54 protein-coding genes and 3 riboswitches (2 of these 57 running past the window's edge) are annotated in these 56482 nt (G+C 72.0%); of the genes, 26 read left to right on the top strand and 28 right to left on the bottom strand.

Features of this window, described 5'->3' with window-relative positions:
* Together ACE3QY_RS16530 and ACE3QY_RS16525 are read right to left on the bottom strand one after the other, a co-directional pair.
* On the bottom strand, positions 1-224 hold the beginning of the coding sequence (locus tag ACE3QY_RS16530) for an NAD(P)-binding protein (RefSeq protein ID WP_374457138.1). Its footprint begins 1153 nt before the window's first position; only the first 224 of its 1377 coding nucleotides appear in the window; its start codon is at positions 222-224; its stop codon lies off the left edge, out of view.
* A 40-nt stretch (positions 225-264) separates the two neighbouring features.
* A complete protein-coding gene (locus tag ACE3QY_RS16525) occupies positions 265-1185 on the bottom strand; it encodes a LysR substrate-binding domain-containing protein (RefSeq protein WP_374457137.1) in 921 nt (306 codons plus the stop codon).
* A gap of 113 nt (positions 1186-1298) precedes the next feature.
* Here ACE3QY_RS16525 and ACE3QY_RS16520 point away from each other — a divergent pair, with 113 nt between their 5' ends.
* The 7 genes from ACE3QY_RS16520 (at position 1299) to ACE3QY_RS16490 (ending at position 7234) form a co-directional block, all read left to right on the top strand.
* A complete protein-coding gene (locus tag ACE3QY_RS16520) occupies positions 1299-2300 on the top strand; it encodes a Bug family tripartite tricarboxylate transporter substrate binding protein (protein WP_374457136.1) in 1002 nt (333 codons plus the stop codon).
* A gap of 44 nt (positions 2301-2344) precedes the next feature.
* Positions 2345-2890, top strand: coding sequence for a tripartite tricarboxylate transporter TctB family protein (locus ACE3QY_RS16515; RefSeq protein ID WP_374457135.1), 546 nt, complete (start codon positions 2345-2347; stop codon positions 2888-2890).
* Between the two features lie 19 nt (positions 2891-2909).
* The gene (locus ACE3QY_RS16510) at positions 2910-4448 is read left to right on the top strand and encodes a tripartite tricarboxylate transporter permease (RefSeq protein WP_374457134.1); all 1539 of its coding nucleotides are present in this window, start codon (positions 2910-2912) and stop codon (positions 4446-4448) included.
* Entirely contained in the window at positions 4445-4840 is a 396-nt protein-coding gene (locus ACE3QY_RS16505) for a universal stress protein (RefSeq protein ID WP_374457133.1), read from the top strand. The genes ACE3QY_RS16510 and ACE3QY_RS16505 overlap by 4 nt, the downstream gene beginning before the upstream one ends.
* A complete protein-coding gene (locus ACE3QY_RS16500; protein WP_374457132.1) occupies positions 4837-6102 on the top strand; it encodes a glucarate dehydratase family protein in 1266 nt (421 codons plus the stop codon). Before ACE3QY_RS16505 ends, ACE3QY_RS16500 begins: the two co-directional genes overlap by 4 nt.
* Positions 6103-6266: 164 nt before the next feature.
* The gene (locus ACE3QY_RS16495) at positions 6267-6908 is read left to right on the top strand and encodes an SRPBCC family protein (protein WP_374457131.1); all 642 of its coding nucleotides are present in this window, start codon (positions 6267-6269) and stop codon (positions 6906-6908) included.
* A complete protein-coding gene (locus ACE3QY_RS16490; protein WP_374457165.1) occupies positions 6908-7234 on the top strand; it encodes an ArsR/SmtB family transcription factor in 327 nt (108 codons plus the stop codon). Before ACE3QY_RS16495 ends, ACE3QY_RS16490 begins: the two co-directional genes overlap by 1 nt.
* Positions 7235-7353: 119 nt before the next feature.
* Here ACE3QY_RS16490 and ACE3QY_RS16485 read toward each other — a convergent pair whose 3' ends face one another.
* The 3 genes from ACE3QY_RS16485 to ACE3QY_RS16475 form a co-directional block, all read right to left on the bottom strand.
* A complete protein-coding gene (locus ACE3QY_RS16485; protein WP_374457130.1) occupies positions 7354-8028 on the bottom strand; it encodes a FadR/GntR family transcriptional regulator in 675 nt (224 codons plus the stop codon).
* On the bottom strand, positions 8025-9188 hold the full coding sequence (locus ACE3QY_RS16480; protein WP_374457129.1) for a mandelate racemase/muconate lactonizing enzyme family protein: 1164 nt from the start codon (positions 9186-9188) through the stop codon (positions 8025-8027). Before ACE3QY_RS16480 ends, ACE3QY_RS16485 begins: the two co-directional genes overlap by 4 nt.
* Positions 9189-9272: 84 nt before the next feature.
* Positions 9273-10199 (bottom strand): 2-hydroxyacid dehydrogenase, encoded by a 927-nt coding sequence (locus ACE3QY_RS16475; RefSeq protein ID WP_374457128.1) that lies wholly within the window; start codon positions 10197-10199, stop codon positions 9273-9275.
* A gap of 101 nt (positions 10200-10300) precedes the next feature.
* On the opposite strand from ACE3QY_RS16475, the gene ACE3QY_RS16470 reads away from it, so the two are divergent.
* The 3 genes from ACE3QY_RS16470 to ACE3QY_RS16460 are packed head-to-tail and all read left to right on the top strand — an operon-like array spanning position 10301 to position 13099.
* The gene (locus ACE3QY_RS16470) at positions 10301-11212 is read left to right on the top strand and encodes an AEC family transporter (RefSeq protein ID WP_374457127.1); all 912 of its coding nucleotides are present in this window, start codon (positions 10301-10303) and stop codon (positions 11210-11212) included.
* 24 nt (positions 11213-11236) lie between these two features.
* Positions 11237-12649, top strand: a complete 1413-nt coding sequence (locus ACE3QY_RS16465; protein ID WP_374457126.1) for an FAD-binding oxidoreductase — start codon at positions 11237-11239, stop codon at positions 12647-12649.
* Between the two features lie 51 nt (positions 12650-12700).
* Positions 12701-13099: a hypothetical protein gene (locus tag ACE3QY_RS16460; RefSeq protein WP_374457164.1), complete on the top strand. Its 399-nt coding sequence runs from the start codon at positions 12701-12703 to the stop codon at positions 13097-13099.
* 34 nt (positions 13100-13133) lie between these two features.
* Here ACE3QY_RS16460 and ACE3QY_RS16455 read toward each other — a convergent pair whose 3' ends face one another.
* Entirely contained in the window at positions 13134-14054 is a 921-nt protein-coding gene (locus tag ACE3QY_RS16455) for a peptidoglycan-binding protein (RefSeq protein ID WP_374457125.1), read from the bottom strand.
* A gap of 188 nt (positions 14055-14242) precedes the next feature.
* Between ACE3QY_RS16455 and ACE3QY_RS16450 the strand changes: the two genes are divergently transcribed.
* Positions 14243-14710 carry an oxidoreductase gene (locus ACE3QY_RS16450; protein WP_374457124.1) on the top strand — a complete coding sequence of 156 codons (468 nt, stop codon included), beginning with the start codon at positions 14243-14245 and terminating at the stop codon, positions 14708-14710.
* A gap of 72 nt (positions 14711-14782) precedes the next feature.
* On the opposite strand, the gene clpB is transcribed toward ACE3QY_RS16450, so the two are convergent.
* The 3 genes from clpB to cobN form a co-directional block, all read right to left on the bottom strand.
* Complete coding sequence (gene clpB, locus ACE3QY_RS16445) at positions 14783-17371, bottom strand: ATP-dependent chaperone ClpB (protein WP_374457123.1); 2589 nt, start codon at positions 17369-17371, stop codon at positions 14783-14785.
* Between the two features lie 221 nt (positions 17372-17592).
* Positions 17593-18327 (bottom strand): precorrin-6A synthase (deacetylating), encoded by a 735-nt coding sequence (cobF, locus tag ACE3QY_RS16440; protein ID WP_374457122.1) that lies wholly within the window; start codon positions 18325-18327, stop codon positions 17593-17595.
* Complete coding sequence (gene cobN / locus ACE3QY_RS16435) at positions 18324-22043, bottom strand: cobaltochelatase subunit CobN (protein ID WP_374457121.1); 3720 nt, start codon at positions 22041-22043, stop codon at positions 18324-18326. Before cobN ends, cobF begins: the two co-directional genes overlap by 4 nt.
* Positions 22044-22085: 42 nt before the next feature.
* Positions 22086-22194, bottom strand: a riboswitch (cobalamin riboswitch).
* A 100-nt stretch (positions 22195-22294) separates the two neighbouring features.
* Here cobN and ACE3QY_RS16430 point away from each other — a divergent pair.
* A complete protein-coding gene (locus ACE3QY_RS16430; protein WP_374457120.1) occupies positions 22295-23122 on the top strand; it encodes a nitrite reductase in 828 nt (275 codons plus the stop codon).
* Positions 23123-23155: 33 nt separating this feature from the next.
* Here ACE3QY_RS16430 and ACE3QY_RS16425 read toward each other — a convergent pair whose 3' ends face one another.
* Positions 23156-23446, bottom strand: coding sequence for a hypothetical protein (locus tag ACE3QY_RS16425; protein WP_374457119.1), 291 nt, complete (start codon positions 23444-23446; stop codon positions 23156-23158).
* A 94-nt stretch (positions 23447-23540) separates the two neighbouring features.
* Between ACE3QY_RS16425 and ACE3QY_RS16420 the strand changes: the two genes are divergently transcribed.
* The 4 genes from ACE3QY_RS16420 to ACE3QY_RS16405 all read left to right on the top strand — a co-directional run bounded on the left by ACE3QY_RS16420 (position 23541) and on the right by ACE3QY_RS16405 (position 27378).
* On the top strand, positions 23541-24266 hold the full coding sequence (locus tag ACE3QY_RS16420) for a nucleotidyltransferase domain-containing protein (protein ID WP_374457118.1): 726 nt from the start codon (positions 23541-23543) through the stop codon (positions 24264-24266).
* A riboswitch (cobalamin riboswitch) is annotated at positions 24260-24391 on the top strand. It overlaps the preceding gene by 7 nt.
* A gap of 28 nt (positions 24392-24419) precedes the next feature.
* Entirely contained in the window at positions 24420-25073 is a 654-nt protein-coding gene (locus ACE3QY_RS16415) for a precorrin-8X methylmutase (RefSeq protein WP_374457117.1), read from the top strand.
* Positions 25070-26632: a precorrin-2 C(20)-methyltransferase gene (locus tag ACE3QY_RS16410; protein ID WP_374457116.1), complete on the top strand. Its 1563-nt coding sequence runs from the start codon at positions 25070-25072 to the stop codon at positions 26630-26632. The genes ACE3QY_RS16415 and ACE3QY_RS16410 overlap by 4 nt, the downstream gene beginning before the upstream one ends.
* A complete protein-coding gene (locus ACE3QY_RS16405; RefSeq protein WP_374457115.1) occupies positions 26629-27378 on the top strand; it encodes a cobalt-precorrin-4/precorrin-4 C(11)-methyltransferase in 750 nt (249 codons plus the stop codon). The genes ACE3QY_RS16410 and ACE3QY_RS16405 overlap by 4 nt, the downstream gene beginning before the upstream one ends.
* A gap of 82 nt (positions 27379-27460) precedes the next feature.
* Here ACE3QY_RS16405 and ACE3QY_RS16400 read toward each other — a convergent pair whose 3' ends face one another.
* The 7 genes from ACE3QY_RS16400 to cbiE all read right to left on the bottom strand — a co-directional run bounded on the left by ACE3QY_RS16400 (position 27461) and on the right by cbiE (position 35839).
* The gene (locus ACE3QY_RS16400; RefSeq protein WP_374457114.1) at positions 27461-28522 is read right to left on the bottom strand and encodes a hypothetical protein; all 1062 of its coding nucleotides are present in this window, start codon (positions 28520-28522) and stop codon (positions 27461-27463) included.
* A complete protein-coding gene (locus ACE3QY_RS16395; RefSeq protein WP_374457113.1) occupies positions 28519-30213 on the bottom strand; it encodes a hypothetical protein in 1695 nt (564 codons plus the stop codon). Before ACE3QY_RS16395 ends, ACE3QY_RS16400 begins: the two co-directional genes overlap by 4 nt.
* 131 nt (positions 30214-30344) lie before the next feature.
* Entirely contained in the window at positions 30345-30620 is a 276-nt protein-coding gene (locus ACE3QY_RS16390; protein WP_374457112.1) for a Fe-S cluster assembly protein HesB, read from the bottom strand.
* A gap of 78 nt (positions 30621-30698) precedes the next feature.
* On the bottom strand, positions 30699-31151 hold the full coding sequence (locus ACE3QY_RS16385; RefSeq protein ID WP_374457111.1) for a hypothetical protein: 453 nt from the start codon (positions 31149-31151) through the stop codon (positions 30699-30701).
* Between the two features lie 100 nt (positions 31152-31251).
* Positions 31252-32871 (bottom strand): helicase, encoded by a 1620-nt coding sequence (locus tag ACE3QY_RS16380; protein ID WP_374457110.1) that lies wholly within the window; start codon positions 32869-32871, stop codon positions 31252-31254.
* A 531-nt stretch (positions 32872-33402) separates the two neighbouring features.
* Complete coding sequence (locus tag ACE3QY_RS16375) at positions 33403-34500, bottom strand: GTP pyrophosphokinase family protein (RefSeq protein ID WP_374457109.1); 1098 nt, start codon at positions 34498-34500, stop codon at positions 33403-33405.
* Positions 34501-34621: 121 nt separating this feature from the next.
* Positions 34622-35839 (bottom strand): precorrin-6y C5,15-methyltransferase (decarboxylating) subunit CbiE, encoded by a 1218-nt coding sequence (gene cbiE / locus ACE3QY_RS16370; RefSeq protein ID WP_374457108.1) that lies wholly within the window; start codon positions 35837-35839, stop codon positions 34622-34624.
* 18 nt (positions 35840-35857) lie between these two features.
* Positions 35858-35994: riboswitch (cobalamin riboswitch) on the top strand.
* An 80-nt stretch (positions 35995-36074) separates the two neighbouring features.
* Between cbiE and ACE3QY_RS16365 the strand changes: the two genes are divergently transcribed.
* From ACE3QY_RS16365 to ACE3QY_RS16335, 7 genes are all read left to right on the top strand, one after another.
* Positions 36075-38084, top strand: a complete 2010-nt coding sequence (locus ACE3QY_RS16365; protein WP_374457107.1) for a magnesium chelatase subunit D family protein — start codon at positions 36075-36077, stop codon at positions 38082-38084.
* A complete protein-coding gene (gene bluB, locus ACE3QY_RS16360; RefSeq protein ID WP_374457106.1) occupies positions 38081-38707 on the top strand; it encodes a 5,6-dimethylbenzimidazole synthase in 627 nt (208 codons plus the stop codon). The genes ACE3QY_RS16365 and bluB overlap by 4 nt, the downstream gene beginning before the upstream one ends.
* Position 38708: 1 nt before the next feature.
* Positions 38709-39323: a cob(I)yrinic acid a,c-diamide adenosyltransferase gene (gene cobO / locus ACE3QY_RS16355; RefSeq protein WP_374457105.1), complete on the top strand. Its 615-nt coding sequence runs from the start codon at positions 38709-38711 to the stop codon at positions 39321-39323.
* Positions 39324-39337: 14 nt separating this feature from the next.
* Entirely contained in the window at positions 39338-41806 is a 2469-nt protein-coding gene (locus ACE3QY_RS16350) for a cobyrinate a,c-diamide synthase (RefSeq protein ID WP_374457163.1), read from the top strand.
* Positions 41807-41881: 75 nt separating this feature from the next.
* Positions 41882-42097, top strand: coding sequence for a CbtB-domain containing protein (locus ACE3QY_RS16345; protein WP_374457104.1), 216 nt, complete (start codon positions 41882-41884; stop codon positions 42095-42097).
* A complete protein-coding gene (locus ACE3QY_RS16340; RefSeq protein ID WP_374457103.1) occupies positions 42097-42891 on the top strand; it encodes a CbtA family protein in 795 nt (264 codons plus the stop codon). Before ACE3QY_RS16345 ends, ACE3QY_RS16340 begins: the two co-directional genes overlap by 1 nt.
* A complete protein-coding gene (locus ACE3QY_RS16335) occupies positions 42888-43823 on the top strand; it encodes a cobalamin biosynthesis protein (protein WP_374457102.1) in 936 nt (311 codons plus the stop codon). The genes ACE3QY_RS16340 and ACE3QY_RS16335 overlap by 4 nt, the downstream gene beginning before the upstream one ends.
* 59 nt (positions 43824-43882) lie before the next feature.
* Here ACE3QY_RS16335 and ACE3QY_RS16330 read toward each other — a convergent pair whose 3' ends face one another.
* Both ACE3QY_RS16330 and ACE3QY_RS16325 read right to left on the bottom strand, forming a co-directional pair.
* Positions 43883-44623: a cobalt-precorrin-6A reductase gene (locus ACE3QY_RS16330; protein WP_374457101.1), complete on the bottom strand. Its 741-nt coding sequence runs from the start codon at positions 44621-44623 to the stop codon at positions 43883-43885.
* Positions 44620-46116 carry a cobyric acid synthase gene (locus ACE3QY_RS16325; RefSeq protein ID WP_374457100.1) on the bottom strand — a complete coding sequence of 499 codons (1497 nt, stop codon included), beginning with the start codon at positions 46114-46116 and terminating at the stop codon, positions 44620-44622. The genes ACE3QY_RS16330 and ACE3QY_RS16325 overlap by 4 nt, the downstream gene beginning before the upstream one ends.
* Positions 46117-46392: 276 nt before the next feature.
* Here ACE3QY_RS16325 and ACE3QY_RS16320 point away from each other — a divergent pair, with 276 nt between their 5' ends.
* Positions 46393-47175: a pentapeptide repeat-containing protein gene (locus ACE3QY_RS16320; RefSeq protein WP_374457099.1), complete on the top strand. Its 783-nt coding sequence runs from the start codon at positions 46393-46395 to the stop codon at positions 47173-47175.
* Here the strand turns inward: ACE3QY_RS16320 and ACE3QY_RS16315 are convergent.
* Complete coding sequence (locus ACE3QY_RS16315) at positions 47172-47828, bottom strand: hypothetical protein (protein WP_374457098.1); 657 nt, start codon at positions 47826-47828, stop codon at positions 47172-47174. The two genes, ACE3QY_RS16320 and ACE3QY_RS16315, sit on opposite strands and share 4 nt — an antisense overlap.
* A gap of 73 nt (positions 47829-47901) precedes the next feature.
* On the opposite strand from ACE3QY_RS16315, the gene ACE3QY_RS16310 reads away from it, so the two are divergent.
* Entirely contained in the window at positions 47902-48675 is a 774-nt protein-coding gene (locus ACE3QY_RS16310) for a lysophospholipid acyltransferase family protein (protein WP_374457097.1), read from the top strand.
* On the opposite strand, the gene ACE3QY_RS16305 is transcribed toward ACE3QY_RS16310, so the two are convergent.
* The 8 genes from ACE3QY_RS16305 to ACE3QY_RS16270 form a co-directional block, all read right to left on the bottom strand.
* On the bottom strand, positions 48666-48914 hold the full coding sequence (locus tag ACE3QY_RS16305; RefSeq protein ID WP_374457096.1) for a hypothetical protein: 249 nt from the start codon (positions 48912-48914) through the stop codon (positions 48666-48668). The genes ACE3QY_RS16310 and ACE3QY_RS16305 overlap by 10 nt on opposite strands.
* Positions 48915-48960: 46 nt before the next feature.
* A complete protein-coding gene (locus ACE3QY_RS16300; RefSeq protein WP_374457095.1) occupies positions 48961-50271 on the bottom strand; it encodes a reverse transcriptase family protein in 1311 nt (436 codons plus the stop codon).
* Between the two features lie 226 nt (positions 50272-50497).
* The gene (locus tag ACE3QY_RS16295; protein ID WP_374457094.1) at positions 50498-50965 is read right to left on the bottom strand and encodes an SRPBCC domain-containing protein; all 468 of its coding nucleotides are present in this window, start codon (positions 50963-50965) and stop codon (positions 50498-50500) included.
* 1 nt (position 50966) lies between these two features.
* Positions 50967-51383: a heat shock protein transcriptional repressor HspR gene (locus ACE3QY_RS16290; RefSeq protein WP_374457093.1), complete on the bottom strand. Its 417-nt coding sequence runs from the start codon at positions 51381-51383 to the stop codon at positions 50967-50969.
* A complete protein-coding gene (gene dnaJ / locus ACE3QY_RS16285) occupies positions 51380-52555 on the bottom strand; it encodes a molecular chaperone DnaJ (protein WP_374457092.1) in 1176 nt (391 codons plus the stop codon). The genes ACE3QY_RS16290 and dnaJ overlap by 4 nt, the downstream gene beginning before the upstream one ends.
* 44 nt (positions 52556-52599) lie before the next feature.
* Positions 52600-53286 carry a nucleotide exchange factor GrpE gene (grpE, locus tag ACE3QY_RS16280; RefSeq protein WP_374457091.1) on the bottom strand — a complete coding sequence of 229 codons (687 nt, stop codon included), beginning with the start codon at positions 53284-53286 and terminating at the stop codon, positions 52600-52602.
* Positions 53283-55166, bottom strand: coding sequence for a molecular chaperone DnaK (gene dnaK, locus ACE3QY_RS16275; protein ID WP_374457090.1), 1884 nt, complete (start codon positions 55164-55166; stop codon positions 53283-53285). The genes grpE and dnaK overlap by 4 nt, the downstream gene beginning before the upstream one ends.
* 209 nt (positions 55167-55375) lie before the next feature.
* Complete coding sequence (locus ACE3QY_RS16270; protein ID WP_374457089.1) at positions 55376-56164, bottom strand: GNAT family N-acetyltransferase; 789 nt, start codon at positions 56162-56164, stop codon at positions 55376-55378.
* A gap of 139 nt (positions 56165-56303) precedes the next feature.
* On the opposite strand from ACE3QY_RS16270, the gene ACE3QY_RS16265 reads away from it, so the two are divergent.
* On the top strand, positions 56304-56482 hold the 5' portion of the coding sequence (locus tag ACE3QY_RS16265; RefSeq protein ID WP_374457088.1) for an SGNH/GDSL hydrolase family protein. The gene runs 532 nt beyond the window's last position; the window shows 179 of its 711 coding nt (coding positions 1-179); it begins with the start codon at positions 56304-56306; its stop codon lies beyond the right edge, outside the window.

Genomic DNA, 56482 nt, shown 5'->3' with positions numbered 1-56482 from the left:
TGCAGGTGCCCGCCGCCGAGCAGCGTCGACGGAACGCCGTAGAACGCGGACGACTGGTGGAGCCGGACGAACGGGTAGGCCTCGCGCCAGTGCCCGCCCGGCCCGTCCCGGCGGTCGACGATCACGACCCGCGCGTCGGAGTGGTCGACCAGCGCATCGGCGAACGCCAGGCCGGTCGCGCCCGCGCCGACGACGAGGTGGTCGGCGTCGAGGATGGCGGTCACAGGTCAACGATGGCACCGCCGCGCTCCCGCGGCTACCGCGTCAGCGCCCGGACCGGTCCACCCGGGTCACCACGTCCAGCACCCGGCGTACGACCGGGGTGACGGCCTGGCGCGACCAGATCGCGTGCAGCTCGACCGGCCGCTCCGGGTCGGCGTCGACGCGGGTGTCGCCGCCGTGATGAGCGAGCTCCTTGAAGACGACGCCGTCGACGTGGAGCGACGCAGCGGAGGCGGGCGCCAGAGTGAGGCCGCGCTCGGCGGAGACGAGCAGCATCGCAGTGAGGACCTGGTGCACGCGCTGGTCGATCTTGGGGTGCGCGTTGGCGAAGAAGCGCACGGACAGCTCGTGGAAGTAGCGCGACTGGTCGGGGTTGTAGCCGATCACCGTCTCGCCGTCGAAGTCCTCGGCCGAGAGCGGGTGGCCGGCGGCGGCGAGGGGGTGGCGCTCGGGCACCACGGCCATCAGCGGCTCGCGCAGCACCACCCGGGAGCGCAGCAGCGAGGTGTCGAACGGCGGCCGGGCGAGGCCGATGTCGAGCTCGCCGCGGCGGATCCCCTCGACCTGGTCGTTGGTGACCCGCTCGGAGAGCACCACCTCGACGTCGGGCAGCTCCGCGGTGAGCCGGCGCAGCAGCGGACCGAGGATCGAGATCGCCGAGACGGCCGTGAACCCCAGGCGTACGACGCCGGCCGCGCCCGCGTCGACGCGGCGGGCGAGGTCGCCGGCGCCCTCCACCAGGTTGAGCAGCCGGTAGGCCTCGTCGAGGAACGCCCGGCCCGCGCCGGTCAGCTCCACGCGACGGTTGTCGCGCTCGAGCAGGCGCGCGCCAACGGACTTCTCCAGCTTCTGGATCTGGCGCGACAGCGGCGGCTGGGTCATCTGGAGCCGCTCGGCGGCGCGCCCGAAGTGCAGCTCCTCGGCCACCGCGACGAAGGAGCGGACCTGGTCGAGGGTGATCACCGGCCGAGGGTACGATGCACGAGATGGATCAGTCCATGCACGATCGGGCTTGGACCGGCATCGTCGTGCAAACCTAGTGTCGGTGGTCACACCCCGAGACCAGGAGCCACCAGATGCGCAAGCAGACCCTCAGCCTCGCGGCCCTCGCCACCGGCGCGGCCCTCGCCCTCTCCGCCTGCGGCGGCGTGCAGACCACTGCGGGCGGCGGCAGCGACAGCGGCGACTACCCCACCGGCGCGGTCGACATGCCGGTCGGCGCGTCCGCCGGCGGCTCCTCCGACCTGATCAGCCGCCAGATCTCGCGCGGGCTCTCCGAGGAGCTCGGCGGCTCCTTCCCGGTGATCAACCGCGAGGGCGCCAACGGCGCGCTCGCCGCCGCCGAGGTCGCCAAGGCCCCGGCCGACGGCTCGACGATCTCGGTGCAGAACGCCTCGCTCTTCGCGATCACCCCGCTCGCCGTGCCCGAGGACCAGGTCACCAGCATCGACGACTTCGACGTGGTCCAGGGCGTCTCCCGCGACGACTACGTCCTCGTCGCCAGCAAGGGCTCCGGCTACACGTCCATCGACGACTTCAAGGACGCCGACGGCAAGATCACCTACGGCACCACCGGTGTCGGCACCGGCGCCCAGCTCGCCTGCGCGCTCACCTTCAACATCGACAAGACGCCGTCGGAGGCCATCCCGTTCGACGGCGGCGCCCCCGCCCTCACCGCCCTCCTCGGCGACCAGGTCGACACCGCCTGCCTGCAGGTCGGCGAGGCCATCGAGAACATCCGCTCCGGCAAGATCGTCCCGATCGTGGTCTTCGGCCCCGAGCGCGTGGAGTTCCTCCCGGACGTGCCCACGGCGCAGGAGTCGGGCCTCGACGTCGAGGTCGCGCAGTACCGCTTCATGACCGTCCCGAAGGGCACCCCGCAGGACGTCCAGGACACGATCGCCGACGCCATGCAGGCGACGTTCGAGACCTCGGAGTACCAGGACTTCAACGAGCAGAACAACCTCACCCCGATGGAGATCACGGGCGACGAGGTCGTCGCCCAGCTCGAGGAGGACAAGCAGCGCTACGCCGACCTCGTCGAGCAGTACGGCATCGACCTCGGCGACGCCAGCTGACCCCGGGGCTCCCCCACCCCTCACCGCACTGAGACGAGACCACCATGAGCGAGACCGCACCCCGCCAGGACTCCGCCCAGGACCACGACATCCTGGCCGAGCTCCAGGCCGAGGTCGCCCAGGACCTGGCCGACGAGCGGCCCCCCGCCGGCGGACCGGCGTACCAGCTGGTCTCCTCGCTCGTCGTGCTGGTGCTCGGTGCCGCGGCGGCCGTCCTCGCGTACGGCTACGGGCTCGGGTCGCTCCGGCGGCCCGGGCCCGGGCTGTGGCCCTTCGTCGTCTCGGTCCTCATCGTCGCGCTCGGGCTCGTGCTGCTCCTCCGCGGCCGCGGCCTGGACGACGCGGAGAAGTTCACCCGGTCAAGCCTGCTGGTCGTGATCGGCGGCGCGACCTTCCTCGCCCTCGGCGTGCTGCTGCCCGTCGTCGGCTTCGAGATCCCCGCCGTCCTGCTCGGCATCGTCTGGCTCCGCTTCCTCGGAGGCGAGTCCTGGCGCAGCACGATCGTCATCTCGGTCCTCACGACCGTGGCGTTCTACCTGCTGTTCCTCTACGCCCTCTCGATCCCGCTGCCCCACCTGATCGCCTTCTGAGCGGCAGAGGAGAACCCCCATGGACCTCAGCGCCTTCCTCGACGGCTTCAGTGTCGTCACCCAGCCCGGCAACCTGCTCTACTGCCTGATCGGCGTCGTCGTCGGCATGCTCATCGGCGTGCTCCCGGGCCTCGGCCCGGCCGCGACGATGGCCATCCTGCTGCCGATCGTCTACAACGCCCACGACCCGGTCGCGGCGATCATCATGCTCGCCGGCATCTACTACGGAGCCCAGTACGGCGGCACGATCACGTCGGTCCTGCTGCGGATCCCCGGTGAGGCGAGCTCCGTCGTCACGGTGTTCGACGGGTTCGCCCTGGCCAAGCAGGGCAAGGCCGGCACCGCCCTCGGCATCGCGGCCATCGGCTCCTTCGTCGGAGCCACCATCTCGATCATCGGCCTGACCCTGCTCGGCCCGGTCGTCGCTGGCTTCGCCCTCGACTTCGGGTCCCCGGAGTACTTCGCGCTCGCCCTGCTCGGCGTGCTGCTGGTCGCGACGATCGGCAACGGCAACACCCTCAAGGCCCTCGCAGCCGCCGCGGTCGGCCTGCTCCTCGCCACCGTCGGCAGCGACACCTTCACCAGCGCCGACCGCTTCACCTTCGGCAGCCTCAACCTCGAGGGCGGCATCGACTTCGTCGTCGTCGCGATGGGCCTCTTCGGCGTCGGCGAGATCCTCTACAACCTCGAGGAGCGGCACGGGAAGCCGCACGTGCCCGCCGCGATCGCCAACATCTGGCCCTCCCGCAAGGACCTCACGGAGGCCGGCCCCGCGATCGGCCGCGGCTCGGTCATCGGCTTCGTGCTCGGCGTGCTGCCGGGCGGCGGCGCGGTCATGGCCAGCCTGGCGGCGTACGCCGCGGAGAAGAAGGTCGCCAAGAAGCCCGAGCGCTTCGGCCGTGGCGCCATCGAGGGCGTCGCCGCGCCGGAGTCGGCCAACAACGCCGCCGCCACGTCGTCGTTCATCCCGCTGCTGACCATCGGCATCCCGGCCAACGCGTCCATGGCGATGCTCTACGCCGCGCTCCTGGTCGTCGGCGTGACGCCCGGCCCGCAGCTCATCGACGAGCGCCCCGACCTCTTCTGGGGCGTCATCAACTCGATGTACATCGGCAACCTGATCCTGCTGCTGCTGAGCATCCCGCTGGTCGGCGTCTTCGTCCGCATCCTGCGCGTGCGGCCCGCGATCCTCGCGCCGATCACCGCGCTCATCACGATCCTGGGCGTCTACACGATCAACAACTCGGTCTTCGACATCTTCGTGATGATCGTCTTCGGCATCATCGGCTACCTGATGAAGAAGACCGGCTTCGAGCCCGGCCCGCTGGTCCTCGCCTTCGTGCTCGGGTCGCTGATCGAGTCGAGCTTCCGCCGCTCGATGCTGATCTTCGACGGCGACGCGACCGGCTTCGTGACCCGCCCGATCTCCGGCACCATCCTCGCCTTCGTCGTCCTGGTCATCGTGTTCCCGCTGCTCAGGAAGGCCTTCCGTCGAGGCACCCACCCCACCGAGGCGAACGCCTCCGAGACCGTCCAGCGAGAGGACTCCCTGCGATGACCGTCCTGATCGGCTACGTCCCCACCCCCGTCGGCGAGGCCGCGCTCGAGGCCGGGCTGGAGGAGGCGAAGGCCCACGGCGACGAGGTCGTGATCCTCAACAGCCCGCGGCGCCGCAGCACCGTGGACGGCGAGCTCATCAGCGAGACCGCTGCCGACGAGCTGGTCGCGCGCGCGGCCTCGGCCGGCGTCACCGCCCGCGTCGACCAGTCCGACCACGGCGACGACATCGTCGAGACCTTCACCAAGGTCGCGGCCTCTGTCGGCGCCCGCCTGGTGGTGATCGGCCTGCGACGTCGCTCGCCGGTCGGCAAGCTCGTCACGGGCAGCGACGCCCAGCGGCTGCTGCTCGACCTCGACGTGCCGATCCTCGCCGTGAAGCCCGCGAAGTGAGTGGTTCGCGGATCTCGCGGGTCGTCGTCACGCCCGTCGCGTTCGAGGACCCGCCGCTGCTCAACGTGGTCGGCGTGCACCAGCCCTACGCCCTGCGTGCGATCGTCGAGCTGCACGCCGACTCCGGCCTGCTCGGACTGGGTGAGACGTACGCCGACGAGGCGCACCTCGCGCGACTGGACGCGGTCGCAGCCGTCCTGCCCGGCCACGACCCGTACGACCTGAACGGCCTGCGCCGCGTGGTCACCGACGTGCTCGGTCGCGAGACCGGCGGGGGCGGTGCGTCCTTCGGCGGGATGCTCGACGTGGACTCCGCCGTCGACACCGTCTACTCCCCCTTCGAGGTCGCCTGCCTCGACCTGCAGGGGCACGAGGCCGGCGTGCCGGTGAGCTCGCTGCTCGGTGGCGCCGTCCGCGACCAGGTGCCGTTCAGCGGCTACCTCTTCTACAAGTGGGCCGGCCACCCCGGCTTCGCCGACGACCCGTGGGGTGAGGCGCTCACGCCCGACCAGCTCGTCACGCAGGCGCACCGCATGGTCGACGGGTGGGGCTTCGGCTCGCTCAAGCTCAAGGGCGGGGTCTTCCACCCCGACGAGGAGTGCGAGGCGATCGAGGCGCTGCGCGACGCCTTCCCCGACCTGCCGCTGCGGCTCGACCCCAATGGCGCGTGGACTCCGGGGACGTCGCTGAAGGTGGCAGCGCGACTGGCCGGCGTGGTCGAGTACCTCGAGGACCCGACCCCCGGCATCCCCGGCATGGCCGAGGTGTCCGCCGGCACCGACGTGCCGCTCGCGACGAACATGTGCGTCATCGCGATGGAGCACCTGCCGCCCGCGATCGCCCAGGACGCCGTCCAGGTCGTGCTGTCCGACCACCACCTCTGGGGCGGGCTGAGGAAGTCGGCGCTGCTCGGCCAGATCACCGAGGTCTGGGGCCTGGGGCTGTCGATGCACAGCAACTCCCACCTCGGCGTCTCGCTCGCCGCGATGGTCCACCTCGCCGCCGCCACGACCAACCTGACGTACGCCTGCGACACCCACTACCCGTGGAAGACCCAGGACGTCATCGCCGACGGCGCGCTGTCGTTCGTCGACGGCTCCGTCGCCGTGCCGACGACGCCCGGGCTCGGCGTCACGCTCGACCGCGACCGGCTCGGCGAGCTGCACGAGCTCTACCTCTCCTGCGGCGTACGCCGTCGCGAGGACACCGTCTACATGCGCTCGATCCAGCCCGACTTCGAGGTCAACACCTCCCGCTGGTGACCGGGCACTTCCTCCCCGTCCCGCGCACCGACCGGGCAGTTCCTCCCCGTCCCGTTTCGGGCATCGGGAGGAAGTGCCCGGTCAGCAGTCCGGACGGGGATGAAGTGCCCGGTCAGCATCATTCGTTCTTGACTTATATTAGTCTTTCGTGAAACTCTCGGCGCATGTTCGACGTAGCCAAGCACCTGGGCGCGGTCACCCGCGCCGTCGAGGACAGCACCCACGAGGGCACGCCCGTCAAGGTCGTGGTCGCCTCCCGCACCTACCCCACCGACGTCGACGACCTCTGGCAGGCCGTCACCGACCCCGAGCGCATCCCGCGCTGGTTCGCCCCGGTGTCCGGCGACCTCCGGCTCGGCGGCCGCTTCCAGGTCGAGGGCAACGCCGGCGGCGAGGTCACCGCCTGCGACGAGCCGAAGCACTTCGCCATCACCTGGGAGTTCGGCGGCGACACGTCGTGGGTCGACGTCCACCTCGAGGAGGCGTCCGACGGTGCCACGCTGACCCTGCGCCACGCGGCCGACGTGCGGGACAACCCGCACATGGCGACGTACGGGCCCGGCGCGGTCGGCGTCGGCTGGGAGCTCGGGCTGATGGGCCTCGCCGAGCACCTCGCGAGCGGTACGACGATCCCGCACGAGGAGGTCGAGGGCTGGGGCGCGTCGGCGGAGGGCCAGTCCTTCATGAGCGGCTCCGCGTCGCGGTGGGGCGAGGCCGACGCCGCGACCTCGGGCGCCCCGGAGGCCTCGCGCGCCGCGGCCGCCCGGACGGCCGCGTTCTACACCGGCGCCGAGCCGCCTGCGTGATGCACGCCTTCGACGTCCTCGGCGACCCCGTACGCCGTCGCATCCTCGAGCTGCTCGCCGACGGCGAGACGAGCGCTGGCGACGTGGCAGCGGTCATGGGTGGCGAGTTCGGGATCAGCCAGCCCGCCGTCAGCCAGCACCTGCGGGTCCTGCGCGACAACGGCTTCGCCACCGTGCGCGCTGAGGGCACCCGCCGCCTCTACGCCGTCGACCCGACCGGCCTGCAGGAGGTCGACGCCTGGGTCGAGCAGTTCCGCGTCTTCTGGGACCGCAAGCTCGACGCCCTCGGCACCGAGATCGCCCGCGGCAAGAAGGCCCGCCGCTGACCGGGCACTTCGTTCCCGTCAGCACCATCCACCGGGCACTTCGTCCCCGTCCCGCCTCGGGCACGGGGAGGAAGTGCCCGGTCAGCAGTCAGGACGGGGAGGAAGTGCCCGGTCAGCGCTCACGTGACGCGGCGGCGGGTGTTGCCGAGGTGGAGGCGCATGGCGGCCCGGGCGGTCTCCACGTCGCCGGCGAGGACGGCGGCGGCGACGTTGTCGTGCTCGCGCTGGACCCGCTCGACGTGGGTCGCGTCGGTCATGGAGTAGGCCTCGTTGAGGCGGGTCCGCGGCAGCATGATCATCATCGGGCCGAGGGAGCCGAGCAGGTCGATGTAGAACCGGTTGCCGGTCGCCCGGGCGATGGCGAGGTGGAAGGCGAAGTCGGCCTCGACGGCGCCCTCGTGACCCGCCCGCACGAAGCCCTCCATCGCCGACTCGATCGCCTCGACGTCGGACGGACCGTGGTGGCGCGCCGCCAGCGCGGCCGCCTCGCTCTCGACGCCGATCCGGAAGTCGAGCATCGCCATCACGTCGGCGTGGGTGCGGATCGCGGACGACTCGACGCTGAACGACGACGCCTCGGGCACCGCGAGCACGAAGGACCCGCGACCCTGCTGGGTCTCGACGAGGCCCTCGGCCCGGAGCCGGGTGACCGCCTCCCGCACGACGGTGCGCGAGACGGCGTACTCCTCGATGAGCTCGGCCTCCGAGGGCAGCTTGGCGCCCGGGGCGAGGTCGCCGGCCAGGATCTTGTCCTTGAGGCCGGCGACCACCGCCGCGGAGAGAGTCGAGGTCACGCGCCGAAGGTAGCGGTCTCCACGGTGAGCTCGCGCATGCGCTCGGTCAGCGTGAAGCCCAGCCCGGGGCGGTCCGGCACGAAGATGTGGCCGTCGCGGATCTCGATGCGCTCCTCGAAGAGCGGGTTGAGCCACTCGAAGTGCTCGACCCACGGCTCGGTGGGGTACGTCGCTGCGAGGTGCAGGTGGATCTCCATCGCGTAGTGCGGCGCGAGGTCGAGGCGGTGGTGGGCCGCCAGCGTCGCGAACCGCAGGAACGGCGTGATGCCGCCGATGCGCGGGGCGTCGGGCTGCACGATGCCGCGGTAGCCGGCGTTGACCAGGCCCATGTGCTCGTCGACCGAGGTCAGCATCTCGCCGGTGGCGATCGGGGTGTCGAAGGTCTGCGACAGGTCGGCGTGGCCGACGTGGTCCCACGCGTCGAGGGGCTCCTCGATCCAGACCAGGTCGAACTGCTCGAGCTCGCGGCACATCCGGCGGGCGCGGGCGCGGTCCCACTGCTGGTTGGCGTCGACCATGAACGGGCCGTCGCCGAGGTGCTCGCGCAGCGCGGCGACGCGGCGGAGGTCCTCGCGCCAGTCGGGCTGGCCGACCTTGATCTTGATGCCGCCGATGCCGGACTCGATCGAGGCGGTGGCCTTCTCCTTGATCTCCTCGACCGAGGCCTGGAGGAAGCCGCCGGAGGTGTTGTAGACGCGGCACGAGTCGCGGTGCGCGCCGAGCAGCTTGGCCAGCGGCAGGCCGGCGCGGCGGGCCTTGAGGTCGTAGAGCGCGACGTCGAGCGCGGCGACGGCCTGGGTGGCGACGCCCGAGCGGCCGACCGAGGCACCGGCCCACATCAGCGACTCGTAGATCTTCGCGATGTCGCTCGGGTCCTGCCCGATCGCGACGTCGACGACCTCCTTGAGGTGGGCGTACTGCGCCTTGCCGCCCGCGCGCTTGGAGTAGCTGAAGCCCATGCCCTCGAAGCCCTGCTCGGTGGTCAGCTCGACGAAGAGCATCACCGTCTCGGTCAGCGGCTTCTGCCGGCCGGTGAGCACCTTGGCGTCGCTCACCGGGTTGGGCAGCGGCAGCACCACGTGCGACAGCTTCACGCTGCGGATGCGGTCACCGGTGCTGGTGGCGGGAGCGGCGACGGGCGGGGTCAGGGTCTGCGTCATGGGGGTTCCTCGGGTCGTCACGAACTTATATGATGAGTGTGCAACTCATTACACAAGTTCGTCAACCCCCGAGGAGCAGGCGTGTCAGCCCACCGGCGTCAGCAGTCGCCCCTCGTCGAGGTACGCCGCCACGTTGGCCAGGGTGAGGTCGGCCATCGCCTGCCGGGTCTCGACCGTCGCGCTGCCCAGGTGCGGCAGCAGGACGACGTCGTCGCGGCCGAGCAGGGCCGACGGCACGTGGGGTTCCGCGGCGAACACGTCGAGCCCGGCACCGGCGATCCGGCCCGCCTCGAGGGCGGCGACCAGCGCGTCCTCGTCGACCACCGAGCCGCGGGCGACGTTGACCAGGAAGCCGCGCGGGCCGAGGGCGTCGAGCACCGCGGCGTCGACGAGGTGGCGCGAGCCGTCACCGCCGGCGGCTGCCAGGACCAGCACGTCGGAGTCCCGGGCGAGCGTCTCGACGTCGCGGACATGGGCGTACGACACGTCCGTGCGGGCGCGGCGGTTGTGGTAGCTGATCGTGGTGCCGAAGCCCTCCAGCCGGCGCGCGATCGCCAGGCCGATCCGGCCCAGGCCGACGATGCCGACCCGGCTCCCGGAGACCCGCCGCGCGAGGGCGGGCGTCCGACCGGAGGCCCACTCGCCGCGGCGCACGAAGCGGTCGGCGGCGGACAGGCCGCGCATCACGTCGATCACCAGCCCGACGGCAGCGTCCGCGACGCAGTCGGTGAGCACGTCGGGGGTGTTGGAGACGACGACGCCCCGGCGGGCGGCCTCGGCGACGTCGGTGGCGTCGTAGCCCACGCCGAAGTTCACGATCGCCTCGAGGGCCGGCAGCCGGTCGAGGTGCTCGGCGCGCACCCCCCACACGCCGCTCGTCACCGCGACCCGCGCGCGGGCGGCCTCCTCCGCGGCGAGCTGTCCCAGCTCGCGAGCGGCGTACTCCCGCTCCAGCCGCGCGACCAGCTCCGGGCGCAGCGTGCCCACCATGACGACCGTCGAATCATCCACGCCGAGACGCTAGGGACGGCGGCCGGGCATCGTCCATTGCCGATCCGGCATGGACGCCGGCGCCCGTCGCGGGCCCGGCGGCTGGGAGCATGTGAGTCCTCATGGACCTGCTGATCGGCTTCACCACGATCCTCGTGGTCATCGCGGCAGGAGCCGGGCTGGCCCACGCCGGAGTGCTCGACCGGCGCTCGCAGCGCACCCTGGGCGAGATCGCCTTCTTCGTCGCCTCCCCCGCCCTCATGGTCGTCACGATCAGCCAGGTCCACCTCGAGTCCGCCGCCGCGAACCTCGTCGCCTCGTCGGTGTCGCTGGCCGTCTCCTTCGCGGCGTACGTCGTGCTGGCGCGGCTGCGCTGGCAGCTCTCGACCGGCCCGCTGCTGATCGGCGGGCTCTCCTCGTCCTACGTCAACGCCGGCAACCTCGGCATCGCCATGGCGGCCTACGTCGTCGGCGACATCACCGTCGTGGTGCCCGCGCTGCTCGTGCAGATGATGGTCGTGCAGCCGATCGCGCTGATCGTGCTCGACCGGATCACCGGCCGCGGCGAGGGCATCGCCTTCGCGCTCAGGCGCCTCCTCACCAACCCGCTCACCCTCGCGGCGATCGTCGGCGTCGTGCTGGCGGTCACCGGGTGGCGGCTGCCGCGCGTCGTCGAGGACCCACTCCAGCTGACGGCCGGGGCGGCGATCCCGCTGATGCTGATGTCGTACGGCGCCGCGCTGAGGCTGAGCCCGCCGCTCGGCAAGGCGGGCCACAACGGCGAGGTGCTGCTGGCCAGCGTCCTCAAGCTGGCCGTGATGCCGGTGGTCGCATGGGCCGTCGCGGTGGCGCTCGGCATCGAGGGACGCGCCCTGCTCGGCGTCGTGATCACTGCGGCCCTGCCCACCGCGCAGAACATCTTCCTGCACGCCACCCGCTACCGCGTCGGCGAGGACGTCGCGCGCGAGACCATCCTGATCACCACGCTGGCCTCGCTGCCGGTTGCCCTGCTGGTCGCCGTCGTGCTCGGCTGAGCACCCACCACCGAGGAGACACCCGTGACCGACCTGCTCGACCGGCTGCGCGACGCCGTCGGCGACGCCCACGTGCTGACGTCCGACGAGGACCTGGCGGCGTACGTCGTGGACTGGACGGGCGTGCACGCCGGGCAGGCGCTCGCGGTGGTCCGGCCGGCGTCCACCGAGGAGGTGGCCGCCGTGGTGGCGGCCTGCCACGGTGCCGGGGTCGCGATCGTCCCGCAGGGCGGCAACACCGGCCTGGTCGGCGGTGGCGTCCCGGACGCCAGCGGCAGCCAGGTCGTGCTCTCGCTCGCCCGGATGCGCACGATCCGCGAGGTCGACCCGGTCGCCGGCACGATCACCGTCGACGCCGGCGTCGTGCTCGCCGACGTGCAGGCCGCAGCGGCCGAGGCGGGCCGGCTGTTCCCGATGTCGCTGGGCTCGGAGGGCAGCTGCACGATCGGCGGCAACCTCGCCACGAACGCCGGCGGCACCGCGGTGCTGCGCTACGGCATGACCCGCGAGCTGGCCCTCGGCCTCGAGGTGGTGCTGCCCGACGGCCGCGTGTGGGACGGGCTGCGCGGGCTCCGCAAGGACAACACGGGCTACGACCTGACCCAGGTGTTCGTCGGGTCCGAGGGCACCCTCGGCGTCATCACCGGCGCGATCCTCCGGCTCTTCCCGCCGACCCCGCGGCACGCCACCGCGTGGGTCGCCGTGCCCTCGGTCGCGGCCGCGGTGTCGCTGCTAGCCCTGGCCCAGCAGCACGCCGGCGTGCACCTCTCAACCTTCGAGATCGCCAACCGACAAGCCATCGAGCTCGTCCTCGCCCACCTGCCGGGTGCCGTCGACCCGCTCAGCGAGCCGAGCGACTGGTACGTCCTGGTCGAGCTCGCCGGCTCGGAGTCGGACGACGGCCTCGACGAGGCGCTCGAGACGGTGCTCGGGGCGGCGGTCGAGGAGGGGCACGCCTCGGACGCCGCGATCGCCGGCAGCCCGGCCCAGCGCTCCGCGCTGTGGGCGCTGCGCGAGGGCATCTCCGAGGTCCAGAAGGTCGAGGGCGCGACGCTGAAGCAGGACGTCACCCTGCCGATCGCGGACCTCGCGGAGTGGACCGATGCGATGGGACCGCGGCTCCAGGAGATCCTGCCGGGCGTGCGGCCGGTGACCTACGGCCACGTCGGCGACGGCAACCTCCACTACAACCTCAACGCGCCGGTGGGGGACGACGACGCCCTCCGCGCCGCGGCCGCGGACCTCTCGACGGCGATCTACGACGCGGTGGCCTCGGCCCACGGCTCCATCAGCGCCGAGCACGGCCTCGGCCGGACGAAGGCGGCGGCAGCAGCGTCGTACAAGTCGGAGGTGGAGGTCGACCTGATGCGCGCGGTGAAGGAGGCCCTCGACCCCGAGGGCCTGATGAACCCGGGCGTCCTCCTGCCGCCTGACTAGGGTGGCGGGGTGAAGGCACAGACCCTCGGACGCGTCCTGCTCGGCTCCTTCATGGTCGGCGCGGGGGTGCTGCACCTGACCACGCAGCGCCAGGAGTTCCAGGCCCAGGTGCCCGACTGGTTCCCGGTCGACGAGGACCTCACCGTCGTCGGGTCCGGGGTCGTCGAGATCGGCCTGGGCGCGGCGTTCGTCGCGCTGCCGAAGCACCGCCGCACCGTCGGGGCGCTGCTGGCCGCCTTCTTCGTCGCGATCTTCCCGGGCAACATCGCGCAGTACGTCGAGGGCACCGACGCGTTCGGCCTCGACACCGACCGCGCCCGCTTCATCCGGCTGTTCTTCCAGCCCGTGCTCGTGCTCGCCGCGCTCTGGGGTGGCGGCTGGCTCAGCCGGCGGGCCGAGGAGCGCGAGGCCGAGCGTCTGGCGACCGAGGAGGTCGACTCCGGCGAGTGACCCCCGACGCATCCACCCCGACGGCCGGGGCGTGTCAGTACGTGTCGGCCAGCGTCGTGGCCATCGACTCCCACTGCGCATAGGCGTTGGGGCAGCACGAGCGCTGCACCGCGTCGGCAGCCAACGTCTTGCTCATCGACTCCCAGCCGGAGATGTCGAACAGCCCACGGTTGGTGGTGTACGCCGAGACGCCGAGGAAGCCCTGGGTGGCGTACGTCGGGTTGACGCACGCCGTGCCGCCGGAGCACCAGCCCTGGCTCGGCCGCTGCTGGAACAGGCCGAGCGAGTCGCGGTCGCCGAACTGGATGTTGCAGAGCTTGGACTCCTGCATCGCGGTCATCAGCGCGATGATCTGCGCGTTGCGGTTGCCGCCGGCGGAGCGGGTGGTGCCGAGGATCGACTGCACGTTGGCCACCTGCGCCGTGCTCAGCGACGAGGCGGTCGAGCCGCCGGTGGAGTAGCACAGCGTCTGGTCGTAGGTCTGGCTCCAGCCGAGCAGCTCCTGCCACGTCGCCGTGTCGACCGTGCCGGTCTGCGGAAGCCCCCGACTGGCCTGGAACGACACGACCGAGGCCCGGGTGCCGGAGCCGAAGACGCCGTCCACGACGAGGTTCGCGCCGTACTTGTTGAGCTGGGTCTGTGCCGCCTTCACCGCGCTGGAGTCGGCCGAGCCCTGGCTGACGGTGACGACGAGCCGGGGCCAGGTGCCGCTGCCGGCGATGCCGTCGACGGGCGAGATGCCCTGCGCCGACTGGAACGACTTCAGGTTGGCGGTGGTGCCGCTGCCGAAGGCACCGTCCGCGGTGGTCGGGTAGCCGCGCGAGGTGAGCAGGTGCTGCAGCGCCATCGCGTTGTTGTTGCGGGACTGGCCGGCCTTGGTGATCGGCCAGGCGCTGGCCGCCTGGGCGGGCGCCGCGGTCATCACGGCGGCCGTGGCGAGCACTACGGCGAGCACGGCGCCGAGGACTTTCAGGCATGGGCGTAGCAGGGTCGAACGGTGCATGGAGGAGCTCCCGAGAGAAGTGCCCCGGCAACCGGTCCAGCACGGGGCGCGTGCGCTCGACCCTGCCAAGTGCCCGCACGAGGGGTCAAGGCAGGAGCACAGACCTCGACCAAAGTAGGACGGCGTACGACGATCGAAGGATGACCACGATCTACGACGCGGCCGGCGGGCTGGAGGTCTTCGTCCGGCTGGCCGAGGCGACCCACCAGCGCTGCCTCGCCGACCCGCTGCTCAACCACCCGTTCTCCCACGCCGACAACCAGCCCGACCACACCGAGCGGCTGGCGGCGTACTGGGCCGAGGCGCTGGGCGGCCCGCCGACGTACACCACCGAGTGGGGCGGCAGCGAGTCGCACGTGCAGCGGCTCCACGCCGGCGAGGCGGAGTACACCGTCGAGGCCAGCCCGCGCTTCGTCCAGTGCGTGGTCGACTCCTTCGACGAGGCCGGCGTGCCCGACGACCCGGCGGTGCGGCAGGCCATCACCGACTACGTCACCTGGGCGGCCACCGGCCCCTTCCAGGCCTGGGGCCGCTCCAAGGACGACGTCCCCGACGACCTCGCGATGCCCCACTGGGACTGGGACGGCCCCGTCCCCCTCGGTGCTTGAGGTGCGAGCGCAGCGAGCCTCGAAACCACGCCGATCGTGGCTCCGAGGCTCGTCGCTGGCGCTCCTCGCGCCTCAACCAGCTAGCAGGCTCAGGCCGTCCTCGCCGACGTCGACGGTGACGGAGCCGCCGTCGGTGACGTCGCCGGCGATCAGCTTCCGGGCGAGCGGGTCGCCGATCGCGGACTGGATCAGCCGGCGCAGCGGCCGGGCGCCGTACGCCGGGTCGTAGCCGGTCTCGGCCAGCCAGGCGCGTGCCGCGTCGGTCACCGCGATGGTGATCCGCCGGACCGCGAGCCGCTTCTCCAGCAGCGCCAGCTGCAGGTCGACGATGTGGGCCAGGTCGTCCTTCGACAGCGCGTCGAACATGACGACCTCGTCGAGCCGGTTGAGGAACTCCGGCTTGAAGTGCGCCCGCACCACGCCCATCACCGACTGCTTCTTGGCCTCCGGCTCCATGGTCGGGTCGACCAGGAAGTTCGAGCCGAGGTTGGAGGTGAGGATCAGCAGCGTGTTGCGGAAGTCGACCGTGCGGCCCTGGCCGTCGGTGAGCCGGCCGTCGTCGAGGACCTGCAGCAGGATGTCGAAGACCTCGGGGTGCGCCTTCTCGACCTCGTCGAGCAGCACGACGCTGTAGGGGCGTCGCCGCACGGCCTCGGTGAGCTGGCCGCCCTCGTCGTAGCCGACGTAGCCGGGAGGGGCGCCGACGAGCCGCGACACCGAGTGCTTCTCGCTGTACTCGCTCATGTCGATGCGGACGATCGCCCGCTCGTCGTCGAAGAGGAAGTCCGCCAGCGCCTTGGCGAGCTCGGTCTTGCCGGTGCCGGTGGGGCCGAGGAAGAGGAACGAGCCGGTCGGCCGGTTGGGGTCGGCGATGCCGGCGCGCGAGCGGCGTACGGCGTCGCTGACCGCGGTGACGGCCTCGCGCTGCCCGATCAGCCGCTCGCCGATGACCGACTCCATCTCGAGGAGCTTGGCGGTCTCCCCCTGCAGCATCTTGCCGGTGGGGATGCCGGTCCAGGCCTCGACGACGTCGGCGATCTGCTCGGCGCCGACCTCCTCGCCGACCAGCGGCTCGAGGTCGACGGCCTCGGCCTTCTCGACCTCGGCGATCTGCTTCTCGAGCTCGGGGACCTTGCCGTACTGGATCTCCGAGGCACCCGCGAGGTCGCCCTCGCGCAGCTTCTTCTCGGCCTCGATCTTCAGCGCGTCGAGCTGGCGGCGCAGCTCACCCTCGCCCTGGAGCTGGTCCTTCTCGCGCTCCCACCGCGTCTCGAGCCCACGCAGCTCCTCCTCGCGGTCGGCGAGGTCCTTGCGCAGCACCTCGAGGCGCTCGCGGGACGCGTCGTCGGTCTCCTTGTCGAGGGCGAACTCCTCCATCTTGAGGCGCTCGACCTGGCGACGCAGCACGTCGATCTCCTCGGGGCTCGACTCGTGCTCCATGCGGAGGCGCGAGGCGGCCTCGTCGATGAGGTCGATGGCCTTGTCGGGGAGCTGGCGACCGGTGATGTAGCGGTCGGACAGCGTGGCGGCGGCGACGAGCGCGGCGTCGGTGATGCGGACGCCGTGGTGCGCCTCGTACTTCTCCTGGATGCCGCGCAGGATCTGGATGGTGTCCTCGACGGACGGCTCGCCGACGAAGACCTGCTGGAAGCGGCGCTCGAGCGCGGGGTCCTTCTCGATGCGCTCGCGGTACTCGTCGAGCGTGGTCGCGCCGATCATGTGGAGCTCGCCGCGGGCGAGCATCGGCTTGAGCATGTTGCCGGCGTCCATCGCGGAGTCGCCGCCAGCGCCCGCGCCGACGACCGTGTGGAGCTCGTCGATGAACGTGATGACCTGCCCGCCGGCGTCCTTGATCTCCTCGAGGACGGCCTTGAGCCGCTCCTCGAACTCGCCGCGGTACTTCGCCCCCGCGACCATCGCCGCGAGGTCGAGGCTCAGCACGCGCCGGCCCTTGAGGGAGTCGGGCACGTCACCGGCGACGACGCGCTGCGCGAGTCCCTCGACGACGGCGGTCTTGCCGACGCCGGGCTCACCGATCAGCACGGGGTTGTTCTTGGTGCGCCGCGACAGCACCTGGATCACGCGGCGGATCTCGGCGTCACGCCCGATGACCGGGTCGAGTCGCCCGTCCTCGGCGGCCTGGGTGAGGTCGACGGAGTACTTCTCCAGCGACTCGTACGACGCCTCGGCGGCCTCGCTGGTCACGCGGCGGTTGCCGCGGACGGCCGTGATGGCCTCCCGGAGACCGTCGGCGGTGAGGCCGGCGTCGGTCAGCACCTTCTGTGCCGGCGACTCGACGGTCGCGATGGCGACGAGCAGGTGGTCGGTGGCGACGAAGTCGTCCTTCATCGACGCGGCGAGGTCGAGCGACTGCGCCAGGACACGGGTCAGCGCGCCGGAGGCGCTGGGCTGCTGGACGGTCGACCCGGTGGCGCGCGGCAGCTGCTGCTGGACGCCCTCGGCCTTGGCGAGCAGCGTGGCCGGGTCGACGCCCGCCTTCTGCACGAGGCTCCGGCTGGTGCCGTCCTCCTGCTTCAGCAGGGCGACGAGCAGGTGGATGGGCTCGGTGTTGCTGTTGCCGCCAGTGGTGGCGGCGAGCTGGGCAGCCTCGATCACCTCACGGCTGCGCGTGGTGAACTTCTCGGCACCGAACTGGCTCAACTCAGGTCCTCCTGGGTCACGATTGTCTGCGCGGGACCAACTCTGGTCCCACCTGATCCAACGCGCCAGAAGTTGAGTCGATTCCCCTCAACTTTGAGAATTTCGCCCAGCCGGACCATGCCGTCGAGCGAGGGGCCGGTTGTTCGCCTCACGCATCGCAGGACCGGCGTGTCGCACGAGAGCTGCCGCGTGTCGCGATCCAAGTACGCCAGAAGCGGCCCCTACACCTCGCGACGCCGGAGGAGGTAGGTGTCCATCACCCAGCCGTCGAGCTCCTTGGCCCGGGCTCGAGCGGCCCGGATGTCACCGACCACGGAAGCCAGCGGCCCGGCGACGAGCTCCTCGTGGGGGCTGCCGAGGTTGGCGCCCCACCAGATCTCCCACTCGCCGTCGAGCTCCGCGCACTGGAGACGACCGTCGAGCATCACCACGAGGTTGTCGTGCCCGGCGGCGACCTCGTCGGCCAGCCTGCGCCCGGTCGTCACCAGCACCGGCCGGCCGACCTCGTGGAGCACGACGCGGTGGCGGGCGGCCAGGAGCGAGAGCGCGGAGACGCCGGGCAGGACGTCGTACTCGACGCGCAGGCGGTCGACCACCCGGATCGTCGAGTCGTAGAACGCCGGGTCACCCCAGACGAGGAAGCCGACCGTGCCGGGACGTGAGGCGATCACGGTGCCGTACGCCGCCGCCCGCGCGTCGTGCCAGTCGAGGACCGCGCCGTCGTAGTCCGCAGGGTCGTCGCGGTCGCGTGGCGGGTCGGCGACGGCGACCAGCTCGACGCCGAGCTCCGCGCAGATCGCCCGGCGCAGCGCCAGGAGGGGATCGGCCGGCCCCTTGTCGGCGGCGATGACGTAGTCGCAGCCCGCGATCGCCTCACGGGCCTCGGCGGTGAGCTGCCCGGGGTGGCAGCCGATCCCGACGACCCGCACCCGCGTGGCCGTGCCGGCCTCGATCATCGGTCCTCCAGCTCGCCCTCGACGTCGAGGTAGACCTGCTGGAGCGCGGCCATCACGTCGGCGTCCGGCGACTCCCAGAGCCCGCGCTCGGCGGCCTCGTGGAGCCGCTCGACGATGCCGCGCAGCGCCCACGGGTTGGAGGTCCGGAGGAACTGCTGGTTGGTCTCGTCGAGGACGTACTCCCTGGCCAGCGACTCGTACATCCAGTCGTGCACCACGCCGGCCGTCGCGTCGAAGCCGAAGAGGTAGTCGACGGTCGCGGCGAGCTCGAAGGCACCCTTGTAGCCGTGTCGCTGCATCGCGCCGATCCACCGCGGGTTGACCACGCGGGCACGGAAGACGCGGTTCGTCTCCTCCTGCAGCGTCCGGGTCCGCACCGCGTCGGGCGACGTCGAGTCACCGACGTACGCCTTGGGGTCGCTGCCGGTCAGCGCGCGCACGGTGGCGACCATGCCGCCGTGGTACTGGAAGTAGTCGTCGCTGTCGGCGATGTCGTGCTCGCGGGTGTCGACGTTCTTCGCAGCGACCTTGATCCGGCTGTAGTTGGTGCGCATGTCGTCGGCCGCTGGAGCACCGTCGAGGTCGCGGCCGTAGGCGAAGCCGCCCCACGACGTGTAGACCTCGGCGAGGTCGTCGTCGTTGCGCCAGTTGCCCGACTCGACGACCTGCAGGATCCCGGCGCCGTACGACCCGGGCTTGGACCCGAAGATGCGGGTGGTCGAGCGGCGCTCGTCGCCGTGCTCGGCGAGGTCGGCGCGGGCGTGGGCGCGGACGTGGTTGTGCTCGTCGGGCTCGTCGAGGCCGGCCACCAGGCGGACGGCGTCGTCGAGCATCGCGACCACGTGTGGGAAGGCGTCGCGGAAGAAGCCGGAGATCCGCACCGTGACGTCGATGCGCGGGCGGCCGAGCTCGTCGAGCGGGATCACCTGGAGGTCGTTGACCCGGCGGGATGCCTCGTCCCACACCGGACGTACGCCGAGCAGCGCGAGCACCTCGGCGATGTCGTCGCCGCTCGTGCGCATCGCGCTCGTGCCCCACACCGACAGCCCGACGGACTGCGGGTAGGAGCCCGTCTCGTCGACGTACTTCGCGACGAGGGACTCGGCCATCGCGTGGCCCGTCTGCCACGCCAGCCGGGACGGGACCGCTCGCGGGTCGACGGTGTAGAAGTTGCGGCCGGTGGGCAGCACGTTGACCAGCCCGCGCAACGGCGATCCGGACGGACCGGCCGCGATGAACCCGCCGTCGAGGGCGTGGATGACCGCGTCCATCTCGTCCGTCGTGCGGGCGAGGCGGGGCACGACCTGGGTGGCGGCGAACTCCAGCACCCGCTGGACCTCCGGGTCGTCGTGGAGCTCGGCAGCCCGGGCGACGTCCCAGTCGGCCTTGTCCATCTGCTCGACGAGGTCGCGAGCGATCGCCTCGACCGCGTCGACGTCGGCCGTGGTCTCGATACGCCGCTCGTCCCTCGCGGCTACTCGACCACCTTGTGCAGGTGGTCGAGTAGACCCCGAGGAACGAGGGGTCGTATCGAGACCCAGTCCCAGCGCCGTCCGCAGCCCCGGTACCGCCTGCGCCTGCCCGCCGAAGACCTGCGCAGCGCGGAGGATCGCCAGCACCAGGTTGACCCGCGCCTCACCCGACGGCGCCTCGCCGAGCACGTGCAGCCCGTCGCGGATCTGCGCGTCCTTGATCTCACAGAGCCAGCCGTCGACGTGCATGATGAAGTCGTCGAAGTCCTCGGCGTCCGGCTGCTCGTCGAGCCCGAGGTCGCGGTGCATCTCGGCGGCGTGCATCAGCTGCCAGATCTCGCCGCGGATGGCCGGGAGCTTGGCGGGGTCCATCGCGGCGATGTTGGCGTGCTCGTCGAGGAGCTGCTCGAGGCGGGCGATGTCGCCGTACGACTCCGCGCGCGCCATCGGCGGCACGAGGTGGTCGACGATCGTCGCGTGCGCGCGCCGCTTGGCCTGTGCGCCCTCACCGGGGTCGTTGACGAGGAACGGGTAGACCATCGGCAGGTTGCCCAGCGCCGCGTCCGTGCCGCAGCTCGCGGACAGCGCGGCGTTCTTGCCGGGCAGCCACTCGAGCGACCCGTGCTTGCCGAGGTGCACGACCGCGTCGGCCCTGAAGCCGTGCTCCAGCCAGCGATAGGCCCCCAGGTAGTGGTGGGTCGGCGCGAGGTCGGGGTCGTGGTAGATCGCGATCGGGTTCTCGCCGAAGCCGCGCGGCGGCTGGATGAGGAGTACGACGTTGCCCGCCCGCACCGTGGCGAGCACGAGCTCGCCCGCGTCGTTGACGAACAGCGAGCCCGGCGCCTCGCCCCACGCCTCGACCATGCCGGCCCGCAGGTCGTCGGGCAGGTCGCGGGTCCACTCGGCGTACTGCTCCTGCGTGATCCGCACGTGCGCGTCGGTGAGCTGGGCATGCGTCAACCACTCCTCGTCCTGCCCACCCGCGGCGATGAGCGCATGGATCAGCGCATCGCCCTTCTCCGTCTCGGTCGCGTCGCGGTCGAGGATCTCGACGACCTCGCCGGCGCCCAGGTCGTACCCCTCCGCCCGCAGCCGCTGCAGCATCCGGATCGCGGAGACGGGGGTGTCGAGCCCGACGGCGTTGCCGATGCGGGCGTGCTTGGTGGGGTACGCCGACAGCACGAGGGCGAGCCGCTTGTCGGCGTTCGGGATCCGGCGCAGGCGTGCGTGCCGGACGGCGATGCCCGCGACCCGCGCGCAGCGCTCGGGGTCGGCGACGTAGTGGGGCAGGCCGTCGGCGTCGACCTCCTTGAAGGAGAACGGGGCGGTGATGATGCGGCCGTCGAACTCCGGGATCGCGATCTGCGTCGCCGAGTCGAGCGGGCTCACGCCGTCGTCGGACGCCTCCCACTCCGCGCGGCTGCTGGTCAGGCAGAGGCCCTGGATGATCGGGATGTCGAGCGCCGACATCCGCGCGACGTCCCACGACTCGTCGTCCCCGCCCGCGCTGGCGCCCGCCGGCACGCTGCCGCCCGCCGCGAGGACGGTCACGACCAGCGCGTCGAGCTCGCCGAAGGCGTCGTACAGCTCGTCGGGCGCAGCCCGCAGCGACCCCGCGAAGATCGGCACGCCGACCGCCTCACCCGTGGCATCGATGGCGTCGGCCAGCGCGTGCGCGAAGGCGGTGTTCCCGCTCGCCTCGTGGGCGCGGTAGTACAGCACCCCGACCTTCGGCACCCCAGCCGTCGGTTGAGCAGCCGCCCCCGCCACAGGTGGTCGAGTAGCCGCCGAGGAACGAGGCGGCGTATCGAGACCCGACCGCGCCGCAAACCCCCACTGCGGCAGCACCGCCGGCGGCTCGAACCCCTCGCCGGTCAGCAGGACCGTGTCGGAGAGGAAGGCGTGGAGCTGGCGGAGGTTCTCCGGGCCGCCCTCGGCGAGGTAGCGGTGGGCCTCGGCCGCGACGCCCATCGGCACCGACGACAGCTCCATCAGCTCGGCGCTGGGTGACTGCTCACCACCCAGTACGACGACGGGCATCCCGGTCGCGGCGACGCGCGTGAAGCCGGAGCACAGGTCCTGCGGCGAGCCGAGCAGCCGGCCCACGACGAGGTCGCAGCCCTCGATGGCCTCGGCCATCGACTGGTGGCCGGGCCGCGCCGGGTTGGCGAGGACGTAGTCGGCGCCGGACGCCCGCGCGCTCAGCAGGTCGGTGTCGGACGTGGACAGGAGTGCGATCCGCACGGTTCCTCCTCGGGGTTCTCGCCCCTGGTGACTGGATCCGCGTGGGCCAGTATCTGGCTACGGGCCGATCGATCTGGCCCTCACAGTGGCGGAACCGCCCCGGGCTTGCACCGGGTTCCTGGGTCCCACGCGGAGTGGTGCCGCGAGCCTAGCGCCCCGCCCCGGTGGTTGAGGTGCGAGCGCCCACCCCGCCGGTTGAGCAGCGAGCGAAGCGAGCGTGTCGAAACCAAGGCCGTGCAATCATCCGCCCCATGGAGCGGACCCGAGGCGACCTGTGCCCGGGCGTCTTCCGCCCCTGGCCGGCCGACGACGGTGCCCTGGTCCGCCTGCGCATCCCCGGCGGCCACCTCGCGCGTACGACGCTGAGCGCGCTCCTCGACGTCGCCGAGACCTACGGCGACGGCCGGGTCCACCTCACCAAGCGGGCCAACCTCCAGCTGCGCGCCCTGCCGATGGACGACGACTCCGTCCCGGCGGAGGCCGTCGACGCGATCCGCACGACCGGCCTGCTCCCCCACCCCGACCACGAGCTGGTCCGCAACCTCCTGGTCTCGCCGCTGACCGGCCTCCACGGTGGTCGTGCCGACCTCCGGCCGGTGACCACAGAGCTCGACGAGCGCATCTGCGCGACGCCGTCACTGGCGAAGCTCCCCGGCCGCTTCCTGCTCGTCCTCGACGACGGCCGCGGCGACCTCGTCGACCGCTTGTGCGACCTCGGCCTCGTCGCGCTCGACGCGGAGACGGTCCAGCTGCGGATCGGCAGCACCCACTGGGGTCCCGTCGTCCCGCTGCACGAGGCGGCCGCCCGCCTGACCGGCCTCGCCCGTGCCTTCCAGCAGGTCCGCGACAACGCCTGGCATGTCGACGAGCTCCCGGTCCCGCCCGCCTCGCACGACGCCGACCCGCACCAGCCCGCGGCGAGCGACCCCCCGGCGTACGGCGAGGTCGTGGACGGCATCACGCACGTCGAGGTCCCCGACGGCGTACTGGACCGCACAACCCTCGAGGCGCTGGGCGAGCACCTCGTCGTCACCCCGTGGAAGTCACTGATCTCGATCGCACCACAGGTGGTCGAGTAGCCGCCGAGGAACGAGGCGGCGTATCGAGACCCCTCAGACGTCGTCGCCCCGGCGCGCACTCCCGAGCCACACCCCCGTAGCAACAGCACCGGTCAACGCCATCAGCGCTCCACCCACCGCCACGACGCCGCCGGCGAGAAGCCTCAGGTCCGCACCTTCGTGCGGGGCGTCGAGCTCCGGAAGGGGCGGCCCGTTGTACAGGCCTTCCACGCGGTAGCTCACCGGCTCCGGCGTGTGCTGGAGCACCAGCGCGAGGCCGACGACGACCAGCACCAACCCACCCGCGAGCAGCAGTGCGACAGTCCGCTTGAGCCGGTCGTCCATGTGTCCCCCTGTGATCGAGCGCCGAGGCTAGCGGTCGACACGTCGCTCCGTCCCCGGAACGCATCTCCCGCTGGAGCCAGTCCAGACTGGACCCGTGACCCGACCCGACGCCGAGACGGCCGCCCGCTCGCTGATCGCAGAGCGCTTCCCCGACGCGTGGCAGGCGTGGCTGTCCGGGTCCGTGGTGCTCGGGCACGCGACCGCGACGTCCGACCTCGACATCACCGTGGTGCTGGACGAGGCCGAGGTCCATCGCGAGTCGCTCGTGCACGAGGGGTGGCCGGTCGAGCTGTTCGTGCACACCGAGTCGTCGATCCGCCACTTCGTCGCCAAGGACCGGGCACGCCGACGCCCGACGATGGCGCGCCTGGTCGCGACCGGACTCCCGCTCGTCCCCGGCGACGCCGGCGAAGCACTCCGGGCCGAGTGCGCAGCGGCGGTGGCCGCCGGCCCCGACCCGCTCAGCGCCGAGGAGCTGACCTTCCAGCGCTACTCGCTGACCGACCAGCTCGACGACCTCGTCGGCGGCGGTTCCCCGGGCGTCGTCGACGCCGTCGCGATCGACGTGTGGCGTGGCACGGCCGAGCTCCTGCTCGCCTCGGGAGGATGGTGGTCCGGCACCGGCAAGTGGCTCGTCCGCGAGGTGGAGGCGTTCGACGCCGCCCGCGGTACGACGTACGCGACCCACCTCCACGACGGGCTGCACGCCGCACTGGCCGGCGATCCGGGCGCCCTCGTCGAGCTCGCCGACGAGGTGCTCGAGCAGGTCGGCGGTCGGCTGTGGTCCGGCTTCCGCCTCGCGGCGACGATCCCGGACTGAGGCGTGCCCTAGGCTGCCTCCGTCACGCGACGCAGGAACCCGGTGCGAGTCCGGGGCGGTTCCGCCACTGTCAGGTCCCCGAGAGGGGATCGAGCCAGACACTGTCCGCGCGGCGTACCTGCCGACCAGGGGCGCGAACCCCGAGGAGCCGTGATGAGCCTGCTGTCCCGCCCGACCCGACGCTTCGACTACGTCGCCGACGGCGCCACGATCTACGACGAGTCCTTCGCGACGATCCGCCGCGAGGCCCGCTTCGACCACCTACCGGCCGATGCCGAGCGCGTCGCCGTCCGCATGGTCCACGGCACCGGGCAGACCGACCTCACCGACGACCTCGTCATCCACCCGCGCCTGGTCAGCGCCGCGCGCGCGGCGCTCGAGGCCGGCGCGCCGGTCATCACCGACGCCCACATGGTCGCCAGCGGCGTCACCCGCGCGCGGCTGCCGAAGGACAACGAGGTGCTCTGCGCGCTGCACGACCCGCGCACCCCCGACCTCGCGATGCTGATGGGCACCACCCGGTCGGCCGCGGCGTTCTCGCTGCTCGAGGACCAACTGGAGGGGTCGGTCGTCGCGATCGGCAACGCCCCGACCGCGCTCTTCCACCTGCTCGAGATGCTGCTGGACGGCGCTCCGCGGCCGGCCGCGATCGTCGGCTGCCCGGTCGGCTTCATCGGCGCCGCCGAGTCCAAGCAGGCGCTGGAGGACGTCGATCTCGACATCCCCTACCTCACCGTCCGCGGCCGCCGCGGCGGCTCGGCGATGACCGCCTCGGCCCTCAACGCGCTGGCCCAGGAGCAGGAGTGACCGGGCGGCTGTACGGCGTGGGCCTCGGCCCCGGCGACCCGGAGCTGATCACCCGCAAGGCCGCGCGCCTCATCGAGTCGGCGGACGTGATCGCCTTCCACGCCGGCGTCGGCAAGACCTCCAACGCCCGCACCATCGCCGCCGACCTCATCCCGACGACGGCGATGGAGGAGGAGCTCCGCTACCCCGTCACCACCGGCACGACCTCGCACCCGGGTGGGTACGCCGGCGCCATGGCGGAGTTCTACGAGTCCTGCGCCTCGCGCCTGGCCGCGCACCTGTCGGCTGGTCGCACGGTCGTGGTGCTCGCCGAGGGTGACCCGCTGTTCTACGGCTCGTTCATGTACCTCCACGACCGGCTGGCCGACCGCTTCGAGACCGAGGTCGTCCCCGGCGTACCCGCCTTCGCCGCCGCCACCGCCGTCCTCGCCTCGCCGCTCGTGCGCCAGACGGACGTGCTCACCGTGCTGCCCGGCACCCTCCCGGTCCCCGAGCTCGCCCGCCGCCTCGCCGACACCGACGGCGCGATCATCATGAAGCTCGGCCGCCGCTTCCCCGGCGTCGTCGATGCCCTCCGCCAGGCCGGCCGCCTCGAGCACGCGCTGTACGTCGAGCGCGCCTCCATGCCCGCCGAGCGCTGGATGCCCGTGGTCGACGTCGACCCGGCCTCGGTGCCGTACTTCTCCCTCATCGTCGTCCCCGGCGACACCCTCGCCGACGACCCGACGGGACGAAGGGGCTCCGCGCCGGTTGAGCAGCGAGCGCCAGCGAGCGTGTCGAAACCAAGCCACCCGGTGGTTGAGGTGCGAGCGCAGCGAGCCTCGAAACCACACCCCCTCCGGGTCATCGGCCTCGGCCCCGGACCCGACCGCTGGCTCACACCGGAGGCCACGGCAGCCCTGGCAGACGTCGACCACGTCATCGGCTACGCCCCGTACGTCAACCGCGTCCCGCAGCGCGAGGGCCTCACCCGCCACGCATCGGGCAACACCGTCGAGGTCGACCGCGCCCGCCACGCGCTGACCCTCGCGCAAGGCGGCGAGAAGGTGGCCGTGGTGTCCGGCGGCGACGCGGGCGTCTTCGGGATGGCGAGTGCGGTGCTCGAGGCCGCCGCGGACTTCCCTGACGTACCCATCGAGGTCCTGCCGGGCGTCAGCGCCGTCCAGGCGGTCGCGGCGAGAGCGGGCGCCCCCATCGGCGCGGACTTCGCGGTCGTGTCGCTGAGCGACCGGCTCAAGCCGTGGCCGGTGATCGAGCGGCGGCTGCACGCGATCGCCGAGGCCGACCTCGTGCTCGCGGTCTACAACCCCGCGTCGCGCAGCCGCACCACGCAGGTCGCCGACCTGCAGAAGCTCTTCCTCGAGCACCGCAGCCCCGACACGGTCGTCGTGGTCGGCCGCGACGTCGGTCGCGCCGAGGAGTCGCTGACGGTGACCACCCTCGCCGAGCTCGAGGCCGACACGATCGACATGAAGTGCCTGCTCATCCTCGGCGCCTCGTCGACGCGCGTGACCGCGGCCGGCCAGGTCTGGACGCCTCGCTTCGTGGAGTCGGAGTGACCGTCCACTTCGTCGGCGCCGGCCCGGGCGCGGCCGACCTCATCACCCTGCGGGCCGCGTCGCTGCTCGCGGCGGCCGACGTCGTGCTCTATCCGGGCACCTACCTCGACGCCGAGGTCCTCTCGCACTGCGCCGGAGCACGCCAGGTCGACACGCAACGCCTCGACCTCGACCGGATCACCGCGGTCATGGTCGACGCGGCCGCCGACGGCCTCGAGGTCGTCCGCCTCACCTCCGGCGACCCCTCCCTCTACTCCGCCCTCGCCGAGCAGACCGCCCGCCTCGATGCCGCCGGCGTCGCGTGGGACGTGTGCCCGGGCGTTCCGGCGTACGCCGCCGCTGCCGCCGCCGTCGGCCGCGAGCTCACCGTCCCGCTGGTCGCCCAGTCGGTGGTCCTGACGCGCACCCAGGCGCGCTCGACCGCGATGCCCGAGACCGAGTCGCTGGCCGCCTTCGCCGCCACCCGCGCCACCCTCGTCCTGCACCTCGCGATCACCAGGACCCGAGCGCTGGCGGAGTCCCTGGTCGACGAGTACGGCGCCGACTGCCCGGCGGTCGTGGTCCACCGAGCCACCCAGCCCGACGAGCTCGTCCTCCGCGGCACGTTGTCCAACATCGCCGACCAGGTCGAGGAAGCCGGCCTCACGCAGGCAGCGGTGATCCTCGTCGGCCGAGCCCTCGCCCGCGGCGGCGCCGAGTCCTGGCTCTACACGGCCGACCGCCCACGCACGTCAGTGGAGCCCTGAGCCCGTAGGTCCGGCTCGGGCCTCCACTGTCCGACGTCATGCCCGCAACGGCACCGCCGGCGACGGACCCGGACGGGGCAGGTCAGGCGTCGGGGTCGAGGCTGCGCTCGCGCGGCAACCCGAAGGGGCGGTCGGCCGGCAGGTTGACGCCCTCCTCGGTGCCCTCGACGACCGTGCACTCGCCGCTCGGGACGGTGCACCTGAGGAGGACCGGCGAGGTCCAGTCGACCTCCGACCCGTCCCTCGACGGGGTTGTCGCGACCACCGTGAGGTCGTCGATCCACCCGCCGAGTCGCCACTCCTCGAGCGGCGGACCGGACACGTCCGGTGAGCCGAGCGGGCCGGTCGCGTCGGGGACCGAGGTGGTGACCCGTTCGCCGCTGGCGGACTCCAGCACGGGCGTCGCGCCGAATTCCTGGGCCGGGATCTGCCACGAGCGGTCGGAGTTCCACAGGGGCGGCGTCCGGTGCAGGGACTGGTACCACTCGGTCTGGCGGATCGCGTCCCAGTCGAGCTGGTCGGTGGTCGAGTCGCCGGTCGACAGGTCGTAGGTGATGAGCTCGTCGAGCCCACCGACGTACGCCGTGCCGTCCACGACCCCGAGCATGCTGACGGGCGCGTCCTCGTAGAGGTCCGTCCAGTCGACGTCGTCCGACCCGGACGGGACCAGGCCCTCGTCGCTGCGGACGACCACCTCGCCGCTCGTCACGTCGACCACGACCGCCTCGGCCGCGCCGGCGCCCTCCTCGAGCCGGTCGATGAACGCCAGCCAGCGGCCGTCCGCGGACGTGGTCAGGCCCCCGATGGCGGGGTGCGCGTCGAGCTCCTCGACGCCGTCGGCGGTTGCGACGCTGAGCGACGGCAGCCGGTTGCCCTCCAGGTCACCGGGCTCCGCGGACGCGAACCACACTCCCGGCCCCGCGACGACGTACGACCCGGCGGGTTCCCCGAGGTCGATGCTCGCCCCGGCGGCGAGGTGGACCGTGCTGCCGATCGCCCAGACCAGGTTGTCGCTGTCGACGGGTGTCGACGAAGAGGGCCAGCGCTCGCCGCCCGCGCTGGGCTCCTCGTCCTCCCCACAGGCGCTCGTCAGGACGAGCACCCCGACGAGGGCGGCACCGAGCAGCGGGGTCCGAGACATCACGAGACGAATCGTTGCAGGAAGCCGAAGAGCCCGTCGCTGCGCGAGTCGGCGTCCTCGTAGTCGTTGGCCGCGGCGATCAGGCCGGACGCGGTGGTGTCCGAGGACAGGCGCGACTCCTCGATCCACGTGGCCGTCGTGTCGACGTACGAGTCGACGGTCGAGACCAGCGCGCCGGCACCCGGCGCGACGCCGAGGCTGGAGGGCGGCAGGTTGAGCCGCGACACCCTCTGCTGGGCGCGGTCGAGACCGCGCTCGGCCTCGACGAACCACGAGCTCGCCGCCTGCAGGGTCGCCGGCACCACGTCCACAGAACCTGAGAGCCCGAGCTCGTCGTAGGGCGTGAGCGTCATGAAGGTCCCGCCCCAGAGGTCGGCGGGGTCCTTGCCGTCGGGCGAGACGTACGGCGAGGCGCCGGACTCGTGGGTCGTGGCGATCCCGCCGGGGAGCATCGCCAGCCCCTCCGACATGTTGGGCAGCTCGACGGTGCGGATCGGGTCCGGCAGGCTGCCGCCGCCGGTGACGTCGCCGAGGTTGTAGCTCTGCAGCTCGCTGGTCCTGTCGCGACCCCACGACGTGCTGAAGACGATCTCGTTGCCGCGCACCGCGATGCCCTGCGTCTGCGCCGGGATCTCGTACGGGCCCTGCTCGCCGCCCCAGCTCTTGGTCTGCGGGTCCCACGTGTAGGTGTACATCTTCCCGGGGCCGTCCTCGTCGAAGCTGCCGACGTACATCGTGTTGCCGCTGACGGTGCTGCTCGCGCCGGCGCCGACGTGGATGGGCGGGCCGCTGGGATGCACCTCCGAGGTGGGCGAGGCGCCGCTGAGCTGGGAGAGGGAGTACGGCACCATCGTCGGGTCGCGGTCGTCGCTCGACGCCACCCACACCGTGCCGTCGTGGACCACGACACCGCCGGCGTGGTTGGGCGGCAGCCCGGAGCCGCCGCCGAGCTCGACGGTGTTGAGCACCTGGCCGGTGTCGGGGTCGATGATCGTCAGGTTGGCGAGGTAGACGGTCTCGCCGGTCTCGGGATCGACGGCCTTCTCGTAGCCGGTCTGGATCAGGTTGCCGGTCTCCGGGTCGAGGCCGAGCCCCTGCGGCGTCCAGCCCCGGTCGTCCTGGCCGGTGCCGAAGGTCTCGGGGATGACCGGGCCCGGCATCGTGCCGTGCTCGAGGTCGCGCAGCATCGACTTCACCAGCCCGAGCTCGGCCCAGTCGGACTCGTCGGTGCTGTAGGGGTCGGTGGCGAGGAAGTCGCGCGCCGTCGCGAGGTCGTCGGCGTAGAACCCGCGGACCTGGCCGAGGTTGTTGACCGCGGTGAACATGAGCAGGAACATCCCGAGCGCGTCCGCGGCCTTCGGCTTCTCGCGGCGGAACCAGCCGATGACCTCGCCGGCCTGCTTCTCCATGTGGTCGTAGCCGTCGGCGGCCACCTCGAGCGCCAGCGTGACCCGGTTGAGGCGGTTGAAGCAGATCTCCGACGACGCCCGCGTCGCCCAGGCACGCATGTTGTACGACCTGCGGCCGGCGTCGCTGTCCCACGACGGCCGGTCCTGGGCGTAGCGGATGAGCTCGATGCTTTCCCGCACCTTCGCCATCGCGTCGGTCGTGTCAGCGGCGACCGAGCGGATGGTGCCCGAGCTGCCCGACGTCATCTCGGCGTACAACGGCTCCGGGCCGATCCCCACCCCCATGCGATCTCCCCCTGTCCGTGGCCGGCTGCCCGGCACGCAGGAAGGATGCCACCGAACCGGCGTCGTCAAACGTCCAGCCGCACGAGGAGCCCCGGACCCATGACGGGTCCGGGGCTCCTCGAAGGGGTACGTCAGGCCTGCTGGCCCAGCGCGAACTGGATGTTGCCGTCCTCGTCCACGCCTCCGTCCAGCACCATGCCGTCCAGCACCTCGGCAGCGTTGGCGTCGACCCAGACGGTCGCACCGTCCTGCTCGATCACCTCGTCACCGGCAGCGGCGTGGTCGGCAGGGCTGACGGACAGCGACTGCCCGTCGGGCTCGGTCGCGATGCGGACGCCGGTCATCTCCGGCACTTCCTCCGCGAGCTTGTTGACGATCTCGGTCACGTTCTCGGTGAGAGCAAGCATGGGCTCTCCTCCCGTATGGCGAATGTGTCCCTCCCACCATGTCGCGAACGACCGAGCCACACAAACCGGGCGTCGGCCTCAGTGCTGTCCCGGGTCCTGGGCCGGCGGCTCGAGGTGCGTCTCGTCGAGCTGGGCGAGCGTCTCGGTGAGGAGTCGTCGCATCTGGCTGCGCTGGTCGGCCTCCGCCTGGCGCAGCGAGGCGATCTCCGCCTCGAGCGCCGCCTTCTCGTCGGCGAGCCCGGCCATGGCCGTCGTACGCTCGCGGTCGAGGTCGGCGGCCTGCTCCTCCTGGGCGTGCGCCAGCTCCGCCGCGGCCTGGTCAGCCTTGGCTCGTGCGTCGCTCACCAGCGACTCGGCCTCCGCCCTCGCGTCGGCGACGAGCTGGTCGGCCGTCATGGCCGCCATCTCGAGGGTCCGGGCCGCGGACGTCGCTCCCGGAGTGGCGGGCCTGGCGGGCTCGGTGGCCGCGTCTGACTCGTGGCCGGGCGCGGGCAAGGTGTCCTCGGTCGGGAAGTACTCGGAGCTCGACATGTTTCCCCCCACGGGTGCGTGCGTGCCTGCGCTCAGTGTGGGGGCTCAGGGCCTGCGCTGTCGCCACTTGACCAACATTTCTCGACGCGGACTCCTCCGCTCACGCGCCGTCCTCGGTCAGCGCCGTGGCGGGCAGCCAGTCGGCGCCGAGCAGCTCGGCGACGTTGACGAGTCCGGTGGTGTCGCTGCCCACGGTGTCGGAGGCCGCGGCGATCCGCTCCACCATCACTTTGCCGACCTGCTCCTCGACCGTGCCCTCGGCGTAGGCGATGTGCCACGGCGAGACCTGGTGGTCACGGTGGGTGCGGCCGGTGATCTGGCGTCCGGCGATGCCGGAGAAGCGGGCCTGGTGGAAGACGCCGACCCGCGGCTCGGTGCTTGCCGTACGCCCGTCGGCGAGGGTCTCGCCGGCGTGCAGGCTGATCGAGGCGACCGTGGTGAAGACGCACACCTTCGCCTCCCCGGTCTGGAACCGGAGCCGCTCGGCCTCCGGGTCGAACCGGTCGCGGCCGTAGATCGTGGCGACCTCGATGCCGGAGTCACGCAGCCGGTCGGCGATCGGGTCCGCGGCCGTCGCGACGAATTCGACCGAGCACGCCACCTGCCGCTCGGCCTCGACCTGCTGTGCGATCCAGGCGACCGTCGAGTCGACACGGATCAGCCCTGCCTTCTGCCGGAAGCGCAGGAGCGCGGCCCGCCCCTTGGCGACGTTGCGTCCGCGCCTGGCGAGGTCCATCTCCCGGCAGAACTCGCCCCACTCGGCAACGTATGCCGCCCGCTCCGCCGGCGACAGCGCCACCGGCATCCCGGAGATCGGCACCGGCCCCCAAGGCGCCGCGCGGTGCAGCATCGCCGGCGGCCGCTCCTCGTCGAGCCAGCCGCGCACGAGCTTGAGGTCCGCAGCCCGGCGGGCCGGGTCGGTGGTCCACGTCGCGCCGTACCGTCCCCGCTCCACCCCGACGCCGTGCCGCTCGAGCGCGTCGGCGAACAGCTCGCCGGGCTTGGTCGCGTTGGTCCACTCCTTCATGGGCTCTCTCAGGACCTGCGCGTAGGCAGGGGCGAGGTACGGCAGCTCGAGCGGCGTGTGCCCGGGCGTGGCGGTGGTCGCGATGACGAACGGTGCCGTGTCGTGCGGCCTCCCGTGCCCGGAGATCCGGGCCCACAGCTTCCACCGCTTCGTCGTCGTACGCCGCAGCGCGTGCGCCTCGTCAGCGATGATCACGTCCCAGGCGTGGTCCTTGACCTTCTCCAGCCGGTCCCACGTGATCACGACCCACTCCAGGCCGCCGTCCCCCAGCGCCGTGATCGTGCGGCACCAGTGGCCGATGGTGATCGCTGCCGGCCGGTCGGCCACGACCAGCACTCTCTTGGCACCTCTGAGGTCGCCGACCGCGATCGCACCCAGGACCGCGGAGATCGTCTTGCCCACGCCGGGCTCGTCGGCGAGCAGGAACAGCCGCCCGCCGGCTTCCGCGCGCGCCGCGATCGCGTCGGCCGCTTCGAACTGGATCCGCCGCGGCTCGAGGGTGTCGGTGGCCTCGGGGTTGGGGGTCGGGTCGTCGGGGTTGAGGGTGTTCTCGATGAACCGCCCGAGGGTGTGCGGCCCTGGGGCGTACGCCTTCAGGTGTTCGGGCAGGTTTCGTCCGACGTGCAGGTGGGTCTTGACCGCCGGATGCCAGCTCGCGCCCTCGACCTGGGTGCCGTACGGCACGTCGAGCACCCACACCCGCTCACCCGGTCCGGCGGTAGGCAGCGGCCTCGGCTGCTTTGTGCCCCTTCCGCGCGGAGGCGCGCTCCGGCGACGAGCGCTTGATCGTCGAGAGCTGGCCACCTCCCGACGTTATCCGGGCCTTATGTCCGAGCCCGGTTTGCCTCGCCCTTCTCACCGCTTTGGGAAAATTGACACAGGCTCGCGACCGATTCAGTCGTGCTCTCCGGAGCCCGACCGCGACCCCGGTGCCACCGCAATATGGTGCTTGCGCAGTGGCCAGCGGCGCCTCGGCTCCGAGCGGGCCCCTCCCTAAGTCTGGCCGACAGGCAGCGCTCGGCGACCACGTGTCCGTCACGTTGGGCGATTCTGCCCCCTTTTCATCCTCGGATGGCCGGACGGGCGAATGAGCCCCCGCGCGTGATCGCCCCATCGAATGTCGAGTGCAACTCTGTTGCCTATGCAGAGATTAGATCGCGACTGATCCCCGGCAATTCGTGAATACAGTCGCACCGATACTCCCACCTGGGGGAAACGGCCGGATCAATCGTCACCGCCTTCGTCGGGAGAGACGATTTCGCGCAGTGCCGTCATGATCCCTTGCGCAAAATGAATCTCTCCGTCGTCCACGAGGAAATTGTAGGTGGCTTCACTTCGCTTAATTGCAACCAGCGCAAAGATCACCACGTCCTGCGGGAGCGGTCGCGGGCGAAACTCGTGAGCGTCCGCAGAATTCGCGAAGGCGCGAAGTAGCTCGACATTTGACACCACTTCATCCATAAATTCGGCTAGATCTCCGACGCTCTGTAGCCCGGCTATCTTGGCGGCGCGCACCAGCCGTCGATCAGCACCATCGTGACCCCGATCGACCCATTCGTCAGCGTCACTACCCACGTCGCGGGTATCAAAATCAGCAGCAATTGCAGCTTCTGCTATTCCGCGCCATGGCAGCCTATCCTTGGCCGCTTGGAGCGAGTCGAAGTCCAGGGGGAGGTCGCGCCACTCCTCGCGGTCAACAACAGCTCGATACTCACCTCTCAGGTCTCGCATGTCTCTCCGAAAGTCGTCGAACAGCTCGTCACTAGTCTCAAGCAGTGCCGCGATACGAAACAGTTGGCGACGGAGAGCCTTAGGCGCGTCACCTTCGTCCTTGTAGTCGAGGCCGTGACTAATGCTTGCCCACGCGTGCTGAAGAATCGAGCGGACTTGAACCTCGGCGACCACGCCTTCGTTTGCTTTCCACTCTCGCAATGCCGCGCGCCGGGTGTCCAGTTTGACGATTAGATGTTCGCTCGCATACCCGAATGACTGAGGGGACTCAGCACCGTGGACCACATGCTCGAGAATTTCAAATTCATGCTTGATTAGCTCCACGACAGCCTTGACGTCTTCTGCATGACGCGTAACGATGCGAAGACCACACAGATCCGTAATCTCGTCTAGCGACGAGTACTTTGGATTAGAAAGCTTTTTCGAAAGACTCGCGGCATCTTTTGGCCGCCCTGTTATATAGTCAACAGCTATCTCGGCATCATTTACCAACTGCGCAAGCAACACCTCGAGCGCGCTCGCGAATGCCGCGATAGATGGCAATCGCGTTTGATAGACAGAAATCGCGGCCTGAACTTCTCGGTCTTCCACAGTATTGGCCTTCGGCTAGTTGCGAGGTCGTGGCAAGTAGAAGTATGCCCTACTCAACATGACAGGCTGTCTGGTCCGCTCCAGTTGCTTTTTTCTAGGAGAGGCGGATCCATCTAGCTGGTCAACCAGACTGAGCACTGTTATATCGCCACGAGGTCACTGTGCGCTTTGGTGCCCAGCCGTCAAGGGAACCGATCGCTTCGACAATCTCGACACTGAAGCGGGTGAGCTCGCCGCCGTGGTCGGCGTACGCCTTGGCGAGGAGTGTCTCGGTCTCGAGGGTGACGCCGTGGACGATGAGGCGGCCGCCGGGCTTGATTGAGCTCAAGCAAATGTCGAGGACGCCTTCGCGGGTGGCGCCGCCGCCGATGAAGATGGCGTCCGGGGGTTCGAGGCCGGCCAAAGCTGAGGGGGCGCGGCCTTCGACGACCTGGAGGTCGGGGACGCCCAGGGCGTGTGCGTTGCGCGCGATCCGGGCGGCTCGTTCGGGGTCGGACTCGATAGCGATCGCGCGGCAGGTGGGGTGGGCGCGCATCCACTCGATGCCGACCGAGCCGGCGCCGGCGCCGACGTCCCAGAGGAGCTGGTCGGGGGCGGGCTTGAGGCGGGCGAGGGCGGAGGCGCGGAGGTCGCGCTTGGTGAGCTGGCCGTCGTTCTCGAACGCTGAGTCGGGGAGGCCGGGCGCCCAGGAGGCGAGGCCGTTTCCGGAAACCTCGATGGCGATGACGTTCAGCGCCGGCGAGGACGCGGACCACGACGAGGCGACACCCGCGACCGAGGACTCGGTCGAGGAGCCCAGATCTCCGAGAACGGTCATCGAAGACGAACCCCAGCCAGCGGACGTCAACAGTGCAGCGACCGAAGCAGGCGTCGAGGCATCCGACGACAGCACCAGGATCCGGCGTCCCGGAGCGCACTCGCGCAGCACTCGGGCCACCGAGCGCCCCACGACGGTGATCACCGCGCACGACTCAAAGGACCAGCCCATCCGCGCCCGAGCCAGCGAGACCGACGAGACCGCCGGCACCACCCGCACCGGAGCGCCGTACTCCAGCAGCGTCGTCGCGACCCCGGAGACCAGCGGGTCGCCGGACGCCAGGGCGACGACCGGGCGACCGGCGTACTCCGCGAGCAAGGACGGCAGGCCAGACGAAAGCGGCGACGGCCACGGCACCCGCACCTGGCCGTCGACGGAGGGCACGAGCGAGAGGTGTCGCGAGCCACCCCACAGCACCGACGTCTCCAGCACCAGCGACTGCGATGAGGGCGCGAGGCCGGAGAAGCCGTCCGCCCCGATCCCGACGACCACGATCTCCGTGGGCACACCAGTGGACGACATGGCCGCAGACGCTATCGTGGCCCGCACTTGGCGAGAGGTGCCCCGAAGTCTGGGGAGAATCTGGGAAGTCGGTGAGATTCCGACACAGGGCCCGCTGCGGTGACCGAGGCACGACCTCGGAAGTCCGAAGACCGGCCTCCCGCCGCCCATGAAGATGGCAACGAGAGCGGGAGCCCCCATGCCACTGCAGTACCCCTTGTCCGCTGTTGTCCCCTCAAAGGACACAGGCGACGACATGACGCTCGCCCTGATCCTCACCACGATTTCCCCCGAGGTCGGCGGCGTCCTCGTCCGCGGTGAGAAGGGCACGGCCAAGTCCACGACCGTCCGCGCGCTCGCCTCCGTGCTGCCGCCGATCGAGGTGGTCGCCGGCGACCGGTTCAGCAGCGCTCCCGGTGAGACGAGTCCCGACGGGCCAGCACCTGATCAAGCATGGCCGCGCGACGCCGAGACCGAGACCCGGCCCGTACGCCTCGTCGAGCTGCCCGTCGGCGCCACGGAGGACCGCGTGCTCGGCTCTCTGCACCTGTCCAAGGTGCTGGCCGACGGCGTCGCCGAGTACGAGCCCGGCCTCCTTGCCCGCGCGCACCGCGGCATCCTCTACGTCGACGAGGTCAACCTCCTCCACGACCACCTCGTCGACCTGCTGCTCGACGCCGCCGCGATGGGCCGCTCCACCGTCGAGCGCGACGGCGTCTCGGTCGCTCACGCCGCGCGCTTCGTGCTCGTCGGCACCATGAACCCCGAGGAGGGCGAGCTCCGCCCCCAGCTCCTCGACCGCTTCGGCCTCACCGTCGAGATCGCCGCACCGCGCGATCCGCAGCTGCGCGCCGAGGTCGTACGCCGTCGCCTCGCCTTCGACGCCGACCCGCACGCCTTCGTGGAGTCGTACGCCGACGCCGAGCGCGCGCTGACCGACCGGATCGCCGCCGCCCGCAAGCTGCTGCCCGAGGTCGAGCTCACCGACGCGGTGCTCACCAAGGTGGCCGAGGTCTGCGCCGCCTTCGAGGTCGACGGGATGCGCGCCGACATCGTCACCACGCGTACGGCGATCGCTCATGCTGCGTGGCACGGACGTACCTCCGTCACGAGGGCCGACATCCGCCAGGCTGCGCTGCTCGCCCTTCCGCACCGGCGGCGGCGGAACCCGTTCGATGCGCCGGGCTTGGACGAGGAACTGCTCGACCAGGTGCTCGGTGATGAGGAGCCGGAGCCTGAGCCTCCGATGCCGCCGGAGCCGGAGGGGGATGGGCCTTCGGACGAGGATGATCCTGGTTTCGACACGGGCGCTGAGCGCCCTGCTCAACCGACGGATCACGCCTACGGGCGAGGACGTGAGACGGAGCGGTCGTCCGAGCAGCCGGGTCGCAACACGTCCGATGCGTCAGCGGCCGAGGATCAGGGTTTCGAGACGGGCCCGGGGGGCCCTCCTCAACCGGCGATGGTTGCCGGCGCTGCGGATCCCTACCGGGTCAAGCGGTTCGAGGTCACTGGGACTGGAGCGGGTGAATCGGGGAAGCGGTCGCGGGCGCTGACGTCCAACGGGCGGAGGGTCGGAGCCGACCCGACTGGCAACGGCGGCCTTCACCTGGTCGAGACGATCCGGGCGGCCGCGCCGCACCAGCAGACGCGCGGACGGACCGGCGGCAGGATCAAGTTCGAGACGACAGATCTGAGGACCGCACGTCGTGAGGGGCGGGAGGCCAACCTCGTGCTCTTCTGCGTCGACGCGAGCGGGAGCATGGCCGCGCGCAAGCGGATGGAGCAGGTGAAGACGGCGATCCTCAGCCTGCTGCTCGACGCCTACCAGCGCCGCGACAAGGTCGGGCTGGTCACCTTCCGCGCCGACACCGCCGAGGTCGCGCTGCCGCCCACCCACTCGGTCGACATCGCAGCGAAGCGGCTGGCGGACCTGCCGGCAGGAGGGCGTACGCCGCTCGCGGAGGGCCTGCTCACCGCCGCCGAGGTGCTGCGCGTCGAGAAGGTGCGCGACCCGAGACGGCGACCGCTGCTCATCGTGGTCACCGACGGCCGCGCCACCCACGGCAACGACCCCGTCGTCCGCAGCCGACAGGCCGCGCAGTGGATCGCCGAGCAGGGCACCAGCTCGGTCGTCGTCGACTGCGAGAACGGCCCGTTCCGGCTCGGGCTCGCGGCGCAGCTCGCCCAGCACCTGCAGGCGTCGCACCTGCCGATCGCGGAGGTCAGCGCCCAGGCGCTCGCCGGGGTCGCGAGAGTGGCATGAGCACGGACCTGTACGACGTCATCGCCCGCCGGCGTGACGTACGTGCCGAGTTCAGCGGCGCGCCCGTCGACCTCGGGCAGCTGCGACGCGTCCTCCAGGCGGCGCACGAGGCGCCGAGCGTCGGGCACAGCCAGCCATGGGACTTCGTGCTCGTCTTCGACGAGGACACGCGGGCCGACTTCGCCGACCACGTCGAGTCCGAGCGGCAGACCTTCGCGAGCGAGCTGCCCCCGGAAAGGCGCGAGACCTTCGAGAAGATCAAGGTCGAGGGGATCCGCGAGTCCGGCCTCGGCGTCGTGGTGACGTACGACCCGAGCCGCGGCGGGCAGCACGTCCTCGGCCGCCACGCGATCGCCGACACCGGCCTCTACTCCACCTGCCTGGCCATCCAGAACCTCTGGCTCGCCGCCACCGCCGAAGGCCTCGGCGTCGGATGGGTGTCGTTCTACCGCGAGGAGTTCCTCGCTGACCTCGTCGGCCTGCCCGACGGCGTACGTCCCGTCGCGTGGCTCTGCCTCGGGCCGGTGCGGCACCTGCAGGCCGTGCCCGACCTCGTACGCCACGGCTGGCGCACGAGCCGCAGTCTCGACGAGGCCATCCACCTCGAGAGCTGGAGGGGCTGACGTGCCGCAGGGAGTGCCGACCACCGTCCCCGACGACGGCCTGACGACGCGCCAGCGCCGCAACCGCCCGCTGCTCGCCGTCCACACCGGCGACGGCAAGGGCAAGTCGACCGCCGCCTTCGGGCTCGCGCTGCGCGGCTGGAACCAGGGCTTCGACATCGGGGTCTTCCAGTTCGTGAAGTCCGCCAAGTGGCGCATCGGCGAGCAGACCGTGCTCGAGCGGCTCGGCGAGCTGCACACGCAGACCGGCGAGGGCGGGCCGGTCACGTGGCACAAGATGGGCTCGGGCTGGTCGTGGTCGCGCAAGGGCGGCACAGACGAGGACCACGCCGCCGACGCCGCCGAGGGCTGGGCCGAGATCAAGCGCGCGCTCGCCGAGGAACGGCACGACCTCTACGTCCTCGACGAGTTCACCTACCCGATGAAGTGGGGCTGGGTCGACGTCGACGACGTCGTCGCCGCGCTCACCGCGCGCACCGGGCGCCAGCACGTCGTGATCACCGGGCGGTACGCCGACCCGCGCCTCGTCGAGGCTGCCGACCTCGTCACCGAGATGGCCAAGGTCAAGCACCCGATGGACGTCGGGCAGAAGGGCCAGCGGGGCATCGAGTGGTAGCCCTCCCCCGCCTCATGGTCGCCGCCCCCGCGAGCGGCCACGGCAAGACCACCGTCGCCACCGGCCTGATGGCCGCGCTCGCCCGCGCCGGCCACACCGTCAGCGGCCACAAGGTCGGCCCCGACTACATCGACCCCGGCTACCACGCCCTCGCCACCGGCCGCCCCGGCCGCAACCTCGACCCGCACCTCGTCGGCGAGGAACGCCTCGTGCCGCTGCTGCTGCACGGCGCTCGCGGCGCTGATCTCGCGGTGATCGAGGGCGTGATGGGCCTGTACGACGGCCAGATCGGTGGCGACGGCTTCGCATCCACCGCCCACGTGGCCGCCGTGACGCGCACCCCCGTCGTCCTCGTCGTCGACATCTCGTCGGCGTCGCGGACCATCGCCGCGACGATCCACGGGCTGTGCACCTGGTCGCAGCCGCCGGTCGACGTGGTCGGGGTGATCCTCAACAAGGCCGGGTCGGCGCGGCATGCCGACGAGGTCGTCCGGTCGATCGGCAACCGGCTGCCGGTGCTCGGGATCCTGCAGCGGGACGACGGGATCGAGGCGCCCTCGCGGCACCTCGGCCTCGTGCCGGCGGCCGAGCGCGGGGACGCTGCTGCGGCTCTTGATCGGCTCGCGGCCCAGATCGCGGAAAAGGTGGATCTGGCGGCCGTCGTGCGGCTGGCGTCGGCGGCGCCGGAGCTGCACGAGGTGCCCTGGGATCCGGCGGAGGCTCTTGGTTTCGACACGCTCGCTTCGCTCGCTGCTCAACCGGCGAGCGATGTCCCGCCGTCGGTTGAGCAGGGCGCCCTGGCGCCCGTGTCGAAACCAGGCGAGGGGCCGCGGATCGCGGTCGCGGGTGGGCGGGCGTTCACGTTCCGCTACGCCGAGACCGTCGAGCTGCTGCGGGCGGCGGGGGCGGAGGTCGTCGACCTCGACCCGCTGACCGACACCCGGCTCCCCGAGGGCACGACCGGGCTCTACCTCGGCGGCGGGTTCCCGGAGATGCACGCGGCCGAGCTCGGGGCCAACGAGCGGCTCCGCCGCGACATCCGTACGTCGATCGCGCGGGGGCTCCCCACCGTGGCCGAGTGTGCGGGCCTGCTCTACCTCTGCGAGTCCGTGCGTGGGCCGGATGGGCCGGCGGTGCCGATGGTGGGCGCCGTCGACGCGGTCGCCGAGATGGCGCCGCGGCTGACGCTGTCCTACCGCACCGCGACGGTCCCCACCGACAACCTCCTCGCCCGAGCAGGCGAGGTGGTCACGGGCCATGAGTTCCACCGCACCCACCTGACGAGAGCGGCGACCGGCCACGCGGCCTGGCACCTCCCCCACGCCGAGGGCATCGCGACCGGGACGCTCCACGCGTCGTACCTCCACACCCACTGGGCCGGCCACCCGCAGCTCGCGCTCCGCTTCGTGCAGGCCGCGAGGAAGCACCGGGGCCCGGACCTCCGCCACCACGGCGACAAGGAGGCGACCGCGGGCCTGGTCGACCTCGCCGTCAACGTCTTCGACGGCCCGCGCCCGACCTGGCTCGACAAGGCCTTGGTCGAGTCAGTGACGGAGGCCGACGCCTACCCCGACGCCAGCGAGGCCGAGCGAGCAGTAGCGAAGAAGCACGGACGAGACGACGTCGACGTCCTCGCCACCGCCGGCGCCGCCGAGGCCTTCACCCTCATCGCGAGGATGAGGGAGTGGCGGCACCCGGTCGTCGTACATCCGCAGTTCACCGAGCCCGAGGTCGCCCTCCGCACGGCGGGCCACACTCCGGGTCAGGTCCTCCTGAGCGAGGACGACGGCTTCCGGCTGAAGGCCGACGACGTCCCCGACGACGCCGACCTCGTCATCATCGGCAACCCGACCAACCCCACCGGCGTACGCCACCGCGCAGCGACCTTGAAGCAGCTCACGAGGCAGGACCGGTTGGTCGTCGTCGACGAGGCCTTCCTCGACGACGACGTCGAGACCCTGGCCGACGAACGCACGAGCGGGATCGTCGTCCTGAGGAGCCTCACCAAGATCTGGTCGATCCCCGGCATCCGCGCGGGCTACCTCCTCGCCGATCCCCAGGTCGTCGACGAGCTGAGGCGACGGCAGACCCCCTGGTCCGTCTCCGCTCCCGCCATCGCCGCCTTGATCGCGACCAGCAGCGAGCAGGCGCAGGACGAGGCCGGGATGAGGGCGCGCGAGCTGACAGACCGGCGACGTCACCTCGAGGCCGGCCTGCACGAGCTCGGCATCGAGACCGTCCCCAGCACCGCGCCGTACGTCCTCGCGAAGACGGGAGCGGGAAGCCGGGAAGCCTTGCGGGGCTTGGGTTTCGCGGTCCGGAGGGCCGACACGTTCCCCGGGCTGAGCGACGAGTGGGTCCGGATCTCAGCCCGACGAAAGTCGGTGACCGACGACCTCCTGGGTGCGCTACGCTCGCTCCACCCAGTCCTGAGGAAGCCGGTGGGAATCCGGCACAGTGGCGCTACTGTGACACCGCTCTGAGCGGTGAAGTCAGACCCGACGGACTGGAAGTCACTCCCCATCAACCCGGGACGCTTTCATCCCGAAGGAGGAACCATGGCCCACGCCATCGCCACCCCTGTCGCCGCTCCCTCCGAGCTGGCCATCCCCGTCCGGGAGCTCGCTCCCTGGCTCGTCCTCGGCGCGCTGTTCGCCATGACCGTCCTCGTGCTGATCAGCTCGGTGCAGGGCGCGATCACCATCCCCGAGGGCACCGCGATCCACGAGTGGGTCCACGACGGCCGGCACCTGCTCGGCTTCCCCTGCCACTGATGAGCACGAGGACCTTCCTGGTCCACGGCCTCGTCGCTGGTCTGCTCGCCGGCATCGCTGCGTTCGTCGTGGCGTACACCGTCGGCGAGCCCCAGATCGACAAGGCCATCGCCCTCGAGGAGGCCGCCGGCGCCCCGGCCTCCGACGGGCACGACCACACGCATGCCTCTGGTGAAGAGGCAGGCCACTCCCACGGCGACGAGGCCGTCGTCTCCCGCACCACCCAGTCCACCCTCGGCCTGGCCACCGGCACGCTCGCCCTCGGCGTCGTGCTCGGCGGCTTCACCGGGCTGCTCGCCGCGGCCGGCCTCGGCCGGCTCGGCGGTCTCCGGCCTGCCGCGAGCACCGCGCTCGTGGCGCTCCTGGCTGCGCTGTCGTTCAGCGTGGTGCCGTTCCTGAAGTACCCCGCCACCCCGCCCGCCGTCGGCTCCGGCGAGACGATCGACAGCCGCACAGCCGTCTACTTCGGCTTCCTCGCGGTCTCGGTGCTCGGCGTCCTCGCCGCTGTCGCGGTCGCCCGCCGGGCGGCACGCCAGTGGACCGGGGTGCCGGGTGTGCTCGCCGGCGCCGCGACGTACGTCGTCGTGGTCGCCGTCGCCGCGCTGGCCTTCCCGAAGATCGACGAGCTCGGAGACTTCCCGGCGAGCATCCTGTGGGACTTCCGCATCGCCTCGCTGCTGACCCTGCTCGCGATGTGGGCGGTGATCGGTGCGGCCCTGACCGCGCTCGTCGACCGCACCTGGCGCCAGCACAGCGCGGTGCAGGCGAGGAAGGAGCTGGCCGCATCACTGTGAGCCGAGCCCTCGGCATCGTGCTCGGGCACCTCGCCGACCGTCGCTTCGCAGACCCGCAGCGGTGGCACCCCGTCGCCGGCTTCGGCCGCGCCGCCGCTGCACTCGAGCACCGGACGTACGCCGACTCGCGCACGCGCGGCGTCATCCACCTGGCCCTCCTGGCCGGGGCCGCCACGGGGGGCGGTCTCGGCCTGGAGCTGCGCACGCGCGACCACCCGGTCGCCCACACCCTCGTCACCGCGGCCACGACCTGGACCGTCCTCGGCGGCACCTCGCTCGCCCGCGAGGCCGCGGCCGTCCACGCCTTCCTCGAGAGCGACGACCTCCCCGGCGCCCGGCAGCGCCTGACCCACCTGGTCGGCCGCGACACCTCGGTCCTCGACGAGGGCGAGGTCAGCCGGGCGACCGTCGAGTCGGTCGCCGAGAACACCTCCGACGCCGTCGTCGCCCCGCTCGTCTGGGGCGCGCTGCTCGGCGTCCCCGGGCTCCTCGGCTACCGCGCGGCCAACACCCTCGACGCGATGGTCGGCCACCGCGGTGAGCGCTACGGCCGCTTCGGCTGGGCCTCGGCGCGCTTCGACGACCTGCTCAACCTGCCCGGCGCCCGGCTCAGCGGGCTGCTCGCCGCCGTCCTCGCCCCGGCGGTCGGCGGCTCACCGGTCGCCGCGCTGCGGGCGTGGGCGCGCGACGCCCGTCGCCACCCCAGCCCCAACGCGGGCGTCGTCGAGGCCGCCTTCGCCGGCGCGCTCGGCGTACGCCTCGGGGGGCGCAACCACTACGGCCACGGGGTCGAGGACCGCGTGCTCCTCGGCGACGGCCCGCCACCGACGCGCGACGACATCGACCGCGCCGTGCGCCTGGCGCAGCACGTCGGCACCGGCGCCGTCGTCGTCGCGCTAGCCGCCTGCACCAGGAAGGCAGTTCGCACCTGAGCGGCGACGCCTGAGCGTGGACCCAGCCGGAGTGCGCGCGAACTGCCTGCGTGGTGCGGTCAGCCGCGGCGCCGGACCCAGTCCAGCGCCTCACCCGCGTCGGCCACGGTCTCGACGCCGTCGGTCGCGCCGGCCCGACGGACCACCACGACCGGCACGCCGAGCTGGTCGGCGGCCGCCATCTTGGGCCAGGTGTAGCGGCCGCCGGAGTCCTTGGTGACCAGGACGTCGATGCCGTGCTCGGCGATCAGTGACAGCTCGCCCGCCAGGTCGTACGGGCCACGGTCGAGGTAGACCTCCCACTGCGCGGGCAGGTCGATCTCGGGCGGGTCGACCACCCGCACGACCGCGCGGACGGCAACCAGCGGCGAGACGAAGTGCCCGAGCGGCTGCCGTCCGACGGTGAGGAAGGGTCGCTGACCCAGCGAGGCGGCGACCGATGCGGCAGCCGCGTGGTCGTCCACCCAGTGCCAGCCCTCGGCACCCGGCGCGTCCGCCCAGCCGGGACGGGCCAGCCGGAGGAGCGGCAGCTCCAACCCCGAACAGGCGGCGACGGCGTTGGCCGACATGCCCTCGGCGAACGGGTGGGTCGCGTCGACCACGACGTCGATCCGGTGCGAGACCAGCCAGTCCGACAACCCGGAGACCCCGCCGAACCCGCCGATCCGCACCGCGCCGACCGGCAGCCGCGGCCGCTCCACGCGGCCGGCGAGGGACGACACGACGTCCACGCCCGCCTCGACGAGCAGCACCGCGAGCTCACGCGCCTCGCTCGTCCCGCCCAGCAGCAGCACCCTCATCGCGAGGCTCCCGGCTCGAGCGCCGGCAGCCCGGAGGGCGCACCGGACAAGGCCAGGGACAGCAGCGCGTCGAGGTCGAGGTGCTCCTCGGCCAGGTCGCCGAGCAGGTCGAGCCGCCTCTCCCGCATCTCGGCGAAGCTCACCACCGACGGGTCGTACGCCGTTCCTGCCGCCGCGGCCACCTCGGCCAGCAGCGCCCGCCGGAGGTCGTCGCCCTCCAGGCTGCCGTGCCACATGGTCCCGAAGACGGCGCCCTCGCGCGCCCCGCCCAAGAAGTCCGCGCCTGAGTGCCGGGTGATCCGGCCGTGGTGGATCTCGTAGCCGTGCGCGTCCGCACCGAGCGCGGACCCGTGGGGCAGCCGCAGCACCTTGTCCTCGCCGAAGGTCGTCGTCACGTCGAGCAGCCCCAGCCCCTCCACGTCCGCACCGGCGTCCCCCTCGACCCCGGCCGGGTCGGTGATCCGACGGCCGAGCATCTGGAAGCCGCCGCAGATCCCGAGCACCGGCTTCCCCAGGGAGGCGTGCGCGAGCAGCGCCCGGTCGAGCCCGCGCGACCGCAGCCACGCGAGGTCGGAGATCGTCGCCCGGGTGCCCGGCAGCACGACGAGGTCGGCACCGGCCAGCGCCCGCGGGTCGGAGGCGAAGACGACATCGACGCCCGGCTCGATGCCCAGCGCGTCGACGTCGGTGAAGTTGGAGATCCGCGGCAGCCGCACCACGGCCACCCGGAGGCGGGCCTCCGCATCGGGGGCCCGGCGCCCGGCGAGGTCGAGGGCGTCCTCGGAGTCGAGCCAGAGGTCGGGGTGCCACGGCAGCACGCCGTACACCTCGCGTCCGGTCAGTGCGCGCAGCTCGGAGAGCCCCGGCCGCAGCAGGTCGAGGTCGCCGCGGAACTTGTTGACCACGAAGCCGGCGACCAGCGCCTGGTCGGCCGCCGACAGCAGCGCGATGGTCCCGAAGAAGGCGGCGAACACCCCGCCCCGGTCGATGTCGCCGACCACGACCGTCGGCACCGAGCCGTGCTGCGCGAGCCCCATGTTGACGTAGTCGCCGGCCCGCAGGTTGATCTCCGCCGGGCTGCCCGCCCCCTCGACCACGACGAGGTCGTAGCGCGAGGACAGGTCGTCGAAGGCGGCGTACGCCGCGTCGCGCAGGTGCGTCCGCCCACCGACGAAGTCGGTGGAGTCGATCGACCCGCCGGGCTGCCCCATCACCACGACATGGCTGCGCCGGTCGCCGCCCGGCTTGAGGAGCACCGGGTTCATCGCGGCCTCCGGCTCGGCGCCCGCCGCGACCGCCTGGATCCACTGCGCGCGGCCGATCTCTGCGCCCCGATCATCAGGCGTGGCGCAGACCATCGAGTTGTTGGACATGTTCTGCGCCTTGAACGGCGCGACCTTGATCCCGCGGCGGGCGAGGGCCCGGCACAGCGCGGTGGTGACGATGGTCTTGCCGGCATCCGACGTCGTCCCGGCGACCAGCAGCGCACTCACGGCGCCCAGCCTAGGGTCTCGATCTCCCTCGCTGCGCTCGGGACCCGACCACCGGGAGAGCGCCTGCGAGCAGTCCAGATGAAATCTTTACCAGTCAAATGTTCCATTCCGGGGACAGTCGGGCACAGTTGCTGTATGGGCAAGCTGATCTTCGACAACCGAGTGGTCGTGGCGGTGTTCCTTGCCCTCGCGTTCCTCAACGCCTTCGCGATGCAGAGCGGCTGGTACGCCTGAGGCGCTGCCCGCCCCCCACCACCCGCATGACACGATCACGCGGTGGCGACCCCCGAGCTCTCCTCTGACTGCTCGCGCTGCTTCGGCCTCTGCTGCGTCCTCCTCCCCTTCTCCGCCGCCGCGGGATTCGGGATCGACAAGCCCGGCGGCACGCCGTGCCTCAACCTCGCCGACGACGACGCCTGCCGCATCCACGCCACCCTGCGTGAGGACGGATGGCCGGGCTGCACGGTCTTCGAGTGCTTCGGCGCCGGGCAGCACGTCTCCCAGGTGACCTACCGCGGCGTCTCCTGGCGCGAGCACGACAACCTCCCCGAGATGGCCGCGGTCCTCTCCGTGATGCGGCCGCTCCACGAGATGCTCGTCCATCTCACCGAGGTCGAGCGGCGCTCCCCCGACCCGGCGGCGACGACCGCGCGCACCGACATCGAGGCCCTGACCGGCGGTGACCCCGAGTCGGTGCTGGCCGTCGACCTCGACGAGGTCCACGAGCGCGTCGGCGGCCTGCTCGCCGACGCCAGCACGCGCCTACGCCGCTCGCACCCTGCCGCGGCCGACCGCTCGCGCGCCGACCTCGCGGGCCGGACGCTGCGGGGCGACCACCGCGGGTGGACGTTCCGCGGTGCGAGCCTGATCCGCGCCGACCTGCGCGACGCCGACCTCACCGACGCCGACCTGCTGGGCGCTGACCTGCGCGACGCCGACGTGCGCGGCTGCGACCTGTCGACGACGCTCTTCCTCACCCAGCCACAGGTCAACGCCGCCACCGGCGACGCCGCCACGGGCCTGCCCGACGGGCTGCGGCGCCCCGGCCACTGGGCCTAGGACGAAACTTGGAAGGACGGCGCCTCGCCGAAGGCGTGCCGGTCGCCGAACGGGTTGTCGCAGAAGATGACCGACCAGTGCGCGCACCCGATCGCCTCGTCGACCAGCGGCACCTCGTCGACCGCCAGCACCCACCGGTCGGCGGCGAGCTCGGCGGGCTCGCCCAGCACCGGACGCGCCGCGTCCAGCGCAGCGGTGCACCACGGCTCACCGTCCGCGGTGGCGGGATCGACGTACGTCACCTCCGCCTCGTCGACGGTCCCCAGCGGCTGGCACCCGTCGTACGCCGTGCCGCGCTGGCCCTCGACCGCGAGCAGGGACTGACCCTCACCCGGCGAGGCGACGCGCCAGGCGGTGACGCTACGGACGCCGCAGACCTCGCGATAGCTCTGCACCATCCAGCCGGCGTCGTCGGTGTCGAAGCGGCAGGCCTGCTCGATCCAGTGCGCGTCCGGCTCGCGACCGGCGGCGCCGACGAGGTCCTGCTGCCGGTCCGCGGCCGCGGGGACCGCCTCCTCGAGCTCGGTCGTCAGCCGGTCCGCGAGGTCGTCGCGCTGCCCGCGCGCCTCGAGGAGCACCGCGCCGTTGACGGCGAGGTAGGCCACGACGGCGAGCGCGAGGAGGCCGACGACGATCCGCAGGAGCAGGCGCATGACTCCCCTGTGTACCCGAATCTGAGTGCGCATACCGAGGGCGCCGGGCCGCGTCGTGCCCGACACTCTGCGCATGGACTCCTCCTGGCAACGACCCGGGCTGCGCGCCGCCCTCCTCTACGCCGTCGCCGCGGGCCTGCTCGGCTCCGTCGTCTCGCTCGTCAGCCGGGTCGAGCTCACCCGGCGCACCGTCCCGACCCGCGAGCTGCCCGACGGCCCGGTCATCGTCGTCTCCAACCACACGAGCTTCGCCGACGGCATCCTGCTGGCCCTCGTCGGCCGGCGCCTCGGCCGCTCCCTGCGGCTGATGGCCACCGGCGGCGTCTTCCGCTCCGGCCTGGTCGGGCCGCTCGTGCGGCGGCTCGGCTTCATCCCGGTCCTGCGCGGCACCAGCAGCGCGGCGGGCTCGCTCGACGCGGCCGCCGAGGCGCTGGCCGCCGGCGAGGCCGTCGGCCTCTTCCCCGAGGGCCGGATCACCCGCGACGCCGACCAGTGGCCCGAGCGCAGCAAGACCGGTGCCGTCCGCCTCGCGCTGCGCACCGGCGCTCCCGTGGTGCCCGTCGCGATGGTCGGCGCCCACCGCGTCGTGGGCAGGCGCAACATCTTCGGCCGACTGCTCGGCAACGTGCTGACCCGCCCGATCGTGCGCATCGAGGTCGGCGAGCCCCTTGACGTACGCCGTCTCGCGGGCGTCAGCGGTGACGCCGAGGTCGACGACGCGACCGTGCGCCGCGTGGCCGACGAGGTGATGGCCGAGCTGGTCAGGCGGGTCGCCGACCTGCGTGGCGAGGTCGCGCCGTGGCCGCTCGGCGTGCCCGAGGAGGCGCTGGCCGCGGCTCAGGAGTAGCGGTGGCTCTTGGCCGCGTGGCCCTGCTCGCGCGTGCACGTGCGGCCGCTCATGTTGCGGTGGCCGCAGAGCTCGTCGGCCGCCGGCTCGACCTTGGGCTCGACCTTGGCCTTCTTCGCCGCCGCCGGGGGCGCGACCGGAACCTTCACGGCCGGCTTGACCGGTGCAGCGGCCGCGCGCTTCTGCGCCTCGGCGTAGCGCGCCTCACGCATCGCCCGCAGGTTGTCCATCTTGCTCATCGCTCACTCACGCGATGAACCTACGCGGCGACACCGACACCACCGGTCACCGGCTCCAGTCGACCGCGTCGTGCACGGCCTGGAGCCGGGCCCCGCGCACCGGGTCGTGCTGGGCGACCCAGGCGATCCGCCCGCGGAGGTGCTCCTCCCAGGCAGGCACATCGTCGTGGTTCTGGCTGCTCGGCCCGTGGTGCCGGCAGTTGTGCAGGATCGCCCTCAGCACGTCGACCTCGCGGCGCGAGACCTTCGGACGCTCGTTGACGACGAGCCCGGCGAGGCGCTGCCGGCCGGCGCGCGGCATCACCCCGGTCTTGCGGGCGTTGAGCCGGAAGCCCTCGTCGCGCACGATCTCCTCGACCGCGTCGACGAGCCGTGAGGTGCCGCGACCCCAGCCCCGGTCGCCGGAGAACGCGAGGTCGTCGGCGTACCTCGTGTAGCGCCCGCCCCACGACCGGGCCAGCGCGGTGAGCCGCACGTCGAGCCGGTACGCCGCGAGGTTGGCCATCGCGGGTGAGGTCGGCGCCCCCTGCGGCAGGTGCGGGATCGCCAGCCGGCGGCCGAGCCGCCAGTGCGCGTCGAGCAGCCCGTCGTCCGCGGGCTGCGGGACGGTCCGCCACTGCGCGAGCGGCAGCACGCTGGTCACCAGCCCGGCCAGGGCGTGCGCGACCGGCTCGGGGTAGCCGGCGGTGCGCCAGATGCCGTGGACCCGCGACACGGTGACGCTGGCGAAGAACGCCTCCAGGTCCATCCGCAGCACGACGGGCCGGCCGGCATGCGGGGCGGCGTACGACCGGACGGAGCCGCCGGGGCGGAACCCGCGGGCGGCGTCGTGCGGCGGCACCAGCGCGGCGACCTCGTGGAGGAGGCGGCGCTGGATCGCCTTGAGGCGCGGCTTGGGCGCCTCGAGGACGCGGATGGCGCCGCTGGGCGCGACGCGGTGGCTGACGCGGTAGTGCTGGAGCCGCGAGTCGGCGGCGGTGCGGGCCAGGTGGCGCGGGTCGGCGAACCAGTCCAGGTCGCCCTGGTCGAGGCGGAGGAAGTCGGCGAGCGCGCCGACGTCGTCGAGCACCGGGAGCCGCCAGCGGTTGGCGAGCATCTGCGTCGGGGCGACGGGGTGGACCACGGGACTGGTGGCGAGGGCCTTGGCGGCAGCCGGGCGCGAGGCGAGGTTGGTGGCGAGCTCCCGGGGCCGGTCGAGCGGCGGGCGTGGGTAGAGCGCGAGCACCTGTCGAGCCAGCGGGCCCAGCCACCGGGGTCGGCGACCGAGGACGACCGTGCCGCTTTCGACGAGGCCCTGCCGGCTCCACTCGCCGCCGAGGAAGCCGGCCGCGAGAGCCCGCGCGAGGTCGTCGCGCATCAGGACCGGTGGCTCGGGTGCGGCAGCGCGGCCCGACCTGTCCCGTCGTGCGCGCGATCACCTGCAGCGAAGCGCAGCGCGTCGCGCGCGGTGCCGTGCCCGGACGTACCGGTGGTCCCCGGGGTAGCCCCGGAGAAGCAAACCGGTGACGCGCACCGGTCCGCCGTCTCGAGATCACGCTGCCGCACGCGGGCAGAGTAGCCGGGCGCGACGACAGCCGGTGGGCCTACGAAGTCTCGAAGCGCGCCGCGAGGTTGGCCAGCGAGGCCTCGAGCCCCTGCTGGTGGGCGTCGGCGTCGATGCCGGGAGGCACGTCGGTGGCGTCGATCGCGACGCGGGTGCCGCCGCCGTCGTTGGCGGTGAAGGTCCAGGTCATCGTCATCCGGCCGGCGTTGTCGGGGTCGTCGGAGTCGAACTCCACGCCCCACACCACGCGCTCTCCCGCGACCAGCTCGTCGATGGCGACGCGGGAGACGTCGCTGTCGTCGGTCGTCTTGCCCTGCCCGCCGGACCCGTCGGGGTAGTGCAGCGTCATGGTGAAGCCGCCGCCCGCCTCGAGCCGCGCGTCGGACAGCTCGCCCCGCATGCCCTCGGGCGGCAGCCACTCGGCGAGGGCGTCCGCGTCGACGAAGGCGGCGTAGACCTCGTCCGGCGAGGCGGGTACGTCGGTGGTGGCGCGGTCGAGGCGGGGCATGTCAGCGAGGCCTGCGCCAGACGACCACGGACTGGCCGGCGGCCTGGTGGAGGACCGGGAGCTTGTTGGCCGGCTGGGCTGCGGCCGCGCGCGCCGCGAGCCCACGGCGTACGGCATCGAGCTCGGCGACGAGCTCCTCGTTGCGGGCGCGGAGCGCGTCGATCTGGTGCTCGAGCTCCATGATCCGGCGCACGCCCTCGATGCCGATGCCGGCGCTGGTGAGGTCGGCGATCTCGCGCAGCCGCTCGAGGTCGCGGTGGGAGTAGCGGCGGCCGCCGCCGCCCGTGCGACCGGGTGCGATCAGCCCCATGCGTTCGTAGGCGCGCAGGGTCTGCGGGTGCAGCCCGGTCAGCTCCGCCGCCACGCTGATGACGTAGACGGCGGCGTCGGGCGCGGGCGAGCCGAACGGGGTGCTCATTCGAAGAGCCCGCTGCGGAGGGGCTTGCCGGCCATGGCCGCACGATAGGCCTCGAGGGCCTCCTTGGCGGTCGGGTCGAGCGCGGCGGGCACCTGCACCTCGATGGTGGCGAGCAGGTCGCCCATGGTGCCGTCGCGCCGCATCGCGCCCTTGCCGCGCACCCGGAAGGTGCGCCCGTTGGGCGTCCCGGCGGGCAGCTTGAGGGTGACGGGCGCGCCGCCGAGCGTCGGGATCTTCACCTCGCCGCCGAGGGCCGCCTCGTCGAAGGAGACCGGCACGTCGAGGGTGAGGTTGTCGCCCTTGCGCCCGAAGATGCGGTGCGGGGTGACCTTGACGGTGACGAAGAGGTCGCCGGGCGGGCCGCCGTTCTCGCCGGCGCCACCCTTGCCCTTGATCCGGATCTTCGCGCCGTCCTTGACCCCGGCCGGGATCCGCGCCTGGATCGTGCGCGCGGAGGTGCCGCGGCCGCTGCCGTGGCAGGTCGGGCAGGCCTCGTCGTAGACGAGCTGGCGACCGCCGCAGGCCGGGCAGGTCTCGTTGATGGAGAAGGCGCCGCCGGTGCCGGCGACCACGAAGCCCGCGCCCTCGCACTCGGGGCAGATGTGCGGGCGGGTGCCCGGCTTGCCGCCGGTGCCCTGGCACGTCGGGCAGGCCGCGTCGGTGGTCAGCCGCAGGGAGACGGTGACCCCGTCGAGCGCGTCGGTGAAGCCGATCGTGGCCGTGCTCTCGACGTCGGCACCCCGGCGCGGGCGCGCGGCCTGCTGGGACCGGCCGCGCGCGCCGCCGCCGAAGAGGTCGCCGAACATGTCGCCGAGCCCGCCGCCCGAGCCGCCGCGGTCGCGGAGCAGGTCGTCGAGGTTGAATCCCCCGCCGGCGCCACCGAAGCCGCCACCGCCCATGCCCGGGCCGAAGCCGCCGCGGGACTGCAGCGCGCGGAACTCGTCGTACTTGGCGCGCTTGGCCTCGTCACCGACGACGTCGTAGGCCTCGGCGACGGCCTTGAACTTCTCGTGCTTGGCGTCGTCGCCGGGGTTGGAGTCGGGGTGGTTCTCCCGGGCCAGCTTGCGGTAGGCCTTCTTGACGTCGGCCGCGCTGGCGTCCTTGGCGACGCCGAGGACCTGGTAGAAGTCCTTGGTCGCCCAGTCGTTGCGGAAACCTTCGTTGTCAGCCATGGGTGAACCTCCTCTCCGTCACCGGCTGTGTCGCGTGGATGGTGTCAGCCCTCGACCGGGTCGACCACCAGCACCTGCGCCGCGCGTACGACGCGGTCGCCGAGGCGGTAGCCGGCCTTGGCGAGGTGCTTGACCGTGGTGACCTGGACCTCGGGGTCGGCGCCGAGGTGGCTCAGCGCCTCGTGGAGCGTCGGGTCGAAGGCCTCACCGGGCTCGCCGAAGCGGACCAGGCCCGCGCCCGCGACGACGCGCTCGAGCTGGTCGGCCACGGCCTTGAAGCCGCCCTCGAGCTCGCCGTGCTCCTTGGCGCGGTCGATGGTGTCGAGGACGTCGATCACCGGGGTGAGCGCCTTGTAGGCGGCGTTCTCGGCCACCAGCTGCCGCTCGCGGTCGACCCGCTTGCGGTAGTTGGCGTACTCGGCCGAGAGGCGCTGGAGGTCGTTGGTCAGGTCGGCGAGCGAGCTCTTCATCGCGCCGAGCTCGTCGACCTCGGTGTCCTCGACTGCAGCGTCGGCCTGCTCCTCGGCGGTGCCGGGGTCGTTGCCGGCGACGCGGTCGCCGCCGACCTGGGCCTCCACCTCGGTCTCGTTGGCCATCTCGCCGGCAGCGTCACCGAAGCCGGAGGGACGGGTGCCCTCCGTGCCCTGCGGAGAGGGAGCCACGGTGGGCTCCCCCTCCGGCAGGTCGCTCGGCTCGGCGCCCGGCATGGGCTCGGCCGGGCGATCGGTCACTTGGACTCACCCTCCGAGGCCTCGGAGTCGCCCGCGGCCTGCTCGTCGGTGGGCTCGTCGACGATCTCGGCGTCGACGACGTCGTCGTCGGCCTCGCCGGTCGCCCCGGTGGCACCGCCCGCGGCGGCCTGGTCGGCCTCGGCGGCGGCGTACATCGCGGCGCCCATCTTCTGGCTGGACTCACCGAGCTTGGTGACCGCCGCGGTGATCTCCTCCGAGGAGGCGTCCTCATTGGCGAGGGTCTCCTTGAGCGCGTCGACGTCGGCCTGGACCTCGGTCTTCACGTCGTCGGGGAGCTTGTCGGCGTTGTCGGTCAGGAACTTCTCGGTCGTGTAGACGAGCTGGTCGCCCTGGTTGCGGGCCTCGACGGCCTCGCGACGCTTGGCGTCCTCCTCGGCGTACTGCTCCGCCTCCTTGACCATGCGGTCGATCTCGTCCTTGCTGAGCGCCGAGCCACCGGAGATGGTCATCGACTGCTCGCGGCCGGACGCCTGGTCCTTGGCCGAGACGTGCACGATGCCGTTGGCGTCGATGTCGAAGGTGACCTCGATCTTCGGCACGCCGCGCGGGGCCGGCGGGAGGCCGGTCAGCTCGAAGTTGCCGAGGGGCTGGTTCTGGCTCCACATCTGGCGCTCGCCCTGGGCGACCTTGATCTCGACCGACGGCTGGTTGTCGTCGGCGGTCGTGAAGATCTCGGACCGCTTGGTCGGGATGGTGGTGTTGCGCTCGATGAGCGTGGTCATCACGCCGCCCTTGGTCTCGATGCCGAGGGAGAGCGGGGTGACGTCGAGGAGCAGCACGTCCTTGACCTCGCCCTTGAGGACACCGGCCTGCAGCGCGGCGCCGACGGCGACGACCTCGTCGGGGTTGACGCCCTTGTTGGGCTCCTTGCCGCCGAGCAGCTCCTTGACGACCTCGGTCACGGCCGGCATGCGGGTCGAGCCGCCGACGAGGACCACGTGGTCGATGTTGGCGACCGCGACGCCGCCGTCCTTGAGGACGGACTGGAACGGCGCCTTGGTGCGCTCGAGCAGGTCGGCCGTCAGCTTCTGGAACTCGCTGCGGGTCAGCTTCTCCTCGAAGTGGAGCGGGCCGCCCTCGCCGTGGGTGATGTAGGGGAGGTGGATCGTGGTCTCGGAGCTCGAGGACAGCTCGATCTTCGCCTTCTCCGCGGCCTCCTGGAGGCGCTGCTTGGCGATCTTGTCGGCGCCGAGGTCGACACCGTTGTTGTCCTTGAACTTCTTGACCATCCACTCCACGACGCGGTTGTCCCAGTCGTCGCCACCGAGGTGGTTGTCACCGGAGGTCGCCTTGACCTCGACGACGCCCTCGCCGATCTCGAGCAGGGACACGTCGAACGTGCCGCCACCGAGGTCGAAGACGAGGATGGTCTGGTCCTCGCCCTTGTCGAGGCCGTAGGCCAGGGCGGCCGCGGTGGGCTCGTTGACGATGCGGCTCACGTTGAGGCCCGCGATCTCGCCGGCCTCCTTGGTGGCCTGGCGCTGCGCGTCGGAGAAGTACGCCGGCACGGTGATGACCGCGTCGGTGACGGGCTCGCCGAGGTAGGCCTCCGCGTCGCGCTTGAGCTTCTGCAGCACGAACGCGCTGATCTGCTGGGGGGTGAAGGACTTGTCGTCGATCTCGACCTTCCAGTCCTCGCCCATGTGGCGCTTGACGGACCGGATGGTGCGGTCGACGTTGGTGACCGCCTGTCGCTTGGCGACCTCGCCGACGAGGACCTCGCCGGACTTGGTGAAGGCCACGACGGACGGCGTGGTCCGCGCACCTTCGGCGTTGGCGATGACGGTGGGTTCGCCACCTTCGAGGACGGCGACGACGGAGTTCGTCGTGCCGAGGTCGATGCCGACCGCTCGTGCCATGTGTGTCTACCTCCTGCTGCGCCCCGGTGGGTCCGGGATCGATGTCTGGGGCGCGGGTCGCTGTGCCACCCGCCGATGCCGGCCATCCTGACGCGTCACGTCCGGAGAGGCAAAACAGTTGAGTCGATCGGACTCAACTTGCATCACTGGGTTCAACGCACGGCGCGGCGATGTGTTCCCGATCCGCGCAGGAATTTTCGCCGACCTGGTCAGCGGTGCCAGACGTACGGCGTGGTGGTGGTGACCGCCTGGAGGCCGGAGCGCTCGAGGATGGGGCGGGACATGTCGGTGCAGTCGGAGTGGATGTACGTCACCCCGCGGGCGACCGCCGAGCGGGCCCGGGCGGCGACGAGCGCGCGGTAGATGCCGCGGCCGCGGAACTCCGGCAGGGTCGAGCCGCCCCAGATGCCGGCGAACTCCGTGCCCGGCACGACCGTGAGGCGCCCGCCGCAGACGACCTGTCCGTCGACCTCGGCGATCCAGGACTCCGAGTCGCCGCGCGCGAGCTCGGCCAGCGCGCTGTCCACCGACGGCCCGCGACCGCCGCCGAAGACCGACTCCTGCGCGGCGAGCATCCGGGTGACGTCGTCACGGAGGTCGCCGCCCTCGCCGACCCGGCGTACGACGACACCGTCCGCCAGCGGCACGTCGACGGCGAGCAGCGCGGCCTCGCCGATCATCACGGTCTCGCGGGGCTCGGCCTCGAAGCCGTGCGCGACGAGCCGGTCGCCGAGGTCCTCCGGCAGGTCGTGGCCGCGGGACTTCCACTCGAAGGACTCGACCGTGGTGCCGTCGCGGAAGTGCGCGACCGTCTCCTCGATCAGCGCGTCGAGCGCGTCGCCCTCGATGCCGCCGAGGTCGCGATAGGTGACGAAGCCGCCGTGGTCGAAGACCGCCCACATCAGCGGGCCGCGGGTCAACACGTCGTCGGCGGTGCCGACCTCACCCTCCCGGCGGAGCTGGTCGTCGTAGGCGGCGAGGAGGGCGTCAGGCGTCATGCGCGCAGCGTAGGGGCGAACCTCGGCCGCCCGCCTCCGGATATCGCGCGGCCGGGGGTGTCCGGAATCACCGGAAATCAGGGCAAATCTCAGGGTTGTTCCCCTGCGGAAATCGCAGGCCAGGCCGCACACTTTTCCCGTGGTCCATCGGGGGAGCCTGCGCCGGGTCGTCGGCGCCGCAGTCGTCGTGGTGCTGCTCGCTGCCCTGATGGCGTTCTACGTCGCCGGGCGCGCGGGTGCGGGTCCGGCCCGCTGCCAGCAGCACCGGGTCGACTCCAAGGACCGCTCCGCCATCGTCACCGGCGAGGGCGAGCGCGT

The organism is Nocardioides sp., from assembly GCF_041913365.1.
GTDB lineage: Bacteria > Actinomycetota > Actinomycetes > Propionibacteriales > Nocardioidaceae > Nocardioides.
This window is presented reverse-complemented; position numbering and strand designations above follow the sequence as displayed.

Coding starts and splice junctions, on each gene's coding strand:
- ACE3QY_RS16520 (WP_374457136.1), top strand. CDS start 1,299: ATGCGCAAGCAGACCCTCAGCCTCGCGGCCCTCGCCACCGGCGCGGCC.
- ACE3QY_RS16515 (WP_374457135.1), top strand. CDS start 2,345: ATGAGCGAGACCGCACCCCGCCAGGACTCCGCCCAGGACCACGACATC.
- ACE3QY_RS16510 (WP_374457134.1), top strand. CDS start 2,910: ATGGACCTCAGCGCCTTCCTCGACGGCTTCAGTGTCGTCACCCAGCCC.
- ACE3QY_RS16505 (WP_374457133.1), top strand. CDS start 4,445: ATGACCGTCCTGATCGGCTACGTCCCCACCCCCGTCGGCGAGGCCGCG.
- ACE3QY_RS16495 (WP_374457131.1), top strand. CDS start 6,267: ATGTTCGACGTAGCCAAGCACCTGGGCGCGGTCACCCGCGCCGTCGAG.
- ACE3QY_RS16490 (WP_374457165.1), top strand. CDS start 6,908: ATGCACGCCTTCGACGTCCTCGGCGACCCCGTACGCCGTCGCATCCTC.
- ACE3QY_RS16480 (WP_374457129.1), bottom strand. CDS start 9,188: ATGACGCAGACCCTGACCCCGCCCGTCGCCGCTCCCGCCACCAGCACC.
- ACE3QY_RS16470 (WP_374457127.1), top strand. CDS start 10,301: ATGGACCTGCTGATCGGCTTCACCACGATCCTCGTGGTCATCGCGGCA.
- ACE3QY_RS16460 (WP_374457164.1), top strand. CDS start 12,701: ATGGTCGGCGCGGGGGTGCTGCACCTGACCACGCAGCGCCAGGAGTTC.
- ACE3QY_RS16450 (WP_374457124.1), top strand. CDS start 14,243: ATGACCACGATCTACGACGCGGCCGGCGGGCTGGAGGTCTTCGTCCGG.
- cobF (WP_374457122.1), bottom strand. CDS start 18,327: ATGATCGAGGCCGGCACGGCCACGCGGGTGCGGGTCGTCGGGATCGGC.
- ACE3QY_RS16430 (WP_374457120.1), top strand. CDS start 22,295: ATGGAGCGGACCCGAGGCGACCTGTGCCCGGGCGTCTTCCGCCCCTGG.
- ACE3QY_RS16425 (WP_374457119.1), bottom strand. CDS start 23,446: ATGGACGACCGGCTCAAGCGGACTGTCGCACTGCTGCTCGCGGGTGGG.
- ACE3QY_RS16415 (WP_374457117.1), top strand. CDS start 24,420: ATGAGCCTGCTGTCCCGCCCGACCCGACGCTTCGACTACGTCGCCGAC.
- ACE3QY_RS16395 (WP_374457113.1), bottom strand. CDS start 30,213: ATGGGGGTGGGGATCGGCCCGGAGCCGTTGTACGCCGAGATGACGTCG.
- ACE3QY_RS16390 (WP_374457112.1), bottom strand. CDS start 30,620: ATGCTTGCTCTCACCGAGAACGTGACCGAGATCGTCAACAAGCTCGCG.
- ACE3QY_RS16385 (WP_374457111.1), bottom strand. CDS start 31,151: ATGTCGAGCTCCGAGTACTTCCCGACCGAGGACACCTTGCCCGCGCCC.
- cbiE (WP_374457108.1), bottom strand. CDS start 35,839: ATGTCGTCCACTGGTGTGCCCACGGAGATCGTGGTCGTCGGGATCGGG.
- ACE3QY_RS16365 (WP_374457107.1), top strand. CDS start 36,075: ATGACGCTCGCCCTGATCCTCACCACGATTTCCCCCGAGGTCGGCGGC.
- bluB (WP_374457106.1), top strand. CDS start 38,081: ATGAGCACGGACCTGTACGACGTCATCGCCCGCCGGCGTGACGTACGT.
- ACE3QY_RS16350 (WP_374457163.1), top strand. CDS start 39,338: ATGGTCGCCGCCCCCGCGAGCGGCCACGGCAAGACCACCGTCGCCACC.
- ACE3QY_RS16345 (WP_374457104.1), top strand. CDS start 41,882: ATGGCCCACGCCATCGCCACCCCTGTCGCCGCTCCCTCCGAGCTGGCC.
- ACE3QY_RS16340 (WP_374457103.1), top strand. CDS start 42,097: ATGAGCACGAGGACCTTCCTGGTCCACGGCCTCGTCGCTGGTCTGCTC.
- ACE3QY_RS16330 (WP_374457101.1), bottom strand. CDS start 44,623: ATGAGGGTGCTGCTGCTGGGCGGGACGAGCGAGGCGCGTGAGCTCGCG.
- ACE3QY_RS16315 (WP_374457098.1), bottom strand. CDS start 47,828: ATGCGCCTGCTCCTGCGGATCGTCGTCGGCCTCCTCGCGCTCGCCGTC.
- ACE3QY_RS16310 (WP_374457097.1), top strand. CDS start 47,902: ATGGACTCCTCCTGGCAACGACCCGGGCTGCGCGCCGCCCTCCTCTAC.
- ACE3QY_RS16305 (WP_374457096.1), bottom strand. CDS start 48,914: ATGAGCAAGATGGACAACCTGCGGGCGATGCGTGAGGCGCGCTACGCC.
- ACE3QY_RS16300 (WP_374457095.1), bottom strand. CDS start 50,271: ATGCGCGACGACCTCGCGCGGGCTCTCGCGGCCGGCTTCCTCGGCGGC.
- ACE3QY_RS16295 (WP_374457094.1), bottom strand. CDS start 50,965: ATGCCCCGCCTCGACCGCGCCACCACCGACGTACCCGCCTCGCCGGAC.
- ACE3QY_RS16290 (WP_374457093.1), bottom strand. CDS start 51,383: ATGAGCACCCCGTTCGGCTCGCCCGCGCCCGACGCCGCCGTCTACGTC.
- dnaJ (WP_374457092.1), bottom strand. CDS start 52,555: ATGGCTGACAACGAAGGTTTCCGCAACGACTGGGCGACCAAGGACTTC.
- dnaK (WP_374457090.1), bottom strand. CDS start 55,166: ATGGCACGAGCGGTCGGCATCGACCTCGGCACGACGAACTCCGTCGTC.
- ACE3QY_RS16270 (WP_374457089.1), bottom strand. CDS start 56,164: ATGACGCCTGACGCCCTCCTCGCCGCCTACGACGACCAGCTCCGCCGG.